Raw genomic sequence first — 57,671 nt, 5'->3', positions numbered from 1 at the left:
TAGTCCGTCAACTGTATAATCCAGTACGCTGGACGGAAACAGTAGAATTGATGGCAGATCAAGGTGTTGAACATCTAATTGAAGTAGGCCCAGGGAAAGTATTGACTGGTCTTACCAAGCGAATTGTCTCTAAATTAACTGCCGTTGCAGTCAATGATCCTGTATCATTAAGCACTGCTTTAGAAAATAGCTGAGGACGACATGAGCTTTGAAGGAAAAATTGCACTGGTAACAGGCGCGAGTCGTGGAATTGGTAAAGCGATTGCTTTAACTCTAATTGCTCGCGGTGCTACTGTTATCGGAACAGCAACCAGCGAAAAAGGCGCAGAAGCCATTACTGCTTATCTTGATGGAAAAGGTAAAGGTTTAGCGTTAAACGTGACTGATACAGCATCAATCGAAGAAACTTTGACCAAAATCCGCGAAGAATTTGGTGAAATTGATATTTTGATTAATAATGCAGGTATCACTCGTGATAACCTATTGATGCGTATGAAAGAAGATGAATGGCAAGATATCATTGACACCAATCTTTCATCCGTTTACCGTTTGTCTAAATCCGTTTTGCGTGCCATGATGAAAAAACGTTGTGGACGTATTATTTCAATTGCATCCGTTGTTGGTGTAATGGGAAATGCGGGGCAAACTAACTATGCAGCAGCGAAAGCAGGGTTGATTGGTTTTAGCAAATCATTGGCTCGTGAAGTCGCTTCTCGTGGTATTACTGTCAACGTCGTTGCACCTGGTTTTATCGAAACTGATATGACTAAAGCATTGACAGATGAACAGCGTGCAGGCATTTTATCTCAGGTTCCTGCGGATAGACTGGGTGATGCACAAGAAATTGCCAGTGCTGTAGCGTTTTTAGCTTCTGATGAAGCTGCTTACATCACAGGTGAAACATTGCATGTCAATGGTGGCATGTACATGATCTAAAGAAATGATGGAACTATTTGCATTTTTAATGTTATCCAACGCTAAATAATGCAAAATAATAGTTCCAACAGCCGGGATTGGGTTGTATCTTTTCCTGTATTTCATAAACTACGAAAACCATCGCGAAAGCGAGTTTTGATAGGAATTTTAATAGTATGAGCACTATCGAAGAACGCGTTAAGAAAATCATCGTTGAACAACTGGGTGTTAAAGAGGAAGAAGTTGTAAATACAGCTTCATTTGTTGATGACTTGGGCGCTGATTCTCTTGACACAGTTGAGCTGGTTATGGCTCTGGAAGAAGAGTTCGATTGCGAAATCCCTGACGAAGAAGCTGAAAAGATCACAACAGTACAGGCTGCGATTGACTACGTCGAGAACGCATCTAAATAATTGTACGAAAACTTATCTAGGCGATCACTCGATCGCCTATGTTTCTTTTGTAACTTTTCCCTCCTTGGAGGAAATACGTGTCTAAGCGTCGTGTAGTCGTAACCGGACTGGGCATGTTATCTCCTGTCGGCAACACAGTTGAGTCATCATGGAAAGCTGTTTGTGACGGACAGAGTGGTATCAGCCTAATCGATCATTTTGATACTACTAACCACGCAACTAAATTTGCTGGCTTAGTAAAAGATTTCAATTACGAAGAATTTGGCATCTCCCGTAAAGATGCAAAGAAAATGGATCCATTTATCCAATATGGTATCGCGGCTGGCTTTCAAGCCTTCAAAGATGCTGGATTGGAAGTAACAGAAGCCAATGCTACCCGAATTGGTGCAGCGATTGGTTCTGGTATTGGTGGGTTAGGCTTAATTCAGGACAACTGTGAGTCATTACTGCACGGTGGACCTCGTAAGGTAAGCCCATTCTTCGTACCATCAACCATCATTAATATGGTGGCTGGTCATTTAAGTATTATGTACGGTTTCCGTGGCCCAAGTATTTCAATTGCAACCGCCTGTACATCAGGTGTGCATAATATTGGCCATGCTGCACGTATGATTGCTTACGGTGACGCGGATGTAATGGTTGCAGGCGGTGCTGAAAAAGCGACAACACCACTCGGTGTAGCTGGTTTCGGTGCAGCAAGAGCATTATCAACACGTAACGATGACCCGCAAGCGGCAAGTCGCCCATGGGATAAAGACCGTGATGGCTTTGTTCTGGGAGACGGCGCAGGTATCATTATTCTTGAAGAATATGAACATGCCAAAGCGCGTGGTGCAAAAATTTATGCAGAAATTGCAGGTTTTGGGATGAGCAGTGATGCTTATCATATGACATCACCACCTGAAAATGGTGCGGGTGCAGCACTTGCAATGGAAAACGCACTGAATGACGCAGGAATTAAAGCGAGTGACGTGGGGTATATCAATGCTCACGGTACTTCAACCCCTGCTGGTGATTTGGCAGAAGCGCAAGCGGTTATTAATGTATTTGGTGAAGGTACTGACGTATTAGTCAGCTCAACTAAATCAATGACGGGGCACTTACTTGGTGCAGCGGGTGCTATTGAGTCAATCTTCACCATTTTGTCATTGCGCGAACAAATTGTTCCACCAACCATCAATCTGGATAACCCAGATGAAGCGTGCAAACTGGATTTTGTTCCAGGTGAAGCCCGTAAAGTGGACAACATGGAGTTTGCTCTGTGTAATTCATTTGGTTTTGGTGGTACCAACGGTTCATTAATTTTCCGTCGTTATCACGGCGAGTAATTAATCTACTACCGTTATTAATTAGCCCTAGTCACTTAATTGTGGCTGGGGCTTTATTTTTTTCAGTTCTTTGCACAGTTCTTCGCTTTAGTTTATGATGATCCCACTTGATTACTGTCTGATTTATCAGCTTTTATTATAAGTAATATCAATGTCATATTGGGTTAATGGGCAGCTTTGCCAGCAAATAAGTGTTACCGATCGCGCAGTCTCTTTTGGGGACGGCTGCTTTACGACCATACACGGTGTTAATCAGCAAGCTAAAATGCTAGATGAGCATATTGCTCGGTTAAAACATGATAGCCAGAGGTTGAGAATTGCACAGCCAGATTGGGAAAGCTTGGCAGAGCACTTAAAGCAGATTTGTACAGAACAAACTCAAGACGAGTTTGTGATTAAAGTGATCCTGAGCCGTGGTGTCGGAGGCCGGGGATATAGTGCTAAAGGTTTTACTTCACCGACGGTGATAGTGAGCGTTTCTCCCTTTACAAATAACTATGTTCAACTGCAGTGCAAAGGAGCGCGCTTAGTTCTTAGCCAAATTCCATTAGCTCGTAACCCATTGTTAGCTGGTATGAAACACCTCAACCGCCTAGAACAAGTTCTTATTAGACAAGAGGTTGATGAACTTGGTGCAGATGAAGCGATTGTGCTAGATACCGACGGCATTATTATTGAATGCTGTAGTGCGAATGTTTTCTGGCGAGTTGGGCAAACTGTGTATACTCCAATTTTATCTCACAGTGGTGTGAATGGATTAATGAGACAAAAGATCATATCACTGTTAGAGGATAGCCAGTACCATCTTCAACAGGTCGAACGCTTTGCTAATGTTTTAAATCATTGTGATGAAGTGATCATTTGTAATACGTTGATGCCTGTTTTGCCGGTACAAAGTATTCAAATGAATAAACAGTGTCCACCATTGCAATTTGCGTCCCGCGAGTTGTTTGAGTATTTATTTTTGCGTTGCAAAATTTAGTTTTTATAAATGAATTAATTATTACCAACACACGCATTGAAATGGTCAATAAATGAAATTAGCCAAAAAAATCATTCTAATCGCCGTTACCTTGGCTGCTATTGTCGCAGCTGCGGTCTATTGGCAATACCGTCAAGTATTGGACTATGCCAAAACGCCTATCAACATCACACAAGAAAAAATCTTCACGGTGCCTGCGGGGACTGGACGTGTTGCGTTTGAAGGGCTACTTATTGAAGATAACATTCTTGAAAAAGGGAATGAATTTCAATGGTTACTCAAACTACGACCTGAACTGGCTCAGCTAAAAGCGGGAACTTACCGTTTGCAGCCGGGGATGAATGTTGAACAGCTATTACAATTAATTGTGAGTGGAAAAGAAGCCCAGTTTTCGATCCGTTTTATCGAAGGTAATCGTTTAAGTGATTGGGGTAATATTTTACGAGACGCTCCTTACTTAGAGCCTAAAACTACCAACTTAACCCCGACTGAACTGCATTCCCTCATTGGCTTTAACGGGGAAGGCACTTTAGAAGGGTGGCTATATCCTGACACTTATTTATACACAGCAGGGACAACCGATGCTGAAATTTTGAAACGTGCCTATAAACGTATGCAAAATAGCCTTGATGAAGAGTGGAAAGGGCGTGATAGGGATTTACCCTATAAAAATGCCTATGAAATGCTTATCATGGCTTCGATTATTGAGAAAGAAACCGGTATCGATAGTGAAAGATCTCAAGTCGCTTCGGTGTTTGTTAATCGCCTAAAGAAAAATATGCGTCTGCAAACTGACCCAACAGTCATCTATGGTTTAGGTGAAAAGTATCGTGGTAAAATTTATCGTAGTGATTTAGATAATTACACACCGTACAATACCTATAAGATTGATGGTTTGCCACCAACACCGATTGCAATGCCAAGCCTTGCATCACTGAAGGCAGCAGCGCATCCGGCTAAGACGGATTACATATTCTTTGTCGCAGATGGTAAAGGTGGGCATACTTTTAGTCGTAATTTAAACGACCACAATCGTGCCGTTAAAGTTTACCGCCAATTTGAACAGCAAAACTGATAAAAATGAAAAACCAATTTATTGTTATTGAAGGACTTGAAGGCGCTGGTAAAACGACCGCAATCAATACAGTTGTGGAAACGTTGAACCAAGCAGGGATCACGGATATTGTTTTCACCCGTGAACCGGGAGGCACGCCATTAGCAGAGAAATTACGCGAGCTGATAAAACAAGGTATTGCGGGTGATAAAGTTACTGATAAGGCGGAGTTGCTAATGCTATATGCTGCCCGTGTACAACTGGTCGATACAGTGATCCAACCTGCATTAGCAGCAGGTAAATGGGTGGTGGGTGATCGCCATGATTTATCTTCCCAAGCTTATCAGGGCGGCGGACGTGAGATTGACCGCGACTTAATGAAATCATTACGTGACTTGGTGCTAGGTGAATTCAAACCTTCATTAACGTTATACCTTGATTTACCACCTGAATTAGGTTTGCAGCGTGCAAGGTCACGAGGTGAATTAGATAGAATTGAAAAAGAATCGTTAGCCTTTTTTGAAAGAACACGCAGCCGTTATCTTGAACTTGCTGCTGGCGACAAAACGATACTCACTATTGATGCAAGCCAAAACATTGAGCAAGTACAGCAAGATATTCGGCAAACGCTGACAGAATGGCTCGCGCGTGCCTGATAAACCACATAAGGTATTAATCCCATGAATTGGTATCCTTGGTTAAATGAACCTTACCGACAAATCATTACTGCGTACCAAAGCGGTCGAGGCCACCACGCGTTACTGCTTCATTCTATACCGGGAAATGGGGCGCAAGCGCTGTGTTATGGCGTGAGTCGTTGGCTTATTTGCCAAGAAAGAGACGGGTTAAAAAGCTGTGGGCAGTGCCATAGTTGCCGTTTGATGCTCGCAGGTCATCATCCTGATTATCATATTATTGAAGTAGAAAAAGGAAAATCTACTGTTAGTGTTGATGCAGTTAGGAAATTAATTGAAACCTTAAGTCGCCATGCACAGCAAGGTGGCAACAAAGTGGTGTATATCCCACAGGTTGAAGCATTGACAGATGCAGCAGCGAATGCCTTATTGAAAACATTGGAAGAGCCTGCAAAGGATACTTATTTTTTATTAGGAAGTGATAAACAAGAGAATTTGCTAGCGACTATTCGCAGCCGCTGTTTAAGTCATTTCTTGCCAACACCTGACTCACAAATTGCGCTCTATTGGCTTCAAAAGCAAAAACCGGGTATTGCGACTGAAAATGCGATAACAGCATTAAAAATATGCCAAGGTGCGCCAATTTCTGCGCTGGCCTTACTGGACGAACAACGTTGGCAAAAACGTAATGCGCTGTGCCATAGTTTAAGTCACGCATTGCAAACGGGTGATATGCTGAGTTTGCTGCCTAGTTTGAATATCGATGAACTGCCTGATGCCTTAAATTGGTTACTCAGTTTATTTGCGGATGCGATTAAAATTCAACAAGGGGCTGGGGTTTTTTGCATCAACCAAGATAAGCAAGCTCAAGTCCTGCAATTAGCTGGTGCTATGAATCGTACTCAGTTAATAAATATGTATGATAAGTGGTTATATTGCCGTCATCAATTAATGACAGTTCCTGCTCTGAATCAGGAACTGATCCTGACAAATCAATTATTACAATGGGAAGCTTCACTGGCTGTCCCTACATTTTAAAAAGAGTTAAATATGTTTGTTGTTGATTCACACTGTCATCTCGACTGTTTAGATTATGAAAAATTGCACACAAATGTCGATGATGTTATTGCAAAGGCCTCGGCTCGTGATGTTCACTTTATGTTAGCTGTTGCAACGACGTTGCATGGTTTTGAAAGCATGAAGAAAATGATTGGCATGCGAGACAATATCGCTTTTTCATGTGGTATCCATCCTCTTAATTTAGATGAAGGGTATGATTTCGCTCGATTAGCACAATTAGCCGCAGGAAACGAGGTCGTTGCGTTAGGGGAAACCGGGCTGGATTACTATTACCAGCAAGAAAATGCCGCGTTGCAACAAGAGTCTTTTCGTCAGCACATTCGCATTGGTCGCGAAGTTAATAAGCCAGTCATTGTGCATACTCGTGCGGCACGAGAAGATACCTTATCGATTTTGCACGAAGAAAACGTGATGGATTGTGGCGGGGTATTACACTGCTTTACTGAAGATAAAGATACGGCAGTGGAACTACTCGATTTAGGCATGTATATCTCATTTTCAGGGATCGTCACATTTCGTAACGCAGAACAAATTAGAGAAGCCGCTCGTGTTGTCCCTTTAGATCGCATTTTAGTTGAAACTGACTCACCTTATTTGGCTCCTGTTCCTCACCGTGGTAGGGAAAACGAACCTGCGTATGTTCGTGATGTCATTGAATATATGGCAGTACTGAAGGGCGTTAGTGTTGAACAGCTCGCTGAAATTACGACGCAAAACTTCAATCGTTTGTTTCATTTAAATGTTGGTACAGGTAACGTATAAATTAGTTCACAAGAACGATTAAATGACTAAGGAAATTGAAATGGCAGAAGAAACGATTTTCAGTAAAATTATCCGTCGCGAGATCCCCGCAGATGTGGTTTATCAAGATGAACTTGTCACGGCATTTCGTGACATTTCGCCACAAACACCATCACACATTCTTATCATTCCTAATAAATTAATTCCGACTGTCAATGATGTCACTGCGGATGACGAGCTTGCGTTAGGCCGTTTGTTTACTGTTGCGGCTAAAATTGCCAAAGAAGAAGGGATTGCAGAGGATGGTTACCGTTTAATCATGAACTGTAATGAACACTCGGGGCAAGAAGTCTTTCATATCCACATGCATCTAGTGGGTGGTCGTCCATTAGGGCCATTATTGGCTAAGTAATAAGGGATAAGGGATCGACAATGAACCGTATTGCATTACTTGCTTTGGTAACAATGTTGCTAAGTGGTTGCATCTTTAAAAAGACACAAGGGCTGGTTTTTAATGAGCAACAACGCATCATTATGGAGCCAGCAGTACTCGCACAAGGGGTCATTGTCGAAAACCCAGTGATAGGTAGTGAAAACCATCAAACCATTGCCACGATTAATATGAGTAATACTCAATCTGAAGTGGTGACTATTGCTTATCGTTTATATTGGTATGATAAGCAAGGGTTAAAAGTGGAAACTTCAAATACCTTGTATCAGCCGATTGCAGCGAATTCCGTTGCGAAAGTTCGTGCTGTGACTTCCTCTCCACGTGCAACAAATGTACGTGTTCATGTATTTTTATCGCCAAAGGCCGGAGAGTAATAATGAAACGCATCTTAATGGTTGCTGCCGCTACATTAATTTTGGCTGGGTGCCCTTCATATCCACCTCAACAACCTGGCACTCAGCCACCGATTGTCCCCGTAGAGCCGGAAAAGCAACCTGAAGTAACGCCACCACCCATTGATGTTGTTCCAACTCCACCAAAACAGCAAACAACAGATTGGTCAGCGTCTATTACGCCTTTAGTTAACCAAATGGTGACTGAGGATGGCGTTGAAAGCGGCAAAGTCCTGTTAGTTGATTCAGTGAAAAATAATACGAACGGTTCATTACCTGTGCAAGCGGTGACATCAGCCATGACAACCGCAGTTGAGAATACAAATCGCTTTAAAGTTGTTCCTGCCAGTGTGGTGAGTTCTGCGCGTAAAACTCTCGGTTTATCTCAAGAAGACAGCTTGGTAACCCGTAGCAAAGCAATTGGGTTAGGTCGCTATGTCCAAGCGGATTATGTCATTTACAGTGTGATGTCAGGTTCAAACAAAAAAAGAAGCCTTGAAATGCAATTGATGGAAGTGCAATCAGGTGAAATTATTTGGACTGGAAAGCACAATATTGAGTAACTCGCAGTTACTTTTTCAACTGTTAGTGACGTGCTTTCCTACAATCTCGGTACGAGATTGGGAAATGTCCCCGCTAGCAGGGCTGTCAGGAGGAAGTTATTTGCTGCAATGTTCTTTGCCTGGCAGCCAAGTAAAGCTTATCGCACGTGCTGATGGAAATGCACAAACCGCGTTGTATGTTAACCGAAAGAAAGAAGCGCGGATATTACAGCAATTACGTGCTTTTTCCTTTACACCGAAAGTGATTGGTCGAAATTCACAATGGTTATTATTAGGGTGGTGTGAAGGGCAACACCCTGATAATCATGTTTTTTTGCAGTCTAGTTTTCAGTGCGAACTTGCGAATATAGTCACACAATTACATCGCGCACCACTGTTGGGGTATCACTTACAACTCCGTGATGAAATATCGCATTATGGCTATTTAATCGATAAAAAACGGTTATCACCTCGTTGGAAAAAATTACATCATCATTTCACCTCTGCTGGTTTTCCTAAAACGCTAAAACTTGCCCCTGCCCATATGGATATTCATGCTAAAAATATTGTTTGCACACCAACAGGGCGATTACTGTTATTGGATTGGGAATATGCGGCAAATACAGATATCGCGTTCTCTTTAGAAACCTATTTTCAATTTAATGGTCTGAGTGATATTCAGCGAGGTTTTTTCTTGACGCAATATTGTGACATTCACGGTGCTTATCGAGACAAACAGCAATTGGCTGAAAGCTGTCAATTGTGGGCACCTTGGGTAAAATATATGACATTAATGTGGTATGAAGTGCAGTGGCATGAAAGCCAGTCATCTGACTTTTTGTTACACTCACAGTCATTACGACAATATTTTGGTTTATTAGGTTGATGGCCAAGGGCTATCAGAAAACAGTATCGGATTAAGTTAATTAGTTTAATAAGTGAGGCATGTTATGGGTCCTATAATGCTAGATGTTCAGGGTTATGAATTGGACAACGAAGAGCGCGAAATATTAGCTCACCCATCCGTGGGAGGGTTAATATTATTTACCCGTAACTTTCATGACGCAGCACAATTACGAGAACTTGTTCGCCAAATTCGTGATGCATCAAGACACCGGTTACTGATAGCGGTTGACCAAGAAGGCGGTCGAGTACAACGTTTTCGTGATGGTTTCACCGCATTGCCTTCTGCTCAGGCATTTGCTGCACTCAATAGTGAAATGGATGGTGCTAAGCTTGCTGAAGAGGCTGGCTGGTTAATGGCATCAGAGATGATAGCCATGGATATTGATATTAGCTTTGCACCTGTTTTGGATCTTGGTCATCAAAGTATTGCGATAGGTGAACGCTCATTCCATGAAGACCCAGAGATTGCGATGGTTATGGCGGAGCGTTTCATTAAAGGTATGCGCAGTGCGGGTATGAAAACGACAGGGAAACACTTTCCTGGTCATGGTGCAGTGAAAGCCGACTCGCATAAAGAAACGCCACGGGATGATCGCACGTTGGAGAAGATCCGTGGTAAAGATATGTTAATTTTTAAAGACTTTATCCAACGAGAGTTACTCGATGCGGTTATGCCTGCCCATGTTATTTATACCCAAGCGGATGATCGTCCCGCGAGCGGTTCACCATTTTGGTTAAAATCGGTATTGCGTGAGCAGCTTGGTTTCCAGGGGGTCATCTTTTCTGATGATTTGTCTATGGAAGGCGCGGCAGTGATGGGGAGTTACCCTGAGAGAGCACAGGCCTCACTGAATGCGGGGTGTGACATGATTTTAGTCTGTAATAATCGTGAAGGTGCCGTCAGTGTTTTAGATAACTTACCGAAGCAATATGATAGCCAAGCCTCTAAACTATATCATAGTGGTCGACAATACAGTTTGACAGAACTACAAGCCGTTGAGCGTTGGAAAGAAAGTCATCGGCAACTGGTTGATTTACATGAGCGTTGGCAAGAACACCGCTAATAATTTCGATTACATTTAGTATATCTAAAAGCCAGTATTTTATTTACTGGCTTTTTTGCATAAATACGCATAGCAAAGGGACACTATTTTGTATAAAGAAGATGGTGATATCATTGCTCATATTAAAAGTTACCCGTAACGTTATCAATAATTGCACAGTTAATCACAATAATATATCTAATCGTATTAGATAAAAATCAATCAATATTTATTTTGCTCTCTAAAATAATTAGAGAGTATTTTATTGATTTAATCATTTTAAGGTTCATTGTTTGAAATAAAAAAGTGAAATTGTTGATAGTTTGACTTGTTGGTATTTATATTTTTAGTTTATATGAAATGATTAACTAATAATTTGCATTACAGCTTGCTTTTTATGCGATTAAAAGTGTTCAATATGACTTTGAGCCATTTAATAATGAAATAGGTTACTTTCAAAAGTTAAAGAAAATTTAAATAAATGAAAAACAAGATAAGTAAAACAACGTTTGATAGCTAAATAATACTTATCATTTATCCGAGATTTACTTGATCGCAATTGGCCTGTAGGGAAATGTACTTTCTCTTGTGATGTGCTATATAGAATAATTGTGGATTGAATATATATCTACAAACAGTATGTATTCATGTGAAAATTTTTATTAGGTTATATTTTATTCATTACTCTTTATATCTATAAAGAAAGCAGTTTACAGATATCCATTTAAATTTATGTTTTAACTGGTTATAAATGAATTGATTCTGAAACCCTATCCAAAATAAAGGTTTATACCTTAAATTCCCCTAAAATGAAGTGTGACTGCGATCACTGTTGGTAGGTAGTTTAATGCAACTGATGTAACGCGTTGTGACAGCGATCGTTTTAATTGACATAAAATTACGATAGCATTCATATTATGAAAGATTTATGACAATTTAGAGCGATAAGTAATCAGTTAAAAAAAACAGCAATTTAATGGTTGCACTTTAAGTTAAATATTCAAATTTATTTGAGATGATTATTTCTCAGGGGAACACTTTGTCATAAAAAATAGAGTGAAATTTTTTCTTAATGAATTAATGCGGTGTCGGTAAATACAGTACCGTAATGTGAGGTTTAAGCCAAACAAACACCAAATATGAGTATTTATCGCTATTGATTCAATAATGTACTTTGGAATTCCTATAAGGAATATTTCTATTCATAGTAATAAGTAAACACAAATACAGGGAAATACTGTATTGAATTTTATATTTAAAATGACTTATGTGTTTGAAATGGATGTGTCCGTTTGTCTTTAAGTGAAATTGTTTTATTAAGCTAAAAATAAAAAATGGTGTTTTGTTGTTCATGGAAACATGGCACAGCATAAAATTAATTCAAATAATCATTAACTAGGTTTATTCCAATGAAAGTTAAAAATATTGCGTTATTAATGCTTTCTCCTTGCTATTTAGCGGTAGCAATGGCAAATGCCAGCAACTGGGAAGATTCTATCAAGGAAAACTCATTCATTGCGGATTCGGAGCTAGAGCTGTCAACCCGTAACATGTGGAAATACTTAAAAACAGAAAACCGTTTTGATAAAAACGAAAACCGTTATAGAAAACAAGTCGCAAATGCTTGGGGTCAAAACTTCCAAGCAGATTTCAAATCAGGTTATTTCGCGGATGTCATTGGTTTTGATGCCTCTTATTACGGCGGTATCAAACTGGGGGCAAGTAAAGACTTCGCCTCCCGTGCAATTTTATATAACGATGATGGCCATGCGAAAGGGTATAACAAAATTGGTCAACGTTATGCAAAAGTAAAACTGGACCTTGAACCAGTAAAATTTAATGCGAAAGCAGGTTGGTTTACGCTGAAAAATACGGGTATTTTCACGAATTCACAGCGTTTATCATTGAACAGTTATAGCGGTTACTACACTAATACTGCGATCAGTGACTGGAGTTTGGATTTATTATATCTCGATAAGAAAGTCATGCGTCGTGATAGTCCAAACATTGATGCTATGTATTTTACTGATGCAAATGGCGTTCGACACAATGTCAATCATGTCATCACCGGTGGAATTAACTACAATACTAAGCCATTGAAAGTGCATTATTTCTATGGGCAAGCGGATGATTTATTCCGTCAACAAGGCTTAGAAGCAAAATATAAGCTGACTTCAGATGTGACACTTGGTACACAAATCTATAACCATGAATACGGTAGTGATGGTAAACGTACTGAAACCGATAAACAAAAAGGGAAGCGTAATTTTGACAAACGTGCGTGGCACTATGCAGGAACGGCAGAATGGCGTATTCCTGAGTCGCCTTGGACGTTAAGCACAGGTTTAACTTATACCCAAGCGAAAAAAGCAAATGGTGTCGGCCAGTTTGCGCGTAACCCAATTGGTAACACCCGTGGTCGCTTTAACTCCCCAGCTTATGCAGATATCGACTACGTACGTGATGGTGAAACCATGGTCGCTATGGCCGCAGAGTATCGTATTAGTAAAGAGCTTTCTGTTGGCGCACGTACTAACTATTCAGAATTTAAATATGAAGGTGAAAGATTAAAACAAGGTCAATTTGGTCTATTTAGTTATTGGAAACCAACTGAAAATCTTTCTGTTTCGTTAAGTGGTGGTCTGGGCTGGCACCATCGTCAGGAAAACGATTACACGACGCCAAAATTATATGATGGCCACTCACGTCGCGCACACTCGTTATCTGGTTCAATGACAACAACTTATCGTTTCAAAATGTAGTCGATAGTTGAAAAGGATTAAAAAAGGTAAGATAAATGAAACATAAAATTGGATTACTCACACTGCTCATTTCCGGTGCACTTTTGGCGGGTTGTGCTTCCAAAAATACGGATACAGTAAAAGTACAAGTCATTGGTATAAATGATTTTCATGGGGCTTTACAAGCACCGGGCGATGGTAAACTAGGTGGCATTGAGTCAATTGCGACGCTAGTTAATCAATTAAGAGCGCAAAACGATAAAACCATCGTTGTGGGCGCAGGTGACTTAGTCGGAGCAAGTCCGCTATTGTCATCAATGTTCTACGATGAACCCACTATTGAAGCGCTAAGTGCGATTGGTATGGAAACCAGTGCAGTGGGTAACCATGAGTTCGACAAAGGTAAAGAAGAGCTGCTGAGAAAGCAAAATGGTGGCTGTCACCCAACGGCTGGTTGTGTGGGTAAAGATTCCTTTGCAGGGGCTGACTTTAACTACTTAGCTGCCAACGTTATTGTTAAAGAAACAGGTGAAACACTGTTCCCATCTTACTTTATTAAAGAGTTTGATGGTGTTCCAATGGCATTTATTGGTTTAACGTTAGAAGGTACGCCGGCTATCGTAACTCCAAGTGGAACCGCAGGTTTAGAATTCAAAAATGAAGTTGAAACTATTAATAACCAAGTGAAATTATTAAAATCACAAGGTATTAACAGTATCGGTGTTCTGATCCATGAAGGCGCAACACAACAAGTTGATACCAAAGTTAAAGATATTAACCGTTGTGATAATATCAAAGGCCCAATTGTCGATATCGTCAAACAATTAGATGCGAATGTAGACTTTGTTATTAGCGGTCATACACACCAAGCTTATAATTGCGAAATCAATGGGATGACCGTCATTTCTGCCCAATCTAATGGGACTTTATTGTCTCAATTAAACATTGAGATTGATAAAAACACGAAAGATATCGTTAGCATCAATGCAAAAAATATCCCTGTTGAAACGAGTCGCTATGAGAAGAACCCTGAGTTAACCACGTTCGTACAAAAATACGAAAAAATTGCGTTACCTATTTCGCAACAAGTGATGGGGTCTTTAACGGCCAATGTGGATAAAAAATTACTCCCTGCGGGTGATTCAACTTTAGGTAAGATTATTGCTGATGGTCAATTATATGCGGCCTCTAGCAAAGAAGCGGGCGGTGCTCAAATTGCATTTATGAACAGTGGCGGTATTCGTGCTGACATGAAAGCAGGTGAATTGACGTATGGTGATATTTTCACTGTCCAACCATTCTCTAACGTGGTTGTCACACAGTCGCTAACAGGTGCGCAAATTAAGCAAGCGCTTGAACAGCAATGGGATCGTGCTCGTCCACAGGTCATGCCTGTTTCTAAAGGTTTTTATTACGAGTGGGATGACAGCCGCCCAGTGGGTGACAAAGTCATTCAAAAATCAATGAAATTAAATGGTAAGCCGCTAGACATGAACAAAAGCTATCGTGTTGCTGCGAATGAATTCTTAGCAACAGGTGGTAGCCGTTTCTCTGCTTTCAATCAAGGTAAAGACCGTGTTTATAGCCTGCCAGATAACGAAGCGTTAATGCAATACTTTAAAGATAACTCACCAGTTTCAGTTCCAACTGATGTGCGTATCAAGAAAATTAAATAATAAAATTTAATGTTTCATAAAAAACTCTGAGGGTGTTTATCATCCTTAGAGTTTTTTTTTGCGCTCTATTTAGGTTCATATTGAAAGTGATTGGGGGGTAATTGATTGTGCGTCACAAATTAAAGAATGATAGAATAATAATTCTCATTATCATTACACTGTTTGCGGATTTAAACAATTGATTGATATAAATGCTAAAAAGCTGACTCGATTCGTTCTGGAGAAAAAATGATTTGACGAATGTGATCGTAGTCATAATAATCAACTAAATTGATATGAATCAATATTTGGTATTACCAATAGACCACTCATGATATTCTAATTGGAATGAAAGGAACTGTGGCTAATTATTGTTATATAAGGTTTTTCTAAATGAGAAACCTTAAATAACATTAATATATTTTGTTTCGAGGGATTTATGACCTTATCTCAACCCAAAATCATCGTTGTAGGCGGTGGTGCTGGTGGATTAGAACTGGCAACACGTTTAGGCCGCAAGCTAGGCCGTAAGAAACGCGCACAAATTACCTTGGTTGATCGCAACCCTAGTCATTTATGGAAACCGTTGTTACATGAAGTTGCGACAGGCTCGTTAGATGATGGCGTCGATGCGATAAGCTATTTGGCCCATGCCCGCCATAATGCGTTTAATTTCCAATTAGGCTCGCTTACCAATATTGACCGTGAAAATAAAAAAGTGGTTCTCGGTGAACTTTATGATAAGCATGGCGAATTATTAGTCCCTTTGCGTGAATTAGAGTACGATATTTTAGTGATGGCATTAGGCAGTACTTCGAATGATTTCGGTACTCCTGGAGTTAAAGAACACTGTATTTTCTTAGATAACCCACACCAAGCGCACCGTTTTCACGATGAAATGCTAAATCTGTTTTTACGTTATTCAGTCCGTGATAACGCAGAAGAGAGCGTTAATATTGCTATTGTTGGTGGCGGTGCAACGGGAGTTGAGTTATCAGCAGAACTCTATAACGCAGTTGAGCAACTGACCAGTTATGGTTTCAAAGGGTTAGATACTGATGCATTGAATGTCACATTAGTCGAAGCAGGGGAACGTATTCTGCCGGCTTTACCCCCTCGAATTTCAAGTGCAGCTCATCAAGAACTTAATAAGTTAGGTGTGAATGTATTGACGAAAACCATGGTAACCAGCGCTGATGCAGATGGTTTGAATACGAAAGAGGATGGTAAAATTCATGCGGATCTCATGGTTTGGGCTGCTGGGATCAAAGCACCTGATTTCATGAAAGATATCGCTGGGTTAGAAACAAATCGTATCAACCAATTGGTGGTAAAACCAACGTTACAAACATCTCGTGATGATATGATTTTTGCCATTGGCGATTGTGCGTCTTGCGCTAAGCCAGAAGGGGGCTTCGTACCGCCAAGGGCTCAGTCAGCCCATCAAATGGCTAGTCTATGTTATGACAATATTGTCGCGTTAATGAAAGATAAACCTTTAAAAGAATATGTTTATAAAGACCATGGCTCATTAGTTTCACTCTCGCGCTTCAGTACTGTTGGTAGCTTGATGGGCAACTTAATGCGTGGGGATATGATGGTAGAAGGGCGCATTGCGCGTTTTGTGTACATTTCTTTATACCGTATGCACCAAATCGCATTGCACGGTTATATTAAAACTGGGCTAATGATGCTTGTTGGCAGTATTAACAGAATTATTCGACCGAAGTTGAAATTGCACTAATCTGCTAATAACCACTTGTTTAATCTGGTTTTATTATCGACATGCACCTATATATTCGTATAACAGGTGCATTATTTTTTATATTTATAATGATAAATACTCTTTTAATAAAATATATTAACTTAATCTGTCAAGACTTATCTGTATTAAATATTGCTTAGAAAAACTATTTAGATCAAAAGTAATATATTAAATATCGATTATATTGTCATTATCACTTATGCATATATTATATCCAAATGAAACATAAACCGAGTAATTAATATTGAATGAGTGATTAGAATATTGAATACCTTAAGTGTAAATAATTAAGGTATAAATTTGTTTATATAACGAAAAGTTAAAAATGAATTAGTTTTATTTGTATCTACTTGATTATTAATGATTAAATGGACTTAATTAAATGGATGTAAGAAAGTACACTAATAGTAAAGTTTCTACTTTCTAAAACAGTTATAATAAACCGTTTTTTGATGATGACTTAAGATAATTCTAAAAAACAATACGATTAGTACGTAATTATCGAATTATTCTGAGTAGTGGTTACAATAGATACAGCATATTTTAATAAGGGTTAACACGATGAAGCTAAAATTTAAGTTGTTATTAGCAACTGTAGTGGCACTCCTTATTGTCTTGCTCGTGACTTTATTCAACCGAGGCCCCGAAACTAAATTGGCTACGGTTTTGTCTGTTGAACCAATTCAATCCAATCGCCTTGTTGAGTATGAAAATTGTACAGTAACAGGGGTTTTAGGCTCTTTTAACCAACAGTCTCTTTCTCGTTTTCATCCTGCGCAAAGCGAATGCAAAATGATTTTCATGATTGAAGCGCTACAAGGGAAAGGCTTTCCATCTCTGTTTGATATGCAAAATCAAACTTGTGTTAAGACACAAAAAATGGAATTAGTTGTTGTTGGATATGATGTCGTGTACCAAATTGGTAAAACCATTGGGAAAGTTAGAACATCCTATGAACCATCAATGTTTATTCCTTTAGATGATAAAGGGCGCTTAGTGCTAACATCATCTAATTCAGTATGTGAAACCATTCGCAGTGATATAAAAGGATTATTACCATTTTATTGTCTACAGCAAAATGAATTACCAGTCACAAGAAACGCATCAGTCGTCTTAGAATTGCAACCGAACAAAAATACATTTGGCTTTATGGAATAACCTTTTTATATAAATATTATAATGATAAAGGCGACATGAGTGTCGCCTTTATCATTTTACAGTGTTAAATCTAGATGATTTGATGTTCTTCAAACCCAGTGAGTAATTGCTTAATAAACTCTAATCGATAGACTCTTTCGGTTAAATCATGGAAAAATTTTAGTCGAACAGGGCCATCTAACCGATAAGTTTGTGGCTGGTTTTGTAATAAGCTTATTAAGAAACTTGGGTCGACTTTATTTTTATCACTAAACTCAATAAACCCACCGTTTTCATGGGCTTCAATCCGTTTAATACCAAGGGCTTGAGCTTGTAATCGAATAGCTGCATTCGTTAATAAGAATTTACCTGCATCAGGTAAGCTACCAAAACGATCGATTAGCTCTGTACGTAAGTCGTCGAGTTCTTGGCTGTCTTTTGCACTAGCTATTCGCTTATAGAAAGATAAGCGAATATTCACATCGTGAATATAGTCGTCAGGCAACAGAACAGGCATACGTAACTCAACCTCTGTTTGTTGGCTAGTTAAATCTTCTAGTGAAGGCTCACGACCTTCTTTTAGCGCATCAACAGCACTTTCTAAAAGCTCCATATAGAGGGTAAAACCAATTGTGGTCATTTGCCCACTTTGATCTTCACCGAGTAATTCGCCAGCGCCACGAATTTCTAAATCATGAGTTGCCAAAGCAAACCCAGCACCTAAATCTTCCAGTGAAGAAATGGCTTCAAGGCGTTTATGTGCATCGGTGGTCATGGCTTTTGGATGCGGGGTGAGCAAGTATGCATAGGCTTGATGGTGAGAACGACCCACTCGGCCACGTAGTTGATGGAGTTGCGCTAACCCGAAATGGTCAGCACGTTCAATAATAATGGTATTAGCCGTCGGTATATCAATACCCGTTTCAATAATTGTTGTGCATATCAATACATTAAAACGTTGATGATGGAAATCTGTCATTACGCGTTCTAATTCACGCTCACGCATTTGACCATGGCCAACAACAAAACGCGCTTCAGGGACTAACTCTTCAAGGCGTGCTTTTGCTTTTTCAATATTTTCAACATCATTGTAAAGGTAATAAACTTGGCCACCACGCAAGGTTTCACGTAAAATTGCTTCACGGACAACTAAGTCATCATATTGGCGTACAAAGGTTTTTACGGCCAAGCGGCGCGCGGGTGGTGTGGCGATGATAGATAAATCACGCATACCACTCATGGCCATATTGAGCGTACGAGGGATAGGTGTGGCAGTGAGTGTTAAGATATCAACGTCTGCACGCATGGCTTTGATCCGTTCTTTATGACGGACACCAAAGCGGTGCTCTTCATCGACGACAAGTAAGCCTAAATCTTTCCATACCAAGTCACTTTGTAGCAACTTGTGGGTACCAATCAGAATATCCACTTTGCCTTCAGCGGTCTGGGTAATAATTTGTTGTTGCTCTTTCGCTGTTTTAAAGCGTGACAACATTTCGATGCGAACAGGCCAGTTAGCAAACCTATCTTTAAAGTTATCATAGTGCTGCTGTGCAAGTAGTGTCGTGGGGACTAACACGGCAACTTGCTTGTTATTATTAATCGCAAGGAATGCGGCTCGCATTGCCACTTCGGTTTTACCAAAGCCCACATCGCCACAAACGAGACGATCCATCGCTAATGGCTGGCACATGTCACTGAGAACAGCATTGATGGCGGCTTCTTGGTCAGGTGTTGTTTCGAATGGAAAACCTTGACAAAACTCTTGGTATTGCTGTTTATCATGCTTAAATGCAAAGCCAGCCTTAGCGGCTCGTTGTGCATAGATATCAAGAAGTTCGGCCGCAACATCACGTACTTTTTCTGCGGCTTTCTGACGTGCGCGTCCCCAGCTATCACTGCCTAATTTATGCAATGGGGCATTTTCATCCGCACCACCGGCATAACGACTAATTAAATGGAGTGAAGAAACAGGAACATACAGTTTATCATTACCCGCATAGGTTAAAATTAAATATTCAGCTTTAATTCCGCCCGCTTCTAAGGTAATGAGCCCTTGGTAACGACCCACACCATGCTCAATATGCACAACAGGTTGCCCAGTGCGTAACTCAGCTAAATTACGAATGAGGGTATCGGTATTAATGGCGCGGCGATTGTCTGACCGACGGCGAACAACACGCTCTCCAAGTAAATCGCTTTCACAAATTAGTGCTTTATGGATATCAGACTGAATAAAGCCATGTTCAGCGGCCCCAATGGTGATGGCAAACCGGTTGTCCGCAGGGCTAGTATAGCTTTGAATAATTTCAGGGCGAATTTTTAAACGAGCTAATAGTTCGGTAACGGTTTCACGTCGGCCTTCGCTTTCGACAGAAAAGACGATAGTTCCATCGAACTGTTCAGTAAACTGCCGCAATTTTTCGAGTGGCGTTTTGCTTTGCCCTTGTGTGCTGATATCAGGCAATGGCAGATAATCTAAATTGGTATTTGCCGCTTTTTTGGGCAGAGACTCGGGAGATAACTGAATACGTGGCCAGTTTTTTAACGATTGATTAAGTTGTTCAACGGTTAGCCAGAGTTCAGATGGCGGGAGCAATGGGCGCATTGGGTCGACACCGCGGCTTTCATACCGCTGCTGGGTGTCAACCTGAAAGCGTTCAGCGGCCTCTTGTAAGCTTTGCGAAACAATTAAGCTTGATGGCGGTAAATATTCAAATAAAGAGGGCAGAGGCTGTGCAAAGAATAAAGGCTGCCAATACTCTATCCCCGTTGGTAAGGTGTTTTTACTGACTTGTTGGTAAATATGTTCTGGGTCACGGCGAACTTCAAAACGCTCGCGCCATTGGCTGCGGAAACGTTCAATCGCGTCTTTATCGGTCGGGAACTCATGCGCTGGGAGTAAATTAATTTGCTCGACTTCCTCGAGGGTTCTTTGCGAGTCAACGTCAAAAGTTCGCAAGCTATCAATTTCATCATCAAAGAAATCAATACGAAACGGTAATGAACTTCCCATTGGAAATAAATCGAGCAGCGCTCCGCGTGTTGCATATTCGCCATGTTCTAAAACTTGTTCTACATGACGGTAACCCGCGTTATCGAGCTCATTGCGTAAGTTATCACGGGAAAGTTTATCACCTTTTGCCATCACCAAGGCATGACTGGTTAAAAAGTCAGCAGGGCAGACTTTTTGCATCAGTGTATTGACGGGAAGAATTAACGCGCCTTTTTGTAAACTGGACAAGCGGTACAAGGTCGATAAACGATGAGAAATAATTTCCTGGTGGGGGGAGAAATTGTCATATGGCAATGTTTCCCAATCAGAAAGTGTCTCTATAGGGTGTTGTGTAAACTGTTGAATTTCATCTTTTAAACGTAATGCATTTTGCATGTCACGTGTCACGATGATAACAGGCCCTTGATGACGTTGTATTATTTCTCCACATTCAAGTGCACCAGCCGCCCCGATAAGGCAACCTAAATGGCGAACATCGCCACTACGACTAGGGAGTTCATAACGAAATTTTGACAACATAGAAATCTTCGGTATCTCACAGCGATTAGTAAGCGGTTAAACAAGAGTTAGCACAAACATAGCCAAATTTTGTACGAAAAATAGTTAAGTTAATCAATGAATAGTTAAACTACAAAATTCGGAACAAAACAATCAGTTTTAACCCGTAATTCGTCTGAAAGTCAGACAAAAAGGCATCCAAAGCAGAAAAAAAACCATCGAGTGGTTCCATTCATCAATCGTACCCTTTATTATCGCTGAACACTTCGCTTTGGCAACAGGGGCATCATAGATTTCATGCACCAATCTGTCTCATTATTTATAGGCCTACGTTATTTACGTGGGCGCGCTGCAGATAAATTTGGGCGTTTCGTTTCCAGTTTATCTGCTATTGGCATCACACTGGGGGTGACGGCATTGATAACCGTCACTTCAGTGATGAATGGGTTCGAGCGATCTTTACAAGATAGCATACTTGCTTATATGCCGCAGGCAATTTTAACCTCTGCCTCTGGAAACATAGACCCAGCAAAATATCCAATAACCGATCTACAGCATTTAAACGGTGTTAGCCATGTCGCACCTATTGTGCAATCTGATGTGGTACTACAAAGCCGAACCAATGTTGGCGTTGGTGTCATGGGGGGGATTGAACCCGAAGAACCTTCGCTGTTATTGGATAAACTGGTTGTTGGGCAACGTAGTGACCTTAAAGAAGGCAGTTATAATGTTTTTCTGGGAAACAAACTGGCTGAAACGCTTGGCGTAAAACGTGGTGATGAAGTTCGCTTAATTATTCCTGGGGTGAGTCAGTTAACACCGATGGGGCGTATTCCAAGTCAGCGTTTATTTACCGTTGCAGGTATTTTCCAAACGAATGGGGAAGCGGATACGAGCGAATTGGTTGTCGCACAGCAAGATGCTGCACGTATGCTACGTTATCCAACAGGGCACATTACTGGGTGGCGTTTGTATTTGGATGAACCTTTAAAGGTTGACGTTCTGAGTCAGCAAACGTTACCAGACGGCTTAGTGTGGAAAGATTGGCGAGAGCGTAAAGGGGAGTTTTTCCAAGCCGTTCGCATGGAAAAAAATATGATGGGCTTATTGCTCAGCTTAATTATCGCAGTGGCGGCATTTAACATTATTACCTCGCTATCATTGTTAGTGATGGAAAAGCAAGGTGAAGTGGCTATTTTAAAAACCCTTGGTCTCAAACGTTGGCGTATTTTAATGATATTTATGATCCAAGGTGCAGGGGCGGGGGTGATTGGCTCACTCATCGGCACAATATTAGGCACAATACTGTCTAGTCAACTGAATATCATTATGCCGCTGATTGGTTTATTACCCAAAGGTGTCTCTTTACCTATTGTGCTTGATTACTCTGGTATTTTAATTATTGCACTGAGTGCAATGCTGATTTCTCTGCTGGCAACGCTTTATCCTTCTTGGCGTGCAGCAGCGGTTCAACCTGCTGAGGCTTTACGTTATGAATAAACAACCACTTCTGGTCTGTGAAAATTTAAGTAAAACATATCAAGAAGGGACATTGTCGACGCAAGTGTTGAAAAATGTCAGTTTCTCCATGGGGCTTGGGGAAATGATGGCCATTGTGGGAAGTTCTGGTTCAGGTAAAAGTACCTTATTACATTTACTGGGTGGCCTAGATACCCCATCAGAAGGGAATGTCATTTTTCGTGGGCAGCATATTAATCAATTATCCTCAGATGAACGTGCGGCTATTCGTAATAAAGATTTAGGTTTTATTTACCAATTTCATCATCTTTTACCGGATTTTACCGCCCTAGAGAATGTGGCGATGCCTTTATTAATTGGCAAGGTTGCGAAAGAAACAGCATTTTCGAAAGCGACCGAAATGCTAGAAGCCGTCGGGCTAGCACATCGGGCAGGGCATCGTCCTTCTGAATTATCAGGGGGAGAGCGTCAGCGTGTTGCTATTGCAAGGGCGTTAGTGAATGAGCCAGCATTGGTTTTAGCCGATGAGCCGACAGGTAATCTGGATTTACGTAATGCAGACGCCATTTTTGAATTGCTGGGGGAATTAAACCGAACACAGCGGACCGCATTTTTAGTGGTCACTCATGATATGACACTGGCTCGCCGGTTATCTCGCCAATTGGAAATGCGTGATGGGCATTTGCAGCAGGAAATTACCTTGGGGGCTCGGTAATGTCTAAATTGCCTCTTTCACTACTCACGGCGCTACGTTTCAGCCGTGGCCGACGTCGAACTGGGATGGTCTCGTTAGTCTCGATAGTTTCAACGTTGGGTATTGTTCTCGGGGTTGCGGTGCTCATTATCGGTTTGAGCGCGATGAACGGCTTTGAGCGTGAATTAAATAACCGTGTATTATCTGTCGTTCCCCATGGGCAAATATATGCAGTTAAACCTCCTTATAAAGATTTGGAATTTGCTGAGCAAGTTATTCGGAAAACACCGGGTGTAGAAGGCGTTAGCCCTTACATCAATTTTACTGGGTTGCTTGAGCGTGGCGCAAATTTAAAAGCAATCCAAGTGATGGGAGTTTCACGAGAGACTCAGCCACAAGTCAGCGCATTACCACAGTTTATTCTCAATGACGCTTGGCAGCATTTTGAAGCGGGTAAACAATCGATTATTTTAGGCCAAGGTGTGGCTGATGCATTGAATGTGAAGGTTGGGGATTGGGTGACAATCATGATCCCAAATACGGATGCTAGCTTAAAAATTCAGCAACCTAAGCGTATTCGTGTGCAGGTGACAGGGGTTTTTAAACTTAGTGGCCTGCTAGATCACCAATTGGCTCTTGTTCCACTCGCCGATGCACAGGAATACCTCGACTATGGGGATGGTGTGACAGGGTTTGAAATCAAAGCCACAGACCCATTTATTGCCGATCAAGTCGTTTATGATGCAGGTTTGAAAACTATGCATCATGTTGTTGTAAAAAGTTGGATTGGTGATTATGGCTACATGTACAATGATATTCAAATGGTTAGAAGTATCATGTACTTAGCTATGATCTTAGTCATCGGTGTTGCCTGTTTTAATATTGTTTCTACGCTTGTTATGGCCGTTAAAGATAAAAGTAGTGATATCGCTGTATTGCGAACCTTAGGGGCAAAAGATAGGCAAATCCGCGCTATTTTCTTATGGTATGGTTTGTTGGGTGGCCTTGTTGGTTCTTTGATTGGCGCAGTACTTGGGGTCGCCATATCATTAAATTTAACGTCAATGATCAAGGTCATAGAGGCTATTGTTGGCCATCCAATTTTATCCGGCGATGTCTATTTTATTGATTTTTTACCTTCTGAATTGCATGTTATGGATGTGGTTTATGTTTTAATTACAACCATTATATTAAGCCTGCTAGCCAGCTGGTATCCGGCTCGCCGAGCGAGTAAGTTAGACCCAGCACGGATCCTGAGCGGCCAATAGTTATTAGGGGTAAAGAGCTAATTATTTTTAGGGGATGGCGCTAAAAATTTATTGGCTCTTTATTTGATGACTGTGCAGTTAAAAACATGTGTCTATAGCTGCGAGTTTCGACCATTTCTTCTGTAAATCCATACTTTTTGGCCGTCGCCATCAACCTTTTATATAAACTATCAAGTAAATCTTGCTCATCAGTCATGATGGCAAACTCAGCAAACCAACCGATCCCACTAAGATGGTCAATTGTAATGTGTATGTCATTCAGAAAATAAATACTTCTTACCTTTGTCGTGGTTAAGTAGCAATGGTATCCCAGTGTCGTCAACATGTTTTGTACATGGCGGCAGTCATCAATATTAATGGCTTTGCATTCAGAAACCCCAGGGCCTTTAACTATCCATAATTTTATGCCTGATGGCACCATTTCACGTACATACATGCTGACGTTATTGTCGGCCAGTGGTAAATGCGGGTTTTCATAGAAATAATCTGTTTCTGTATTATTTTCCGTAAAGGGTTCAGCTAAGTCGGCTCTTATTTTATACAAAAAAGTGTCAGGGTCTGGTAATTGAAATTTAATCTCAGCTTCATATTTGCCGACAAAATGTTGGCTCATGTTGAGTATCCTTGCTACTGGTATTCAGGACAGTGATGGTAACACAACGCGGAAAATGAAGAGGGGAATAAAGATAAGATTAGCCAACAGATAAGTGCCTATCTGTGGAGATTAGGCACTTTGAAAATAAATTTTACTGTTTATTTTTTTGTCATTTTATCTAGATAACCCATAACGAATGCAGACAATACAAAGGTTAAATGGATAATGACATACCACATTAGTTTGTCATTTGAGACACCTTTTAAGTCCATGAAGATTTTTAACAAGTGAATTGAGGAAATTGCAACAATGGAAGCCGCGACTTTATTTTTTAATGATGAAGCGTCCATTTTTCCAAGCCAGCCGAGTTTTTCGCTGCTGTCAGGAATATCCATTTGGGAAACAAAGTTCTCATAACCTGAAAACATCACCATCACCAATAACCCACCGACTAATGCCATATCAATCAATGATAATAGCGTCAAAATTAAGTCCGCTTCAGGAATTGAAAAGATATTTGGCAAAATATGGTACAGCTCTTGAAAGAACTTAATGGTTAAAGCCAATAGTGTCAGTGAAAGCCCAAAATAGATAGGCGCTAAAATCCAACGTGAAGCATACATCGCTCTTTCAAAAAACTTTTCCATGAAATCCCTTGTAGTGGTGAGTTAATAACACAGTAAAATCTGCGAGGCGTATTTTAACTGCACTCAGAGTGAACGAGAAAGGTTTTTTTATTGTTTTCCCATTGTGTCGGTTTTATGGCGTATTTATGAAGATATGATGTCATTTTCATGAACAAAAAGTGACAAAATCGATACCTTCGATATTTTTATTTGCATTCAGCATGATGATGCGTTTTAGTATGTTAACATTTAGATAATGTCATCAGTTATGGTAAGGAAATGGTTAATATGCCAATAAAATACACACTTGAGCTTGATTGTTTTAAATAATTTCAAACAATCAAGGTTTATAAATTCATGTCGTAATGACATGATAGAAAACAATTAATATTTAATACGGTATAAATTTATTGGTTATATGGATGAAAGGAAGCTTTGATGTTGCGATTTCGTTATAGGTTAAAAAAAGCTCGTAAGAATAAATGTATACGCCGCCAGCGACTTCGTAACCGGTCTTTTTATATAGATAATAGATTGGATAACATGAAAAATGTCAATATCGTCGTTTTGACGGGGGCTGGAATTTCAGCTGAATCTGGGATCCAAACATTCCGTTCTGCGGATGGGTTATGGGAGGAGCATCGCGTTGAAGATGTCGCTACTCCTGAAGGTTTCGAGCGTGATCCTGAATTAGTACAACGTTTTTATAATGAGCGGCGTCGGCAGTTACAGCAAGAAAATATTAAGCCTAATGCTGCTCACTATGCACTTGCACAGCTTGAAGAACTTTTTGGTGACCGCTTTTTGTTAATTACGCAAAATATAGATAATTTGCATGAAAGAGCGGGGAGTCAGCGGGTTATCCATATGCATGGAGAGCTATTAAAAGTTCGCTGTAATTGGTCAAATCAAGTATTGGAGTGGAAAGGGGATTTATCCACGGATGATCGTTGTCATTGTTGTCAATTTCCTCAACCGCTAAGACCTCACATTGTTTGGTTTGGTGAAATGCCAATTGGCATGGATTATATTTATCAATCCATTGAATCGGCGACTATTTTTATTTCTATTGGGACGTCTGGCCATGTTTACCCTGCTGCAGGTTTTGTCCATGAGGCAAAATTACATGGGGCCCATACGGTAGAACTTAATTTAGAGCCTAGCCAAGTGGAAAGTGAGTTCGATGAAAAACACTATGGTTTAGCTAGCAAAGTCGTTGTTGAATATATTAATAAGCTTATTACTGAGTTACAGACAACGAATACCACGCAATAAGCTTTCAATATATGGCAATATAAGGGAAAACGCATTGTTTTCTCTTATAGATTAGACATTCGTATCCATCATAGCGGGCATTGTAATTTCTTTGACGCAAGTTGCATTGCTGGTATTGGCGATAAAGCGTACGGCATTGACAACATCTTGTAATGGGATTAATTGCCCATCACTTCTTTCAATGACTTCATCGACAGAAACAGTTAATGGGAACTCAGTTGCTAGATAACCTAAGTTTATGACTGATATTGCTATTTTATCTTCTCGCAGAGTTTCTCTTAATGACTGAGCTATTCCTCTGAGGGCATATTTGGTGGCAGAAAAGGTGACTTCCTTGCCATTATGATTATCTAAACCCCATGTGGAACCAATCAATATAATCTTACTGTTTTTTGCTAGGCGCAAATTAGGTAAAAGCGCTTTTAAGTTTAATAAACAAGCGCTTATATTGGTTTGAACCATATTGAGTAACTCTATGTCATCAGTCGATTCAAATTGGTACTCCTCATTAAACGCCAGTTTTTCCCATATGCCAACGTTATAAATTAAAGTATGAATAGGTTGATTTTGAATAACATGCTTAATGGCATTTGCACTATTAATGTCATTTAAATCAGCAGGGATCCACGTAAAATTAGTTTGTTCAAAAGGAGGTTTTGAGCGGGAAACACCATAAATATGGTCTACTTTTTCAGGAAATCCTTCGACTAATGCCTTGCCTAAGCCTTTGCTGACACCATAAATTAAACATGTTTTTGACATGAACATTCCTATTAACGAGTAAAATTTCGTTTTGTTTATTAATTAGCTAATAAATAAAAAATTAGACATCATATATAGCACACTATTTCAATTTAATAATTGATGATCTGTGTAGTGGGTGAGTGAAAGTTAACCAAATGGAGTGTTTTTAGGTAACAAATAACGAACAACCTACTAATTAATATAATTTGATTATTAGCTTTATTAATTATATGTGCTGATTGTGACTATAATAGTTAATCAATAAAAAAATAGGCTGAAAAATAAATTTTATTAAAGATTTATCATAAAAATAGTGAGCATTAACAGGAAAGCTGATTTGAGACAATAATTGAATCTGTGATCTTTCCCATAATATGAGCATTAATATTTTAGGGGGAAGGGTATGGACAAACTCTTAGAGCGGTTTTTTGAATATACCGCTTTCGACACACAGTCAAAACTAAACGCAAAAACAGTACCGAGCAGTGCGGGACAGTTAAAGTTTGCCCGTGCATTAGTTAATGAGCTGAACGAATTAGGTTTTGAAAAAATAACACTAAGCGACCAAGGTTGCGTGATGGCCTATTTGCCATCAAATGTTAGTTGGGATGTTCCAACGATTGGTTTTATTTCACATTTAGACACAGCGCCTGATTTCTCAGGTAAAAACGTGAGTCCACAAATACTCGAAAATTATCGAGGAGGGGATATTGCGTTAGGTATTGGTGATGAAGTGCTATCCCCTGTGATGTTTCCGGTACTCCATGAAATGATTGGCAAAACCCTGATTATGACCGATGGTAAAACTTTACTCGGTGCCGATGACAAAGCGGGTATTGCAGAAATCATTACAGCATTAGTACGCTTAAAGGAAAAGAATATTCCGCATGGTAAAATCTGTCTTGCATTTACTCCTGATGAAGAGATAGGACGCGGGGCTCGCCATATCGATTTTAAACAATTTGATGCATTGTGGGCCTATACCGTCGATGGTGGTGGTGTTGGTGAATTAGAGTATGAAAATTTTAATGCTGCCAATGTTTCGATTAAAATTGTTGGTAATAACACTCATCCAGGTACAGCCAAAGGGGTGATGGTCAATGCATTAGGGCTAGCGAATCGTATTCACTCGATGTTACCTCCTGATGAAACACCTGAAAATACAGAAGGATATGAAGGGTTTTATCATTTAACATCGTTAAAAGGGACAGTAGAAAAGGCCGAGTTGAATTATATTATTCGTGATTTTGACTTAGCAGGCTTTGAAGCTAGGAAGAAAAATATCATTCGAATTGCTGAAAAAGTTGGCGAAGGGCTACATCCAAGCTGTTATATCGAACTGACGCTTGATGATACCTATTATAACATGCATAAAGAGGTCATGAAGTACCCACATGTTATTGAATTAGCGAAACAAGCAATGCTTGATTGTGGCATTGAGCCCGTTATTCAACCTGTTCGTGGTGGTACCGACGGTGCTCAGCTTTCACATCGCGGCTTACCGTGCCCAAATATTTTTACAGGTGGTTATAATTTCCATAGTAAACACGAATTTATAACACAAGAAGGTATGGAGCAGGCTGTTAGTGTGATCATGCGTATTGCGGAGCTAACGGCTATTCACGCACGGCAATCGTGATATTTTTGAGAAGTAAGAGTGCTTATAACAATAAGCACTCTTACTGTTGTTATTGAAATAATACAGAAATACCACTAAGTGCCAGTAAAACTCCCATGACTAAGTTAAATCGCTTTAATGTCTTAGGTTGTTTTAGCCTTTCTCTTAATTTACTTCCAAACATAGCCCAGATAGCAACACATGGCCAATTGATAGCTGCAAATATGATAGCGACCTGCAACATTGATAAATAGGGCGCAGTTGTATTGGTATACATCGCCATTCCAGAGACCGCCATCATCCATGCTTTAGGGTTTATCCATTGAAATAATGCTGCTTCTAAGAAAGTTAGTGGTTTAATTTCTTGGTTATTTGTCTGTGCAATTGAGTGGCTAATAGTCGTTTTCCATGCAAGCCAGAACAAATAAATAATTCCAAAATATTTTAATATCGAATAAACCATAGGGGATGATTGGATCAATGTGCCCACACCTAGCCCTACTGCAACGAGCATAATAAGAAAACCGATTGATACCCCAAATGAATGCGGCAATGTTTTCCTAAATCCAAAATTAATGCCTGAAGCAAGTAACATAATATTATTGGGTCCTGGCGTTATGGATGTCACAAAGGAAAACAATGATAAAGCCAAAAGTGTTTCTATGTTCATGTTGTTATCATCTTTAAAAGAAGCAATTAATGCTGTGTAAAATTGGCGATATTGAAGTAAAAGAGTTTAGAATCGAATCAAATAAAGTCCTTTATCTTTGCGTGCTTATGGGTAAGTAAGACTCATAATGGGAGTATATGAACGGGGAATGAAATACATATTAAAATAAATAATTTAGTTATTAATAAAGGTATTTTAATTACAGTCAGCGGTTTTTATTAATGGGGAGGAGAGAGATGTTATATAATACTAATAAGATTATTTTGAAGAAAAGGCCCATAATTAATGAGCCTTTCATAAAATACAAATTTAATATTATAGGTACCGATTAATCATCAAAATACCAGTAACCATTATTGACGAGTGCGGTAAGCAGTGCGATAAAATTAACGTCATCAATGGCATCAGCTAAAAGTTGGCTATTAACAGCATCATAGCGACATAAGCTATCAGCGGCTTCATAACACTCAGTTTCTAAGCATTCTCCATTCACAAAAAATTGGTCGCCAACACGCAATGCCCTAAGACCATTCAATTTGTATAAGGTTTCTTGCTGAGTTTTAAGTAAATCATAGATTTCTTCTTGCTCATAAGGCGGCTCAGGTGGCGCAATGTCTAATTCATGGCGTGATTGTGAGATAAACTCACCTAGCCATTTACGAAATAGTTCAGGGTCATTAATGAGTGATCCCATCATCTCACGTAGCTTAATTTGTTCACCTTGCAAGATCTCTGCGGGGTTATCACGAAATGATAAATCGGGGTCACTATAACGGTAACTACCTAAATCGTTAGAGATTAAGTGGTCAGCAAAGCTACTGATTAATTCACGAGTATTTGGTGCACGAAAGCCAACTGAGTAATTTAATGAAGGTTCAATGGCGTAGCCTTCATGTGGAAACCCTGGTGGGATATAGAGAATATCGCCAGGTTCCATCTCTTCATCAATGATGGCATCAAAGGGTTGCACTTGCAGTAAGTCAGGATGTGGGCAGTGTTGTTTCATTGGGATTTTTTCGCCCACTCGCCAATGTCGGCGGCCTTCACCTTGAATAATAAACACATCGTATTGGTCTAAGTGAGGGCCTACACCACCACCGGGAACCGAGTAGGAGATCATTAAATCGTCCATTCGCCAGTCTGAAAGCACACGGAATGGTTTCATCAACGCAGAGCTTGGGTGATGCCAATGGTCAACAGCCTGAACTAAAATAGACCAATTTTCTTCACCGAGGTGCTCATAGTTTTCAAATGGGCCATGACCAACTTGCCAAATTCCTTCTTTATGGCTAACCAAACGGCTATCAACCTCATCTTCCATTGCCAAACCGGCAAGTTCGTCAGGTGAGATAGGATCAATAAAATTCGCAAACCCTTTTTTAATAAGCAATGGGCGCTTTTGCCAGTGACTGTCGAGAAAACTTTGCCAGTCGAGATTTAGTTTGTAATCCATCTTATTGTCCCTTGGAGCTGCTAAATATTGCTAATCTGTTTATTGCAATATACCCGGCCTTAATACTGAAAAATGACCTATATAGAATGGCATGATGCTAAATAAACTTTATGAGAAACATGGGGTGACGGTTTATCTTGGGCGTAAACAAGTTAGCCACCCTAAACGACTTTTCATAAAACACTTCACAAATAGTATACCGGAAATGCTTTGTAAAATAGGGGGCAAACGGACACATATCACAGATTAACTATCTTCAATCATAGATTGCTGCCTAAATGTGACGGATAAACGAGCACCGCCAAGAGGGCTGTCACTAATTGTGATCTCCCCGTCATATTGGTCGATAATATCCACGGCAATGGATAAGCCTAAACCTTGGCCTGGACGAAGCGTATCTGCACGTTGCCCTCGAACAAAAATTAAGCTACGTTTGCTTTCAGGTACTCCAGGACCATCATCATCAACAATTAATGTTAAGCTATCAGCTCCCGTAATAGCGCTAACCTCGACAAATTCAAGGCAATATTTACACGCATTTTCCATAATATTGCCCATCACTTCCATGAAGTCATTAGGTTGACCTAGCCAGGTTATTTCAGGAGAAACATTAACCGTAATAGAAACCCCTTTGTGCTGGTAAACTTTATGTAGGGCACTTGCAAGGCTGTCTAATATTGATGGAACAGATGAAATTTCACGTAGCATCATGTTTTCATCACCCTGCGTTGACGCACGGTGTAAATAATAACCAACCTGCTGAGAAATACGGCCAATTTGTTCAAGCATGATAGGCTCAGCTTGTTCAATATTCATTTGTTTGCCTGAGCGAAGCAGGCGTAATGTCGACTGTAAAACAGCTAACGGCGTTTTTAAACTGTGTGTTAAATCAGAAAGTGTGGTGCGATATTTACTGTAGCGCTTTCGTTCATTCGTTAACAAAATATTAAGGTTGCGTACTAGGCCGCGAAGCTCATACGGTGGGTTCTCGTCCAGTGCATCCCGTTCACCTTTTTCTAGGCTACTGAGTTGTGATACTAATGATTTAATTGGCCGTAGGCTCCAATAAGCGGCCAACCATAATAAAGGGATGACTAAAATTAAGTTAGCCAGTAAAACGTAACCAAACCACTCCCAAACTAACCCGGTATTTTGTAAGTCTTGTGGTAGGGTATCAACAACGACAATGGTGAGAGGCGGCAGGTTTTCGCTTGCTGCATATTGGTTAACGGACACGGAGTGAGTAAGCGGTTCGTCGTCATTACCCATGTCGTCTAATTTTGTGTTGAACTCGGGGTTGTCGTCTAGGAGTTGGCGAGTTTCACGAATGTCCGTATCAATTTCATATAAGCCCTCTTTTTTTAGCCAATCATTACGGATCAGCCGTTCAACGCTAGGTACATCCCGTTGGCGCCACAATACGAGACCTTGTTCATCATAAATAATAACCAAAGTAGGGTTATTTAACGTGAAATTTGGTGGAACACGAATATCAATTTTATTATTTTGCCATTGGGCTAGGCTGTAAATTAAGTTACTTTGGCTACGTAATAGGGTGTAAGTTGTTTTATCGAAACTAATTAGATACCCCAAAATTGCTACGATACCGTAAGACAAAGAGAGCGCCAAGATCACGGCTGATGTTGCACAGAGAAAACGCGCTCGTAGCGAAAGGGGCTTGAACTTAAATTTACGTAGCTTCATATTAGCCATTCACATCAAAACGATAGCCTTGGCCACGTACAGTGACAATCACATCATCACTATGGAATTGTTGAATTTTTTTGCGTAATCGGCCCATTAAAACATCGATAGTATGACTTTCTCTAAGTTCGGCATCTGGATAAAGCTGGCGCATTAACGAGTCTTTGCTAACCACTTTCCCATTGTTGCGAAGCAGTGTTTCAATGATGGTGTACTCAAAAGCAGTTAATTTGACGGTTTCACCGTTAACTGTAAATTCTTTACGTGAGAGGTCAATAACGAAATTGCCTAATTCGAGTACTTGTGACGCGAGACCGCTATTTCTGCGCATTAAAGCTTGCATACGGGCGACCAGCTCTTCTAGTTGGAAAGGTTTCGTCACGTAGTCATCTGCACCACTGTTTAGCGCTTGTACTTTTTCTTGCCAACTTTCCCGAGCCGTCAATACTAAAAGTGGAATATTGACGTGCTCGCCACGCCAGCGTTTTATCATGGAAAGCCCGTCTTCATCAGGTAAGCCCAAATCAACTACTGCGATATCTGGGCAACTTTCGTGTAAAAAGTAGTCAGCTTCTTTTGCATCTTCAGCGGAGTCAACCTGATGACCAAGCTCTTTAAGCTGTACGGTTAAATGGTGACGAAGTAATGCATTGTCTTCGACAATAAGAATACGCATCGGAAACCCTCATATTGAAAAGAGATAGCTACAATTTATCAGATAGTAGCACTAGATACGCTATGGTAAAAAGAGTTCTGAAGAACGACAAGGGATTAAGTAAATATAAATCAAACGAACCTAAAAAATAGTTTATCTATATTTATCTCTAGATAATTTAGCATGAGGGATAGAACGGGGAATTCAGAATGGTAATTAAAAAAGGCGACTTAGAAGCCGCCCAATTTGACACTATCGAGGCTATTTTAGCTCGTCAATAAAAGTGACAGCGTAACCGATGTAGTTAGCTGGTGTCATCTCTTTCAAACGTGCTTTTTCATGCTCTGGCAATTCTAAACTATCAATGAATTGTTTCATCCCTTCAGCGGTAACGCGTTTGCCACGGGTCAATTCTTTGAGTTTTTCATATGGTTTTTCAATGCCATAACGGCGCATTACGGTTTGAATCGGCTCAGCTAGTACTTCCCAGTTTTGGTCTAATTCATCCAGTAAATGCTGTTCATTAACTTCTAATTTGTTTAGGCCTTTCATGGTTGATTGATAAGCAATCAATGCATAACCTAAGCCGACACCGAGATTACGTAATACTGTCGAGTCCGTTAAGTCACGCTGCCAGCGAGAAACTGGAAGTTTGCTTGCTAAATGGCCTAAGACGGCATTTGCTAACCCTAAGTTACCTTCAGAGTTTTCAAAATCAATCGGGTTTACTTTGTGTGGCATAGTGGAAGAGCCAATTTCACCAGCGATTGTTTTTTGTTTGAAGTGATTTAATGCGATATAGCCCCAAATATCACGGTCGAAATCTAACACGATTGTGTTAAAACGAGCGACACAATCAAATAACTCAGCAATATAGTCATGAGGTTCAATTTGTGTGGTGAATGGGTTCCATTGAATGCCTAAAGACGTAACGAAGGTTTCGCTAAATTCGTGCCAATTCACTTCAGGGTAAGCGACCATATGTGCATTATAGTTACCAACTGCACCATTGATTTTACCTAAAATTTCAACTTGTTGTAGCTGGCGGAATTGGCGTTCCAAACGATAAGCAACGTTGGCAAACTCTTTACCAATGGTGGAAGGCGTTGCAGGTTGGCCGTGAGTACGTGATAGTAACGGCAAATTGCGGTACTCATGAGCCATTGTTTTGATTTTATCAATAATTTGACGCCATTGTGGCAGTAATACTTCTTCGCGAGCGGTTTTCAGCATCAATGCATGCGAAAGGTTATTGATATCTTCTGAAGTACAAGCGAAGTGAATAAATTCAGAAACGGCATGAAGAGCAGGGATGTTTGCCACTTTTTCTTTTAGGAAGTATTCTACGGCCTTCACATCATGGTTGGTTGTGCGTTCAATTTCTTTGATACGCATTGCATCTTTTTCACCGAAGTTCGCGACAATTTCATCTAAGTAAGCGATTGCGTCAGCATCAAATGAAGGAACTTCTTTGATTTGAGCGGTTGCAGCCAGTTTTTGTAGCCAGCGAACTTCAACTTGCACGCGAAATTTCAGTAAACCAAACTCACTAAAAATAGTGCGTAAAGTGCTGACTTTATCACCGTAACGGCCGTCAATCGGGGATACAGCGGTCAGTGAGGATAATTCCATTGGTAGCAACTCCAGATTTAAAGGTGAGACAAAATATCTTTCGCCTGATTAGCCAGACGACTGCGAGAGAACATGAGTTGGATACGACTTCCGCCAACTTGTTGCCAAAGCACCGCGCAGCGAATACCTGCGAGTAAAGTGGCTCTAACTTTTGCTTGAACTAACGTATTCTTTAGAATATCGGGGGAGCCCGTGACTTGAATTCGAGGTCCCGCAGGGCTGACTACGTCTACGTAAATACCCGCAAGCGCGTTAAATACACCTTCAGAAAGTGGCTCAAAATAATCAGCTTGGCGTTCGAATTGCTCAATACGTTGGCCAAGTTGGTTCATCGCTTCTTGGTTTTTATTGAGACGACGCTCGAGTGCCATAATACTTAACATATAGCGTGTCATTTCAGCGGATAAACCACTGTTGCCGCCTGTTAACATGCCTAACAGGGCACTGAGTCCCGTTTTTAAATTTTCGGTATCATTACCAAAGACATCCAAAGTGGATTTTGGATTCATATTGGTGAGGCAATTGACCATGGTTTCAGTGTCTTTCTCAAGACAAACACCTTCATGTGCAAGTTTTTGAACCATTGCGCTTGCTTGGCAGATACCCGCTAAAGCAAGCGTAATGTCATAATAGTTTTTTGCCACATTTACTCCTGAATACGGGCTTCAATAATACCGCCACCGAGACAAACTTCATCGATATAAAATACAGCAGATTGACCTGGAGTGACAGCCGCAACTGGGTAATCAAAAGCGACTTCAATGCGTTCATCACTCAGTGGGGTAATAGTACAAGGAATATCCGCTTGGCGATAACGTGTTTTTACAACGCAACGTAGCGGCTCAGTCATTGTTTTTCGGTCAACCCAATGTAACTGCTGGGCAATTAACCCAACAGACATTAAACGAGGGTGTTCATGGCCTTGCGCAACGATAAGAATATTGTTTTCAACGTCTTTATCGACAACATACCAAGGTTCTTCAGACCCCTCTTTTGTACCGCCGATACCTAAACCTTTACGTTGACCTAAAGTGTGGTACATCAAACCTTCATGTTGGCCAATAGTTTCGCCATCGACAGTCACAATAGGGCCGGGTTGAGCGGGTAAGTAGCGGCCTAAAAAGTCGCGAAATTTACGCTCGCCAATAAAACAGATGCCAGTTGAATCTTTTTTCTTCGCTGTAATCAGGCCAATTTCTTCAGCGATGCGACGAACTTCAGGTTTTTCCAGTTCGCCAACAGGGAACAGACTTTTAGCAACTTGTTCATGGCTTAATGTATATAAAAAATAGCTTTGGTCTTTATTGCCATCTAAACCGCGTAATAACTGGCTTTTTCCGTCAACATCGCGGCGGCGAACATAGTGACCAGTGGCGATGTAATCTGCGCCTAAGTCTTCAGCAGCAAACTCTAAGAAAGCTTTAAACTTGATTTCTTTGTTGCAGAGGATATCTGGGTTTGGTGTGCGACCTGCTTTATATTCAGTTAAAAAATGTTCGAAAACATTGTCCCAGTACTCAGCAGCGAAATTAATGGTATGAAGTTCAATACCCAGTTTGTCACACACGGCTTGCGCATCAGCAAGATCAGCCGCAGCCGAGCAATATTCTGTGTCGTCATCTTCTTCCCAGTTCTTCATAAACAGACCAGCAACCTGATACCCTTGTTGCTGTAGCAAGTAAGCGGATACAGAGGAGTCAACACCACCGGACATCCCGACGATGACTTTTTTTTGGCTGTTATCTGACATGGTACTATTATTTGACATGGAAATATCTCACTGCGGAAAAATCAAGCCCCATACTTTAGCATGTTGTTCCCGCATTACACCAGAGTTAGAGGGGAATATTATTGCTTGGTGAAGATTTCACCAAGCAGAAGTTAAGGGCTTAAAGGTAATGATCACCGTAAGCCGTTAAGATATCTAAAGGATAATGCTTTCCTGTGAGAAAACAGCGCAAACTTTCAGCAACTAATGGCGAGCGTAAGCAGCTGCTATGTAAAATTTCTTCGGCCGTTAGCCAGTGGCATTCGCTAATATCACTGTCTTGTGGTTGTGTTTCACAAAGGGAACCAAGTTCTACGGCGAATAAAAAGCGGATAAACTGGGTTTTATCTGGGGCAATCCATTGATGAATTTTAATTAATTGCGTTGGTGTGGCTTTTATTCCAGTTTCTTCCAGCAACTCACGTTCAGCGGCCTGCAAAATAGTCTCATTCGCTTCTAAATGCCCAGCAGGTTGATTCCACGTGGGTTTGTTATTTATCCACTCTTCCACGACTAAAAACTTGCCTTGAGCATGCACGACAGTTGCTACAGTCACATTAGGTTTAAACAACAGTTACCTCCTTCCATTCGCCAACTGAAAGATTTCCCAAATTAAATTCACCAATTTGATAGCGAATTAGCCTAAGTGTTGGAAAACCTATATTTGCCGTCATACGACGGACTTGCCGATTACGTCCTTCATATAAGGTGATTTTTAACCAACTGGTCGGGATATTTTTGCGTTCCCGTATAGGTGGGTTTCTTGGCCATAACCATTCTGGTTCGCCAACTAACTCGATGCCTGCGGGGAGCGTTGGACCATCATTTAACACCAGCCCTTGCCGAAATTTTAGCAGCGCCTCTTCATCAGGGATCCCTTCTACTTGAGCATAGTATATTTTCCCTGTTTTTTTCTGTGGTTGTGTTAAACGCGCCTGTAGCTTTCCATCATTGGTTAAAATTAAAAGCCCCTCACTGTCCCTATCAAGGCGTCCTGCTGCGTATACATCGGTGATTGGAATATATTTTTTTAATGTATCGCGGCCTTGTTCATCAGTAAATTGAGGTAAAACATCAAAGGGTTTGTTAAATAAAATGATTTTAGTTGATGCTTGCGAGCTAACCGAAACCCGTTTAGCTTTATGTTTTAAAGCGGTAGGCCTCGGTGAGTAACGGTTTTTCTTTGAAACGGATTTCGTGTTCGGTCTGTTCATGGCCATTCAATAAGAATTTATAATTTGTGGTTATTTACCGCATCTAGTGTAGGAGATTTAACGGTTGGATCCTAGGAGGTATTTTTTCATGGCGATGTAATATTTAATTAACAACTTTAAAAACATTTAAATCAATAAAAACAATTTTCTATTTAAAAATAAGTACATATGAGTTTATTTGGATGGTGAGAGTGTGAGCAAAACGTATTTTTAATTTGAGTTAACTTGCTAATATTATTTTTTGTAGGGAAGTACTTTAATCAAAATCAAGTCACTCGCTCAAATGAGTCTTTGACAACTTTTCATCGCGGTTTGATTTATTTTCAATAATAGAATACTTAAATTAATTTATTGATTTAAAAGTGTTTATAAAGAGTTATTCGATTAACTTACAAGATAAAACAGTACGTTAAATGCGATCGGCATTGAAGCTTAGATGAGTAATCATTGGCGTTCGACGCAGATTGAAGTAGTATTGACACGTCTCTTACAAAAAATTAACAAGCAAAATACGCAAGTGAAAGGAGAGGTTAATGGAAAGCAAAGTAGTAGTTCCGGCAGAAGGCGCTAAAATTACCATTGATGCAAAAGGCAAACTAAACGTTCCGAACAACCCAATTATCCCTTATATCGAAGGTGACGGCATTGGTATCGATGTTACACCAGCAATGTTAAAAGTGGTTGATGCGGCAGTTAAAAAAGCCTACAACGGTGAGCGCAAAATTTCTTGGATGGAAGTTTACACCGGTGAAAAATCTACACAAATTTATGGTAAAGATGTTTGGTTACCAGAAGAAACCCTCGATTTAATCCGTGATTACCGTGTTTCAATTAAAGGTCCTTTAACAACTCCTGTTGGTGGTGGTATTCGTTCCCTGAACGTTGCACTACGTCAACAACTTGACCTGTATATCTGTTTACGTCCTGTTCGCTACTATAAAGGCACTCCAAGCCCAGTTAAACAACCTGAATTGACGGATATGGTTATTTTCCGTGAAAACTCTGAAGATATCTATGCAGGTATTGAGTGGAAAGCGGGTAGTGCAGAAGCAGACAAAGTTATTAAATTCCTGAAAGATGAAATGGGTGTGACTAAAATCCGTTTCCCACAAGATTGTGGTATTGGTATTAAGCCTTGTTCTGAAGAAGGTACAAAGCGTTTAGTTCGTGCAGCTATTGAATATGCTATTGATAACGGCCGTGATTCAGTGACTTTAGTTCATAAAGGTAACATTATGAAATTCACTGAAGGTGCATTTAAAGATTGGGGATACCAATTAGCACAAGAGGAATTCGGTGGTGAATTATTAGATGGCGGCCCATGGGTTAAAATTAAAAACCCTAAAACAGGCAAAGATATCATTGTTAAAGATGTTATTGCAGATGCTTTCTTACAACAAATCCTGCTGCGCCCAGCTGAATACGATGTTATCGCGTGTATGAACCTAAATGGTGACTACATTTCTGATGCATTAGCAGCACAAGTTGGTGGTATCGGTATTGCTCCAGGTGCGAATATTGGTTCTGAGTGTGCATTATTCGAAGCAACGCACGGTACTGCACCAAAATATGCGGGCCAAGACAAGGTAAACCCAGGCTCTATCATTCTCTCTGCTGAGATGATGCTACGCCACATGGGCTGGACTGAAGCGGCTGACCTAATCGTTAAAGGTATGGAAGGCGCAATCGAAGCTAAGACAGTAACTTATGACTTCGAACGTCAATTAGAAGGCGCTAAGTTACTGAAATGTAGTGAATTCGGTGACGCAATCATTAAACACATGTAATTTATTACGTGGTGTGATTAATAACGGGGGCTTAATAGTTCCCGTTTTTTATTGTCTAGAAAAATTCTTCTGCAAAACTCTTCTACAAAACAATTGTTATTTTATAGCTTAAACCTGCCAATTTTTCCTACGATCATCATGATATTTATCGGTCATCGCTTGACTCTTATGGCCTAATAAAGTTTTAGAAGAAGAGTTACAAGGTCGATGAGACGGCATACAATAATGAGGTTAGGTGATATTACTGAAGTTTATTATTGAAATGGGATGATCAAATGAACCGTAGTGAATTGATTGATTATATTCAGAATAATTATGGTGTGGATCCTGATAGTCCGTGGGCAAAGTACCCTGATTATCTTGTTTTTAGGCGAAAAAACAATACAAAATGGTTTGCAGTTATTATGCGTATTTCATCTCGTAAATTAGATCCAAATAAGAATGAAGAGATAGTTAATATTGTCAACCTTAAAGCCCCACCGGAGCTCATTGGTTCATTGAGATTAAAGGATGATATTTATCCAGCTTATCATATGAATAAAGAGCATTGGATTACGATAAAGATACCAGGGAGTCTTACCGATGATGAAATTAAGGGACTAATTGAAGATAGTTATAGGTTAACGGCATAGTCATTTATTATATGCAGGGCTATCCCATCCTTGGGAAAAGTTTCTATACTAGTTAGTTAAGCTTTTTAGCGATGATAAATAATCGAGGGAATGGTATTAAAACATGGCTATTATATTGCATTTGCTAGCCTTATTTTTTATTAAATAAATCATAACTTATGTAGCTGAACATATTGTATTCTTTGTTAAATGTGTATCATTTGCGTATCGATCATGGCTGCTTGGCCACCAACTTTCACTTGAGTGATATTTTTTGCTTGTGAGTTAATGGTTACATGAATCGAGGAGGGGCATCCCATCGCACGGCCTTGCTCAAATAGAAATTGCGTTTCATTCGGTAAGACATAATTGACCAAATAGCAGCCAAGTGCTCCACTAGCGCTGCCTGTTGCCGATTCCTCATTGATCCCATAGAGCGGTGCAAAATTTCGACAATGCGCTGTGACTGAGCGAGTGTGACTTAACTCAAACACATGGAAGCCGATAGCATTTGATTCTCTGCTGATTTCCGTTATTGCTTCATAATTAGGCTGCAGTAAATCTAAATAGCCTGTATTCACTGGAATAATAATGTCAGGTAACCCAGTTGAAACTATCATAATAGGTAAGCCTGTTTCAGTAATAATTTCACTCGTTATGCCAAGAGCTGTTGCAACTTCATTGATATTAGGCCCATTTCTTAAGGTTGGTAGCGCCTGCTCCATAACGATATTGTTTGGGCTAACAGATACACTTAGAATACCGGCTTTGGTTTTTTGGGTGTAACAGCCAGAAGAAATTAGCTTAAGTGAAGCTAAAGTGAAAAACACCGCTAATGTTGCATGACCACAGAAATCGACTTCACCTTCAGTGGTATAGAACTCCACTTTAAAATCAGTCTCTTCACCATTATAGACAAATGCTGTTTCTGAAAAACCAACTTGTTGCGCAATAGCAATTTTTTGTGAAGTGCTGAGTACTGGCGGATTTAGGACGATACCTGCAGGGTTACCACCAGTGTTATTTTGTGTGAAAGAATTGACAAGATACACCAGAATATCTTGCTCAATTGAGCCGGTATTTTTAATTGGCATTTATTTTTCCGAGTTCTAAATAGATATCTTAAATTTTCCGAATGTACCTTACTCATTGGTTTAAATTTAATGAGCAGTACAAACACGATATTAGCATAACCCATTGTGTAATAGAGTAAATATAATGCTATCTTTTATTGATAATTTAATGAACCAACAAATAAAGTATTAATAACTTGCTTAAGCTGACTAGACGTTTAGTTAAGGTGTTCTCACTATGCTCAAAAATATGGGGCTGGGATATAAGGTTGGCAATTAGGATATGTCATTGAAAATGACTTTTTCAATCTATATCATTGTTTAGCAAAAAAAAGCCCCTGCAAGCAGGGGTATCTAATGGAAATGTATATTTATAGTTATTATTATAAGGCGCCTATTGCTTAGATAGACCACTAAATAATACCAGTTCTTAAGCCTTAATCCAAATCGGAGTAAGCATAAAAGTGAATTTTTTTATAGGGGATCTAATTATGCATAAAATGAGTTTTTGGTTGTTTACCCAAAAAGTTATCGTGATATAGAAAAGGGATAAAATGCATAAAATTAAGCACTATCTTTCAGATTAAATCACGGACAAATGATAAATCATCGAAAGATAATATAAATGTGAAGTTTAAAAGATAATAAATTCAATTTTGACTTGAAATACAAAATAATACACCCATAACAATTAAAAATGATATTTTTATGATAAGGGATAAAATATGACTAATTCACAGAGGGTTACACAAGCACTAAACGCAGTATTGGGTGAGGACATAGGTTCATTGTCTGTGGCTAGACAATATTTTTCAGATAAATACATCCAAGTTGTTGATGGAAAGCAAATTGATTTTAATGAGTTTATTGCACACTTACAGGTATTGAAGCAGGCCACTGAGTCGATTGTTATTACTATTAAATCTATCGCTGAGGGAGATGGGTGTGTTCATACTCAACATTTGGCAAAAGCAACTAAAAAAGATGGCTCAATAAGTGAATTTGAGGTATTTGCCTGTTTTCAAATAGAAGATGGGAAAATTATCCGTTGCGAAGAAATGACAAGAATGATTAAAGGCAGTAGTAAGGATGAAGATTTAGGCTCAAGAACTTAAACCTTCATTATTTGTAAGGTATTTAATATTACTAATTTAGGTAAAGTCTAATAAGAAACAAGATTTTACCTTGATTACATACAGTGTTTAACTTGGGTAAATTAGTTGTAATCCAGTACCGACTTCTTGTACGGGCGCATATTTTGCTAAATGTATTTTTGCGTTGAGATCTGTACAATGACATGGGTGTATAAATTTTAAATCCTGTTGGTGAAAGTAATTCCCCGTCTGTTCCAAAACCTCTTTTGAAGCTTGTTGTAAATGAAACCCGCCTATCACGGTGACAATGTTATTTATTCCAGTTACATGTTTTGCATATTCAGTGATATTGCAAATTCCAGAATGAGAGCAACCAGTTACGACAATTAGGCCTTCCGTCGTTTTAATTGCAAGTGCTGAATCATCAAATACATAGTCGTCAACGATATTATGATTGAAGTCCAGGGTCGTACCAATTGGCTCTTTTCCTTCAAAGCTATTAATTCTAGGAATTTGGCCTAAAAATACGATGTTTTCAGAAAGATAATAAGGCTTAGTCGCTTCTATTAAATTGAAGTAGGACGCTAAAATATCTTTAGATGTATTTGTTCCGATGACTTTAGATTGAAATTTTTTAGGAATTAAGGCATCCGGGTGGTATACCAGATGCTTCGCTTCAGGTGTTTCAATGTTACGACGGTCAAAATATTGGATTAAGTGACTTAAGCCCCATGTATGGTCGTTGTGACCGTGAGAAAGAACCAAGTCAGTGATATTTGCAAGGTCAATATGTAAAATGTGTGCATTATCAATAAATATATCTGAATAGCCGGTATCGAATAATATTTTTTTATCATCGGCCTCGATATAGTAGCAGACTCCAGGTTCACCGCAGAAATAACTATCAATCAGGGTATTATTATCGACAAGAACAGTAATTTTTATTGTCATCATGAACTCAGATTTCATAGAAGTAATTGTAATCTGTTATATCAGATAAACGCTAAAAAGTATTAAATGGCTATAAAACATAGTAATAAAAATTGATAACGTGGAGGGAGTAATAGAGAAAAGATAAAAATGTTGGAGGTGACCAAAGAAAGTCAACCCCCTAAATGAAATGTTATACTTTGCTAGATAGATTGTTTTACTTTTTTAGTTTTAGCCTCTTGGGGAGTATCACTATCTATTTCATGTTCACTTTTGGGTTCAATGTGAAAAATAGAAATAATAGCCTCTAATAAATCTGATTGGGACTCCAAAGCTCTTAAGGACGATTGCAATTCACGAGTCATGGTTGCATTCGCTTGTGTAGTGTTGTCTAATTCATTGATTGCTAGGTGTATTTGGCTAACACCATGGGTTTGTTCATTTGAGGCAAGCGCAACACTTTGGATCATCTCATTGATATTAGATGTATCTTGTGCAATTGAAACAATATTGTCATTTGCATCAGCGGCTAACTGGAAACAGTGATTAATTTTATCATTTGAATTATTAATTAATAGCTTGATTTCTTTGGATGCTTGAGTGCAACTAATTGATAATTCGCGGACTTCATTTGCGACGACTGCAAACCCTTTGCCATGTTCACCCACTCTAGCTGCCTCTACAGCGGCATTCAATGCTAATAAATTAGTTTGAAACGCAATATTATCAATGGTTGAAGTAATTTTGCTAATTTCTTTCGAAAAATCGACAATATCATCCATATTTTCAACAACATCAGAGATAAGTTCATTACTCTTATCAATTGTTATACTCGTCTCTGACATCAATTTGCACGATTGATTAGTGTGAGCGGTATTCAATTTAAAAGAGGAATCGAGTTCTTCGACGCTGGCTGCTGTTTCAACAATGGCAGCGGCTTGTTGATCTGCTCGAATAGAAAGGTCGTGATTCATCTGAGTGATATCACTCAGCTCAACTTTTATATGGTGAGTGTTGTCATAAATATTTTTGACGATATCAATCAATTTACTTTGCATATTAGATACATGCTGTTTAAGTAATTTGATTTCATATAAACCTTTGTTATCAAAGCTATGGTATAAAACGCCATGGCTAACTTTTTCAATACCATCAATAACTTGGTTTAGTGGGCGAATAAAGAAAAGCTGTAGAATAAAGCGAATGAACAGAGTTACGAGGATAACGATTGAGATAGTAACGATTAAGCCAATCAAACTTTGTTTATACAGTTGCTCACTTGCTAGAGCAATATCATGATAGCTACTATTTAATTGTTGATGATATTTTACGTAGTTTTTCTCAAATGTGTCCTGAAATCCCTGAGTCGGCTGGTTTAAAAAGTCATATGTTTTTCCTTGAACTAAAAATACGGAAAGCTCATTTAATGCAGCGTATAACGCGTTATATGATTTTTCTAACTCAGCAAATTGGTCACTATTTTTGTAGATGGAAACGGTTGTAAATGCATCCCAATAATTACCCGTTTCAGCTATTTTTTTATGATAAAACGCGATGAGACTATCTATGTCAGTATTTGATGTTTTCATCTTATTGATAACTAATAAATGGCGAGAGCTAGCACGATTTAATGTATTTCTTGCTTGTAATAAAGACTGCCATGTATTGTTTAGTTGAGTTTGTTCGTTATAGATAGTATCGAGTTTGGTTAATGTCTCTTGATATTGTTTTAAAGAACTAAAGAAAAACCAACAAGTTGAAAGAAGAAGGGCGATAAGTAGGCCTGAAATAAACCAGACTAGAGTTGTTGTCTTAAAACCAGAAAAAGAGAACTTAGTTGAACTAAAATTAATTTTTTTTAAATTACCAGACATCATTGATTATTTCCTTTCATACCATCGAATAGTATGTTTCACACATACTAAATACGACTTCTAAACATAACGTGATTAACCATGAGCAAATCGAAGCTGTCCGATAGCTAAAAAGTTATATGTAGTCACGCGAAAGCATCAGGCGTAGGGACTGAATAAATGTATCGGCACTATTTCTGGATACTTTATATCCAACAATTTGACTTAGCTCATAAAATTGAAGTTAATTAGGTGTTTTTACTGATTCAAGGTGGGAAAAGGACACTGTAGTTGTACATTGACAGCGACAATACAGTTAACTTACGGATTATTTGTGATAATAATAGTCCATGTTTAAAATTTAATTATTGAGTGCGGTATGTTTTCTTTACTCTTTAAATGCCTTTTAGGTGCTTTAGCTGTGTTGGTTATTGCACTATTTTCGCGTAGTAAAATTTACTACATTGCAGGATTAGTTCCTCTTTTTCCTACATTCGCATTAATTGCACATGTTATTGTTGTACAAGAGCAAGGAGCGGAAGCTCTAAGAAAAACTGCACTGTTTGGGTTGTGGTCTCTCATTCCTTATGCAATGTATTTATTAACAGTATATTTATTAGCAACAAAAATCACAGTTTGGGGAAGTTTAAGTGTTGCAACTGTTATTTGGATAATAACAGCGGCAATATTAGTTTATATATGGCAACTCACTCAATAGATAACATTGGGAGACATAATTAACTGCAAACTATAATGAAAACTAAAGAAGTGCGATAAGCTGACGGCTTAAGTACACTTGGGTAGAGTCGCAAAAAATTAATTATTAACTATAATGATAACCAGTGTTTTCTATTGAGCTGTATCATTAAAATGTTATTAAGAGCCTTAGTGTTACTGTTAGTAGCTGGGTGCGCATATATTGCAGGAATTATGACTGAAGTTTCACTTGATCCTGAATTAGATACAGAGAGTCGGGTTAAAAGCTCTGTTGAAGATTTTCTTGCTTACCCATCAGCAGCTAATTATAAAAATGTTCAATATTATGTATTGACGAAAAGTGAAGAAGGGGATGAAACGGGCTATTATTGCGGTGAAGTCTTTGGCTTTGAAAATGAATTACCTCATGGCTATAAAAGATTTATCATTAGGCTTCACAAAAATAGAGCTGGTAAGGTAATGATATCCATTCCTTTTGTGGAAAAAACTGATGATATTATCCCCGCAGAACAATTTGAAGCTGTATGGGATAGGTACTGTAAAAGAAGCTAAGTTAATGATCGCTCGTTGAGTGGTTAACACAACGAGCGTTAATAATTAATTGGTTTTAATTGCCATTGTCGTTAGGAATGTTGGTAGATAATTATCAATAACGAACCGTGGATTAGGTTGCCAATCTTCTTTAAAACCTGTGATAGAAAAGCCTGCTTTTATTTGCCCACCTATTAAGTCTGTCAGTGAGTGACCAAATACAAAAGCTTCTTGTCTTTCCTGTTTCTGTGCTATTTGCTCTGCTGATAAAGTGGATAGCTCGGAGTATGGCATAGTATAACTTGGTTTTATTATGCCTTGCTCGTCATAGTGTTTATCTCGTTTGCCAATAAAAAGAATTGGGTTATAAAAGCTGGATAATAGGCGCCCATTGGTTTTTAACACACGGTGGCATTCTTGCCAGACAGGGTTAACATCTGGAATATATAAATTAGAAATAGGGTGGAATATAATGTCAAAGGTTGCATCCGCAAACATGTGTAATGAGCGCATGTCACCTTGAACAATCTCTAATGTTAAATCATCCCTTTCTGCTACCATTTTGTCTTGCTCAAGTTGTTTCTGAGAAAAATCAAACACAGTCACATTTGCGCCCGCAGCTGCGAGTACCGGGGCTTGTTGCCCACCCGCTGACGCTAAGCAGAGAATTTTTTTATCTTTTATATCGCCTAGCCAAGCTGCGTCAACAGGTGTTGGCGTTAAATGAACCTGCCATTTACCTTGCTTGGCATCATGGATAGTTTTGGAATCAACAGGTTTTGACCAAGCAAGTTGGGATTCTGCTTGTTTATCCCATGCCTTTTGATTTGCACTCGTGTAATCGGTCATAAATGTACCTCTGTATACAATAATTTGTCACAGTGTAGCAAAAAATAAGCAAGTTGAAACTAGAAATGTACTTATTGGTACACTTTTAATTTCCGACCATTAGATGATATGTTGTGCCATCAAATTCAAAATCAGTGACATTACTCATGCCTATTTTTTTATGTGCGAAAAGAGACCTAAGATTATCTGCATTGATAAAAGCAACGGGCTTTCCTTGATTGTAAGAACAAATTTCATCAAAAAGAGTCTTGAGAATATTTTTTCCCCTATGAGCATTATCAATACAAACAGGGCCATAAAGCCAGTTACCTTGTATAATGTTTGTATGTTGTTTAATAATAAAATGAGCTATAGGTGGTAAAGATAAAGAGTGAGAGTCAAAGCTAAATACGACCGCGACAATTTTATTTCCATCCCGACCAATAATGGTGGTTAGGCTTCCTGCAAACATTGCGTTAACTTTGGCTTGAGGATATTCACCGAGTAACCCACCTTGCTGGGATTCAGAATTAGATTGCAATAATTGAGCTACAGCATGACAATCTGATTGTGTCATTAATTCATATTTAATATTCATTATTACCTCGTAATGATTGCTAAATACGTTTAAATTTATGATATGAAAAGTGACGGGATTTGCCGGAGCACATTGGAATGTGTTACCTTTAATTCCATAATATCGATTACTTATTATTTATCTATTAAATCAGCATGTTAACTAAATTCTACCCAGTATTATTACTTGTTGTTTCAAATGTATTTATGATGTTTGCTTGGTATGGGCATTTAAAATTCACAACAAAGCCACTGTATATTGTTATTTTCTTTAGCTGGTTAATTGCATTGGTTGAATACTGTTTTGCAGTGCCAGCTAACCGGTTAGGGCATCAGTACTACAGTGCAGCTGAATTGAAAACAATGCAAGAGGTGATAACACTCTGTGTTTTTGTTCTTTTCTCCGTATTGTATTTAGGTGAAAGTTTTACAATTAACCATTTGATAGGTTTTATTCTTATTTTTGCGGGGGCCTTTTTTATATTTAAGGGGCCATTTTAACAAAAAGAGCGGCTTGAGCTGCTCTTTTTGGATTGAACTTAATTTATACCCATCCTTTTTCATGGAATTGTTTTAGTATCACAACAAATTGCTGCATTTCCTCGGGGGTTCCTAGCGTTAATCTATTCCAGCCAACCGCGGGTGGAAATTCACGACCTACCATGACATGCGCATCAGCCATACGTTGTTGATAGGTTTTTACGTCCCCTTTAACCTTATGGAAAATAAAGTTAGCTTGTGATGGAGCATATTCTAGCCCGATTTCGTTTAATGCTTTTTCTACGATTTTTCTCGATATATTGTTGGATTTTAGGCTGTATTGAATAAATGATTTATCCTTCAGTGATGCAATCGCAGCAACCGCACCTGCTGTATTAGTATTATCAATAGATAAAAACGTATCTACAGCAGCAATAACTTCGGGAGTTGCGACCCCATAGCCGACTCTTAAGCCTGCTAAGGCGAAAATTTTTGAGAAGGTGCGTGTGACAATCAAGTTATTTTGGCCTTTTTTGACTAACTCAATAGCACTTGTAAAGTCCGAGTCTTCAACAAATTCAGCATAAGCCTCATCAACGATAAAAAATGTGTTGTCAGACTCTTTACTCATCCACTTATCAAGCTGGCTATAAGGTGTGATCATTGCCGTCGGATTATTCGGATTACAAATATAGACCATGGATAAACCGTCAAAATTATCAGCGGCTTGTTTCATTTTTTCTAAATCAAATGATAAATCGGTTTTTAAAGGAACTTTCGTTATCGCTATATTCAATGGAAGAGAATAGAGTTCTGTATAATTGAATGTTGGATCTGGGGTGACTAATTGAATTTTTTTACCGAGTTTATTTGCTTTAGCAGCCAACATGGCAACAGCGGCTTGAATGGTTTCAGATGAACCATTGCCTATAGTAATGTGCTTATCAGATAAACTGTAGAGCTCGCCAATATTCTGCTGTAATTCAGCACGAGCATCATCAGGGTAGCGGAATGCATTAGGTAATGCCTTGATGATAGCTTCTTTAGCATTTTCGGACATCCCTAATGAATTTTCATTGAAATTCAATAGTAATGGGTGCTTTTCACTCGGCAATACAATATTACTATTTTGTGCAACCGCATGATTAAACAATGAATTAAGCGCAAGCCCGCCAGCCACTAATGAGCTGGATTTAAGAAATGAACGACGATCCATAGCTATTCCCTGAAGTTATTATTTTTTGAGTACATTAGATTACTTAAAATTGACTCAAAGTAAATAATTATTTACTTTTTATGATTAATTATTCGTATCAGTGGTGTAGGGGATTTATCTGTTGAAAATTTATTGGAAGTATAAAGGGAAGGCTTGTCATACTACGGTGGTGAAGGGCAACCAATCGGGTTATAGCATTATTGAGGATATATAAAAAAGGGTAGTATTTTTCTACCCTTGGTAAAGATTATTGGCCTTGCACAGGGGCATTAGGTGTAATTTCTACAACTGCAACTTTAACCATATACTGTTTACCATTTTCTCCTTTAGGTGCATCTGCAGCGATTTTTTTCAGTGTTTCATCTGGTTGAGCAGTTTGAATAGATGTTGAATACTGCATCATTCCACGGTGACGATTTGCATAATTAGAGTGACGATAATTATCGCAAGGCCTATCATTATATTGGTGTTGGTTTTGGTATCCGCCACGGTGCCATGAACCATTACCATCCCCTGGGTAAGCGAGTGTCGAAAAGCTAATAGCGATTAAACTCGCACTAAGAATTAATGGCTTTAATATATTCATATGATATCTCCTTTAGATATTTATTAATTATCATTTTGCCATTGTAATTAATTAATTCAATTGCATTTACTTATCTAAATGAATAAACCATAATTCAGCCACTTTTATTTCATTATTTCCTCACAATGAAAATAGTTTGTTAATAAAATAAACTTAACGTTAACTCATGGTTTTTTATTGATTTTATTTTATTGTTTTTCATTGAAGAACTTAGCAAGTTTACTGATTGATATAATTGATGCAACGGCAATGTCTTTATTATAATCATCACATAAAACAAGTAGCCTATCGATAGCGGCTTCTTGTTCAATTGAACAAATATAATCGCCTAATGCATTTATCGCCGCTATTTTAACATCATTATTGTTTCCATGAGTTAAGTTAACAAGATTTTTAACGATTTTTTCTTTCATAAAAATATATTAAATCAGTCTAATAGTATGGAGACTAGTATAAAACTAGCTAAGAAAATAAAAAATGTTTTTTTTATTAATGCTAAGTTAATAAATATAAATTGAATCAATGTTGATAGATATTTTCTAGCCAATTATCAGGGTTGGAAAATATTTTTTATATCTTGTTATCAATTGGTTAGGGTAAGCATTAAACAATGGAGTTAAAAGCTCAAATTGTTTACTCAAATGGGTATAATACATTTATACTAAGCTAATTAATCATAAAGTAGGAAGGGTGATGCGTTGAAGCGTATAAAAACAAAATTATTGATAGTATTGCTATTGGCTTTAGGAGTATTTGCATACCATTCTTATACGAGTATTGGTGATTCAGATGTCAAAAATGAAGCCCAAAGCATGGTGGAAAAAAAACTCGGCAACTCATCAGTGGTTGAGTTTAGTGATGTGGAAATAGCACAAAAAAGTGAGTTCAAGGAAGGCGAAAGTTATCGAGTTTGTGGTTTATACCGTTTACCTTCTCAAGAAAACTCTCTGCCATTTGTTGCGAATGTAAGTATTAAAGATGGGCGTTTCTCTGAACACGGGCAACTGATTATAAGTGAGACACCGGAATTACAATTCTCGATTGAACAGTTGTGTGTTAAAAAACAAACTAATTGATAAAAAAACGCTCAAATTTTAGTTTGAGCGCTTTTTTACTAGAAAATTAAATGATTAAGATTTATTCAAAAGAAGTTCAGTTTGAATTTTACAAGCTGAAACAGAATCATTTAATGATTTATTGAAGTCAGCTTCATTAGCAAACTTAGATTTATTGCTGCGTATGGCATCAATCGCTGAAGTTAGATTTTCGCGTAGGTCTGACTCAACAGTGGCTAATTGCTTGAGGTCGACATTTTCACTTTTCAGTTTAGCAATGGTTGCTTGAGTTAACTCACTGCTAGTTTTGTCAGTGCTGTACGCTTCACTTAGTGCTTGACCTGTGATTTCGCAATAATCGTTGGCTATTTCACTAATATTTAATGGGGCATTATCAGCCATAACAAGGACTGGGGTCAGGCAAAAAGCCAGTAATAAACGCTTCATAGTCATACCTCTATTTTGCACTCAATGAATAATAACTCTATCTAGTATTAGAGAAATACTATAGCAGATTAGACCTAAAACGGGGACGCCGAATGGATTTTTAGCATGATTTCATAAAAAAGAGCCAGTATAAATACTGGCCGCTATAATTAGCAAAAGCAATGTAAATGAAAATTACGTTATATACATTACCATATAACGGTTAAAGGTAAAGCAAATTTAACTTGTTTTGATAATAGATAAGACTAAGTATGATCTTGATCAGACTTTGAATAAATCTTGAGGGGAAACGTTATCGAAATACGAGAGGATATTAAAAATAACCAGCTAGAGCCCATGTAGGCTCACAGCTGGTTTTATTGGTGTAATCTGGCAAGGAAATTACTGTTTTAACCAATGGCCATGCTTTAAGACATCTTCGACAAGTTCATGTAAAACAATATGTGCTTCGTTATCATCATGAAAGCCTTTAGTTTGAAAAGTCGTTGGGCCGTTATCATGAGTGATCAATAGATAGCTGCCAGGATAGACTTCTAAAACACGAGCTTTCAGCTCAGCAATGAAGGCGTCATATGATTTTTCAGAGAGCTGAGAAAGTGGGTCATCAGATAACTTGATATTAATTTCCATGTGTTAACCTCTTGTCTATAAATTTATTAGGCTCAGTTTATTGTTAAGTGAAAACATAAGCAATCATCTAATTAAGATGATTGCAATTGGATTTGCTTTTTTATTGTACATTAGTGTTACACATCAATGATACATTCCAAATAATGAATTAAATAAAAGAAGTATTATAAAGTTTTTCGTTAAGGAATAAGCTGATTAAAAGTGGATATATGAAATGAATGATGAGTTTTTATTTATTCAATTAACTTGTTGGTTAAAATAAGCACGATGAATCAATCATTTGATTTACTTTCGGTGAAATGATAAGGGGATTTTTCATGACTAGTTTTTTCAAAGGGTTATAGGTTCTTTTTTATGGACGTGTAACGTGTTTCTATTAAAATTGAATGTAGTTAATGATTAATGAATCGAAAATTAATTTACATTAAAGATAAAAAAATATAATTTCTGCTAATCATATTAAGATGAGTCGGCTCTTGCTAGCTAAACTCCTTTTCTGGAGTTGTGATTTAAATGTGAGGATTTAATTTTCGATTAGTTTTTTATTAATCGTTTTAATAAAAAAGGAGTGTAATTTGATAGAATTTATAAACTCAATAACTAATTTCATTTGGGGTTCTTTACTTATTTATTTATTACTGGGAGCTGGTCTATATTTTACCCTTCGATCTGGTTTTATTCAAATTAGGCATTTTGGCCATATGTTTAGTGTCTTAAAAAACAGTAAACAGTCTGATAGCGCAGGTATTTCATCTTTTCAGGCATTATGTACAAGTTTAGCCGCTAGGGTCGGTACAGGAAATTTAACTGGGGTAGCTATTGCCCTAACAGCAGGCGGGCCTGGGGCTATTTTTTGGATGTGGATTGTTGCTTTATTGGGAATGGCAACCTCTTTTATTGAATGTACTTTAGCACAGTTATACAAAACCAAAGATGATAAAGGAAATTATCGAGGTGGGCCGTCATATTATATGCAAAAAGGCTTAAACCAACGCTGGATGGGCGTGTTATTTTCAATTTTTCTGATTATTGCTTTTGGTTTAGTATTTAATGCAGTACAAGCTAACTCTATTGCTCAAGCAACCGCAGTCGCCTTTGATTTCAATCCAATTTATGTTGGCATTGGCTTAGTTTTATTAAGCGGAATCATTATTTTTGGTGGATTGAAATCCATTGCGAAGGTTGCTGAATTAGTTGTTCCTGTTATGGCGTTAGCCTATTTACTATTGGCGTTTTGGGTTGTTGGGCACCATATCGAACGATTACCTGAAGTTTTTATGCTGATAATCCGAAATGCATTTGGTTTGCAAGAGGCGGCTGGCGGGGCTGTTGGTTATGGTGTTGCTCAGGCGATGACACAAGGAATTCAGCGGGGATTGTTCTCTAATGAGGCTGGAATGGGGTCTGCACCAAATGCAGCGGCATCGGCAGCACCTTATCCTCCACATCCTGCATCACAAGGGTATGTACAGATGCTTGGTGTTTTTATGGACACCATCGTTATTTGCAGTGCGACAGCAATTATTATTTTATCATCTGGTGTATTAGAAAGTGGAATGGACAACATCAATGGTATTGAATTGACACAACTTGCTCTTTCTTCTGCCGTCGGTAGTTGGGGAAGTACATTTATTGCGATAGCTATCTTCTTTTTTGCATTTACGTCAATTATTGCTAATTATGCTTATGCCGAAAGCAATATGATTTTTTTAGAGAATAATCATACGGCGGGTTTATTTATTTTCCGTTTAGCTGCATTAGGTATGGTGATGTTTGGTGCGCTTGCAGAAATGCCATTTATTTGGAAACTTGCAGACTTATCGATGGGTCTAATGGCGATAACTAATTTAATCGCGATCCTTCTATTATCAGGTATCGCTTTTAAACTTGCTAAAGATTATAACCAGCAGTTAGTTGCAGGTAAAATACCAACTTTTGATATCAATCAGCATCCTGAATTAAAGAAACAATTTGAAGAAGGGATATGGGAAAAAGAAGAAGTTGATAAGTGGGTTGAGAAAGAAACATCTCGCTAATACAAAAGTTTTAAATCATAAAATTCTTAGGTGATAGCCTGAGAATTTTTTTATGACATATTATCAATATTTACTAAAAATAAACGCTTGCATTATAATTGTTTGAGCTATAAGGTTTTTTTAGATGGTAAAATGAATGTATTATTACAATGAATATCATTTTCGAAACTAAATAGCTGAGAGAGTTATGAAATTGAATCAGTATGCCGCAACGCTGTATGGGGTTATTTCGATCTTGTTGTGGAGCACAATGGTAGGGCTGATCCGCAGTGTAAGTGAAAACTTTGGACCAGTAGGTGGCGCCGCATTAGTCTATACGGTTGGTTCACTGGTATTAGTACTTGCCATGGGAGTACCAAAAATAACGAAATATCCTAAACGCTATTTACTTTGGGGAACAATACTATTTGTTAGCTATGAAATTTGTTTTGTACTAGCGTTAGGTTTAGCTAATAGTCGGCAACAAGCGATTGAACTGGGTATGGTGAATTATTTGTGGCCAAGTTTTACTATCGCACTTGCTGTGTTTTTTAACCGTCAGCGTTTCACTTTATTATTGGGGGCAGGGTTAGTTTTAGCTTTTATGGGACTGATTTGGGTAATTTCAGGAAATCAGCCATTATCGGTACAAACTATTTTGGCAAATATTCAAAGTAATCCACTGTGTTATTTTTTAGCTTTTATCGGGGCTATTGTTTGGTCATTCTACAGCAATGTGACTAAGCGTATTTCTGGTGGCCATAATGGGATGGTATTATTCTTTATCATGACCTCTATTGGGTTATGGATACTGTATTTTTTCAGTACACCGACACCGTTTATTATCAATAGCCAAAGCCTGTTATTATTACTCATTGCCTCAATAGCGACTGGTGGAGCGAATGCATTGTGGACATTTGCGGTTATCAAGGGAAATGTGGCTTTTTTAGGAACGCTTTCTTATTTTACCCCCGTTATTTCGACAGCATTCGCATCAATATTGTTAAGCACTACATTAACGTTAAGTTTTTGGCAAGGTGTATTAATGGTGACCATGGGGTCGGTCATTTGCTTTTTAGCGACTAGGCAAAAAACAGTAAGCGGCTAAAAGTGGCAGCGTGAACGAGTGTAGGCGCTGCCATGGACATCATGTTGATAGCAAATTTTTCTGTGGCTACACATTAATAAATTTATTGATGGCGACGGCTACGCCATCTTCATCATTAGTCGTAGTGACAAATTTCACCATTTGGCGAATGGGTTCTAACGCATTGCCCATTGCGACAGAAACACTGGCGTATTGCAGCATTTGGATATCATTATTTTGGTCACCAATACTCATGACTTTGTCAGGTGTAATACCCAACTTTTCACAAATACATTGTAACGCAGTCCCTTTATTCGCCGTTTTATTTGAGACCTCAAGGAAATACGGACTTGTTCGGGTTAAAGCGTAATTATCGAAGACATTCTCTGGAATATAGCTGATACCAATATCTAATTTTTCTGGGTGGTCAATTATCATAAACTTAGTAAATTCTAGAGAAGAGTCCATCTCATTAACAGGGCAATAGATGAGTGGTGTGTGAGTTAAATAGGCGTCTGCGACCGTATAGTGACTAATATGGCGGTTAGCCGTGAACATGCAATTATCCGCGAGAGCATGCATGTGAACCCCGACATTTCTTGCGAGTTCCTCAAAATATTGGAAGTCAGCGAAATCTAACAAATTCTCTGCGAGATGGCTGCCATCATTGGCTTGGTGAATGACGCTACCATTATTACTAATACAATAGTTATCCGTTGTATTTAAATCTAATTCTCGTAGGTAAGGAGATATACCAGAAAATGGTCGGCCCGAGGCTAAAATAATATGGACACCTTTTTGCTTAGCCTGCGTGATAGCCTCTTTTACTACGGGAGATATTTGGTGTTGGGAGTTAAGTAATGTGCCATCTAAATCAATGGCGACCAGTTTGATTGACATCCAATGCCTCCTAAAGTTCGTGCTTTCTGCCAATACCTTACTCTAATTATTCAGAATGTAAATTATACAAATAGTTATAACTTTAGTTGCATTAGAATAATGCGTGTTTGATGTGAAATTGAACAGAATGTAAAGCAGGAACTCTGTTCAATAGTCAAAAGTTGAAATGACAATGTTTTATAGCATTATTATGTTAATCAATAGGTTAATGCGGCTAAAATATTCTCACTCATAATTATGAATTAGATGGAGCGGTTGCTTAACATCTAATTGGATTTGGTCATTCTGTCTAAAATCAAATGGCGTGATGCCATATTCTTTGCGGAACATATAGGTAAAGTGGGACTGAGACCCAAAACCAAAATCCAGTGCAATATCGAAAATGGACTGGTTACTATTACGGAGTAAGTTGACCGCACCTGCAAGGCGGCGTTGACGGATGTATTTACCCAGTGAAATCCCTGTGACTTCTTTAAAGATTTTTTGCATATGCCAAAGTGAATAGCCTGAATAAGCCGCGAGCTCTTCTAAGTGGATCACGCGCCCTAAGTGTTCTTCTATCCATT

The 57,671-nt window shown here is 38.8% G+C and carries 57 protein-coding genes (2 of these 57 running past the window's edge); 32 read left to right on the top strand and 25 right to left on the bottom strand.

What is annotated here, in order from left to right; all coding sequences use genetic code 11:
• From fabD to umoD, 18 genes are all read left to right on the top strand, one after another.
• Positions 1 to 194: the 3' portion of an ACP S-malonyltransferase gene (fabD, locus tag PR800_RS06060; RefSeq protein ID WP_102137721.1), read on the top strand. Its footprint begins 739 nt before the window's first position; 194 of the gene's 933 nt are visible here — the last part of the coding sequence; its start codon lies beyond the left edge, outside the window; its stop codon occupies positions 192 to 194.
• Positions 195 to 201: 7 nt separating this feature from the next.
• Positions 202 to 936: a 3-oxoacyl-ACP reductase FabG gene (gene fabG, locus PR800_RS06055; RefSeq protein ID WP_102137722.1), complete on the top strand. Its 735-nt coding sequence runs from the start codon at positions 202 to 204 to the stop codon at positions 934 to 936.
• Between the two features lie 155 nt (positions 937 to 1,091).
• On the top strand, positions 1,092 to 1,328 hold the full coding sequence (gene acpP / locus PR800_RS06050) for an acyl carrier protein (protein WP_004253236.1): 237 nt from the start codon (positions 1,092 to 1,094) through the stop codon (positions 1,326 to 1,328).
• Between the two features lie 77 nt (positions 1,329 to 1,405).
• The gene (gene fabF, locus PR800_RS06045) at positions 1,406 to 2,656 is read left to right on the top strand and encodes a beta-ketoacyl-ACP synthase II (protein ID WP_102137723.1); all 1,251 of its coding nucleotides are present in this window, start codon (positions 1,406 to 1,408) and stop codon (positions 2,654 to 2,656) included.
• Positions 2,657 to 2,807: 151 nt separating this feature from the next.
• Positions 2,808 to 3,638: an aminodeoxychorismate lyase gene (gene pabC / locus PR800_RS06040; protein WP_195697340.1), complete on the top strand. Its 831-nt coding sequence runs from the start codon at positions 2,808 to 2,810 to the stop codon at positions 3,636 to 3,638.
• Positions 3,639 to 3,690: 52 nt separating this feature from the next.
• Positions 3,691 to 4,713, top strand: a complete 1,023-nt coding sequence (gene mltG / locus PR800_RS06035) for an endolytic transglycosylase MltG (RefSeq protein ID WP_166264647.1) — start codon at positions 3,691 to 3,693, stop codon at positions 4,711 to 4,713.
• A 5-nt stretch (positions 4,714 to 4,718) separates the two neighbouring features.
• Entirely contained in the window at positions 4,719 to 5,348 is a 630-nt protein-coding gene (gene tmk / locus PR800_RS06030; protein WP_166264649.1) for a dTMP kinase, read from the top strand.
• A 24-nt stretch (positions 5,349 to 5,372) separates the two neighbouring features.
• On the top strand, positions 5,373 to 6,365 hold the full coding sequence (holB, locus tag PR800_RS06025; protein ID WP_272530388.1) for a DNA polymerase III subunit delta': 993 nt from the start codon (positions 5,373 to 5,375) through the stop codon (positions 6,363 to 6,365).
• Between the two features lie 12 nt (positions 6,366 to 6,377).
• Complete coding sequence (locus tag PR800_RS06020) at positions 6,378 to 7,169, top strand: metal-dependent hydrolase (protein WP_272530387.1); 792 nt, start codon at positions 6,378 to 6,380, stop codon at positions 7,167 to 7,169.
• A gap of 40 nt (positions 7,170 to 7,209) precedes the next feature.
• Positions 7,210 to 7,560: a purine nucleoside phosphoramidase gene (gene hinT / locus PR800_RS06015; protein WP_102137729.1), complete on the top strand. Its 351-nt coding sequence runs from the start codon at positions 7,210 to 7,212 to the stop codon at positions 7,558 to 7,560.
• A gap of 20 nt (positions 7,561 to 7,580) precedes the next feature.
• Positions 7,581 to 7,973, top strand: a complete 393-nt coding sequence (locus PR800_RS06010) for a YcfL family protein (protein ID WP_102137730.1) — start codon at positions 7,581 to 7,583, stop codon at positions 7,971 to 7,973.
• Positions 7,974 to 7,975: 2 nt separating this feature from the next.
• The gene (gene lpoB, locus PR800_RS06005) at positions 7,976 to 8,554 is read left to right on the top strand and encodes a penicillin-binding protein activator LpoB (protein WP_272530385.1); all 579 of its coding nucleotides are present in this window, start codon (positions 7,976 to 7,978) and stop codon (positions 8,552 to 8,554) included.
• 64 nt (positions 8,555 to 8,618) lie between these two features.
• On the top strand, positions 8,619 to 9,419 hold the full coding sequence (locus PR800_RS06000; RefSeq protein ID WP_272530384.1) for a phosphotransferase: 801 nt from the start codon (positions 8,619 to 8,621) through the stop codon (positions 9,417 to 9,419).
• 64 nt (positions 9,420 to 9,483) lie between these two features.
• Positions 9,484 to 10,503: a beta-N-acetylhexosaminidase gene (gene nagZ / locus PR800_RS05995; protein ID WP_166264657.1), complete on the top strand. Its 1,020-nt coding sequence runs from the start codon at positions 9,484 to 9,486 to the stop codon at positions 10,501 to 10,503.
• A gap of 1,388 nt (positions 10,504 to 11,891) precedes the next feature.
• A complete protein-coding gene (locus PR800_RS05990) occupies positions 11,892 to 13,244 on the top strand; it encodes an OprD family outer membrane porin (protein ID WP_102137734.1) in 1,353 nt (450 codons plus the stop codon).
• 35 nt (positions 13,245 to 13,279) lie between these two features.
• A complete protein-coding gene (locus PR800_RS05985; RefSeq protein WP_102137735.1) occupies positions 13,280 to 14,899 on the top strand; it encodes a bifunctional metallophosphatase/5'-nucleotidase in 1,620 nt (539 codons plus the stop codon).
• 418 nt (positions 14,900 to 15,317) lie between these two features.
• Entirely contained in the window at positions 15,318 to 16,622 is a 1,305-nt protein-coding gene (locus tag PR800_RS05980; RefSeq protein WP_004253300.1) for an NAD(P)/FAD-dependent oxidoreductase, read from the top strand.
• 582 nt (positions 16,623 to 17,204) lie between these two features.
• Positions 17,205 to 17,801 (top strand): UmoD family flagellar biogenesis regulator, encoded by a 597-nt coding sequence (gene umoD / locus PR800_RS05975; RefSeq protein WP_102137736.1) that lies wholly within the window; start codon positions 17,205 to 17,207, stop codon positions 17,799 to 17,801.
• A gap of 70 nt (positions 17,802 to 17,871) precedes the next feature.
• Here the strand turns inward: umoD and mfd are convergent, their stop codons facing one another.
• Positions 17,872 to 21,315 (bottom strand): transcription-repair coupling factor, encoded by a 3,444-nt coding sequence (mfd, locus tag PR800_RS05970; protein ID WP_102137737.1) that lies wholly within the window; start codon positions 21,313 to 21,315, stop codon positions 17,872 to 17,874.
• Between the two features lie 276 nt (positions 21,316 to 21,591).
• Here mfd and lolC point away from each other — a divergent pair, with 276 nt between their 5' ends.
• From lolC to lolE, 3 genes are read left to right on the top strand one after another with little or no spacing between them, the layout of a single operon-like run.
• Complete coding sequence (gene lolC / locus PR800_RS05965; protein WP_102137738.1) at positions 21,592 to 22,794, top strand: lipoprotein-releasing ABC transporter permease subunit LolC; 1,203 nt, start codon at positions 21,592 to 21,594, stop codon at positions 22,792 to 22,794.
• On the top strand, positions 22,787 to 23,488 hold the full coding sequence (gene lolD / locus PR800_RS05960; RefSeq protein ID WP_125891188.1) for a lipoprotein-releasing ABC transporter ATP-binding protein LolD: 702 nt from the start codon (positions 22,787 to 22,789) through the stop codon (positions 23,486 to 23,488). Before lolC ends, lolD begins: the two co-directional genes overlap by 8 nt.
• Positions 23,488 to 24,735, top strand: a complete 1,248-nt coding sequence (gene lolE, locus PR800_RS05955; RefSeq protein ID WP_206276361.1) for a lipoprotein-releasing ABC transporter permease subunit LolE — start codon at positions 23,488 to 23,490, stop codon at positions 24,733 to 24,735. Before lolD ends, lolE begins: the two co-directional genes overlap by 1 nt.
• Positions 24,736 to 24,775: 40 nt before the next feature.
• Here the strand turns inward: lolE and PR800_RS05950 are convergent, their stop codons facing one another.
• Both PR800_RS05950 and PR800_RS05945 read right to left on the bottom strand, forming a co-directional pair.
• Positions 24,776 to 25,348, bottom strand: coding sequence for a class IV adenylate cyclase (locus PR800_RS05950; RefSeq protein ID WP_206276362.1), 573 nt, complete (start codon positions 25,346 to 25,348; stop codon positions 24,776 to 24,778).
• A gap of 140 nt (positions 25,349 to 25,488) precedes the next feature.
• Entirely contained in the window at positions 25,489 to 25,977 is a 489-nt protein-coding gene (locus tag PR800_RS05945) for a TIGR00645 family protein (protein ID WP_102137742.1), read from the bottom strand.
• Between the two features lie 420 nt (positions 25,978 to 26,397).
• Between PR800_RS05945 and cobB the strand changes: the two genes are divergently transcribed.
• Positions 26,398 to 27,231, top strand: a complete 834-nt coding sequence (gene cobB / locus PR800_RS05940) for a Sir2 family NAD+-dependent deacetylase (RefSeq protein WP_102137806.1) — start codon at positions 26,398 to 26,400, stop codon at positions 27,229 to 27,231.
• A 51-nt stretch (positions 27,232 to 27,282) separates the two neighbouring features.
• Here cobB and PR800_RS05935 read toward each other — a convergent pair whose 3' ends face one another.
• Complete coding sequence (locus tag PR800_RS05935) at positions 27,283 to 27,993, bottom strand: SDR family oxidoreductase (protein ID WP_166264663.1); 711 nt, start codon at positions 27,991 to 27,993, stop codon at positions 27,283 to 27,285.
• Between the two features lie 385 nt (positions 27,994 to 28,378).
• Between PR800_RS05935 and pepT the strand changes: the two genes are divergently transcribed.
• Positions 28,379 to 29,614 (top strand): peptidase T, encoded by a 1,236-nt coding sequence (gene pepT, locus PR800_RS05930; RefSeq protein WP_166264665.1) that lies wholly within the window; start codon positions 28,379 to 28,381, stop codon positions 29,612 to 29,614.
• 49 nt (positions 29,615 to 29,663) lie between these two features.
• On the opposite strand, the gene PR800_RS05925 is transcribed toward pepT, so the two are convergent.
• The 9 genes from PR800_RS05925 to rluE all read right to left on the bottom strand — a co-directional run bounded on the left by PR800_RS05925 (position 29,664) and on the right by rluE (position 38,695).
• Positions 29,664 to 30,263: a LysE family translocator gene (locus PR800_RS05925; protein ID WP_166264667.1), complete on the bottom strand. Its 600-nt coding sequence runs from the start codon at positions 30,261 to 30,263 to the stop codon at positions 29,664 to 29,666.
• Positions 30,264 to 30,591: 328 nt separating this feature from the next.
• The gene (locus PR800_RS05920) at positions 30,592 to 31,716 is read right to left on the bottom strand and encodes a ribosomal protein uL16 3-hydroxylase (protein WP_102137746.1); all 1,125 of its coding nucleotides are present in this window, start codon (positions 31,714 to 31,716) and stop codon (positions 30,592 to 30,594) included.
• Positions 31,717 to 31,962: 246 nt separating this feature from the next.
• Complete coding sequence (phoQ, locus tag PR800_RS05915) at positions 31,963 to 33,420, bottom strand: two-component system sensor histidine kinase PhoQ (RefSeq protein WP_181490123.1); 1,458 nt, start codon at positions 33,418 to 33,420, stop codon at positions 31,963 to 31,965.
• A 1-nt stretch (position 33,421) separates the two neighbouring features.
• Positions 33,422 to 34,096 carry a two-component system response regulator PhoP gene (gene phoP, locus PR800_RS05910; RefSeq protein WP_125891179.1) on the bottom strand — a complete coding sequence of 225 codons (675 nt, stop codon included), beginning with the start codon at positions 34,094 to 34,096 and terminating at the stop codon, positions 33,422 to 33,424.
• Positions 34,097 to 34,336: 240 nt separating this feature from the next.
• Positions 34,337 to 35,707: an adenylosuccinate lyase gene (purB, locus tag PR800_RS05905; protein ID WP_102137749.1), complete on the bottom strand. Its 1,371-nt coding sequence runs from the start codon at positions 35,705 to 35,707 to the stop codon at positions 34,337 to 34,339.
• A gap of 17 nt (positions 35,708 to 35,724) precedes the next feature.
• A complete protein-coding gene (hflD, locus tag PR800_RS05900; protein WP_102137750.1) occupies positions 35,725 to 36,351 on the bottom strand; it encodes a high frequency lysogenization protein HflD in 627 nt (208 codons plus the stop codon).
• Positions 36,352 to 36,353: 2 nt separating this feature from the next.
• Positions 36,354 to 37,457 (bottom strand): tRNA 2-thiouridine(34) synthase MnmA, encoded by a 1,104-nt coding sequence (gene mnmA / locus PR800_RS05895; protein ID WP_102137807.1) that lies wholly within the window; start codon positions 37,455 to 37,457, stop codon positions 36,354 to 36,356.
• 139 nt (positions 37,458 to 37,596) lie between these two features.
• The gene (locus PR800_RS05890) at positions 37,597 to 38,046 is read right to left on the bottom strand and encodes an NUDIX hydrolase (protein WP_102137751.1); all 450 of its coding nucleotides are present in this window, start codon (positions 38,044 to 38,046) and stop codon (positions 37,597 to 37,599) included.
• The gene (gene rluE, locus PR800_RS05885) at positions 38,039 to 38,695 is read right to left on the bottom strand and encodes a 23S rRNA pseudouridine(2457) synthase RluE (protein ID WP_407072550.1); all 657 of its coding nucleotides are present in this window, start codon (positions 38,693 to 38,695) and stop codon (positions 38,039 to 38,041) included. The genes PR800_RS05890 and rluE overlap by 8 nt, the downstream gene beginning before the upstream one ends.
• A gap of 527 nt (positions 38,696 to 39,222) precedes the next feature.
• Here rluE and icd point away from each other — a divergent pair.
• Together icd and PR800_RS05875 are read left to right on the top strand one after the other, a co-directional pair.
• Positions 39,223 to 40,476, top strand: coding sequence for an NADP-dependent isocitrate dehydrogenase (icd, locus tag PR800_RS05880; RefSeq protein WP_004253371.1), 1,254 nt, complete (start codon positions 39,223 to 39,225; stop codon positions 40,474 to 40,476).
• A gap of 275 nt (positions 40,477 to 40,751) precedes the next feature.
• The gene (locus tag PR800_RS05875; protein WP_166264752.1) at positions 40,752 to 41,108 is read left to right on the top strand and encodes an MmcQ/YjbR family DNA-binding protein; all 357 of its coding nucleotides are present in this window, start codon (positions 40,752 to 40,754) and stop codon (positions 41,106 to 41,108) included.
• Between the two features lie 185 nt (positions 41,109 to 41,293).
• Here the strand turns inward: PR800_RS05875 and PR800_RS05870 are convergent, their stop codons facing one another.
• Entirely contained in the window at positions 41,294 to 42,181 is an 888-nt protein-coding gene (locus tag PR800_RS05870; protein WP_272530381.1) for a PhzF family phenazine biosynthesis protein, read from the bottom strand.
• A gap of 704 nt (positions 42,182 to 42,885) precedes the next feature.
• Here PR800_RS05870 and PR800_RS05865 point away from each other — a divergent pair.
• Positions 42,886 to 43,275, top strand: a complete 390-nt coding sequence (locus tag PR800_RS05865; RefSeq protein ID WP_166264754.1) for a nuclear transport factor 2 family protein — start codon at positions 42,886 to 42,888, stop codon at positions 43,273 to 43,275.
• Positions 43,276 to 43,362: 87 nt separating this feature from the next.
• On the opposite strand, the gene PR800_RS05860 is transcribed toward PR800_RS05865, so the two are convergent.
• Both PR800_RS05860 and PR800_RS05855 read right to left on the bottom strand, forming a co-directional pair.
• Positions 43,363 to 44,205 (bottom strand): MBL fold metallo-hydrolase, encoded by an 843-nt coding sequence (locus tag PR800_RS05860; RefSeq protein ID WP_102139847.1) that lies wholly within the window; start codon positions 44,203 to 44,205, stop codon positions 43,363 to 43,365.
• A 182-nt stretch (positions 44,206 to 44,387) separates the two neighbouring features.
• Positions 44,388 to 46,061 carry a methyl-accepting chemotaxis protein gene (locus PR800_RS05855; protein WP_102139790.1) on the bottom strand — a complete coding sequence of 558 codons (1,674 nt, stop codon included), beginning with the start codon at positions 46,059 to 46,061 and terminating at the stop codon, positions 44,388 to 44,390.
• A gap of 355 nt (positions 46,062 to 46,416) precedes the next feature.
• Here PR800_RS05855 and PR800_RS05850 point away from each other — a divergent pair, with 355 nt between their 5' ends.
• A complete protein-coding gene (locus PR800_RS05850) occupies positions 46,417 to 46,755 on the top strand; it encodes a GlpM family protein (RefSeq protein WP_102139791.1) in 339 nt (112 codons plus the stop codon).
• A 212-nt stretch (positions 46,756 to 46,967) separates the two neighbouring features.
• Positions 46,968 to 47,306 carry a hypothetical protein gene (locus PR800_RS05845; RefSeq protein WP_229597449.1) on the top strand — a complete coding sequence of 113 codons (339 nt, stop codon included), beginning with the start codon at positions 46,968 to 46,970 and terminating at the stop codon, positions 47,304 to 47,306.
• A 45-nt stretch (positions 47,307 to 47,351) separates the two neighbouring features.
• On the opposite strand, the gene PR800_RS05840 is transcribed toward PR800_RS05845, so the two are convergent.
• Together PR800_RS05840 and PR800_RS05835 are read right to left on the bottom strand one after the other, a co-directional pair.
• On the bottom strand, positions 47,352 to 48,134 hold the full coding sequence (locus PR800_RS05840) for a class I SAM-dependent methyltransferase (RefSeq protein WP_102139793.1): 783 nt from the start codon (positions 48,132 to 48,134) through the stop codon (positions 47,352 to 47,354).
• Positions 48,135 to 48,219: 85 nt separating this feature from the next.
• Entirely contained in the window at positions 48,220 to 48,711 is a 492-nt protein-coding gene (locus PR800_RS05835) for an N-acetyltransferase (RefSeq protein ID WP_102139794.1), read from the bottom strand.
• Positions 48,712 to 48,845: 134 nt separating this feature from the next.
• Here PR800_RS05835 and PR800_RS05830 point away from each other — a divergent pair, with 134 nt between their 5' ends.
• Positions 48,846 to 49,190, top strand: a complete 345-nt coding sequence (locus PR800_RS05830; protein WP_102139795.1) for a DMT family protein — start codon at positions 48,846 to 48,848, stop codon at positions 49,188 to 49,190.
• A 43-nt stretch (positions 49,191 to 49,233) separates the two neighbouring features.
• Here PR800_RS05830 and PR800_RS05825 read toward each other — a convergent pair whose 3' ends face one another.
• From PR800_RS05825 to PR800_RS05815, 3 genes are all read right to left on the bottom strand, one after another.
• Positions 49,234 to 50,385, bottom strand: a complete 1,152-nt coding sequence (locus tag PR800_RS05825) for a pyridoxal phosphate-dependent aminotransferase (RefSeq protein WP_166264756.1) — start codon at positions 50,383 to 50,385, stop codon at positions 49,234 to 49,236.
• 247 nt (positions 50,386 to 50,632) lie between these two features.
• Complete coding sequence (locus PR800_RS05820) at positions 50,633 to 50,971, bottom strand: hypothetical protein (RefSeq protein WP_206276372.1); 339 nt, start codon at positions 50,969 to 50,971, stop codon at positions 50,633 to 50,635.
• 188 nt (positions 50,972 to 51,159) lie between these two features.
• The gene (locus tag PR800_RS05815) at positions 51,160 to 51,384 is read right to left on the bottom strand and encodes a hypothetical protein (RefSeq protein ID WP_094960468.1); all 225 of its coding nucleotides are present in this window, start codon (positions 51,382 to 51,384) and stop codon (positions 51,160 to 51,162) included.
• A 285-nt stretch (positions 51,385 to 51,669) separates the two neighbouring features.
• Between PR800_RS05815 and PR800_RS05810 the strand changes: the two genes are divergently transcribed.
• Complete coding sequence (locus PR800_RS05810; protein WP_102139799.1) at positions 51,670 to 52,047, top strand: hypothetical protein; 378 nt, start codon at positions 51,670 to 51,672, stop codon at positions 52,045 to 52,047.
• Between the two features lie 54 nt (positions 52,048 to 52,101).
• On the opposite strand, the gene PR800_RS05805 is transcribed toward PR800_RS05810, so the two are convergent.
• The gene (locus tag PR800_RS05805; protein WP_102139800.1) at positions 52,102 to 52,473 is read right to left on the bottom strand and encodes a hypothetical protein; all 372 of its coding nucleotides are present in this window, start codon (positions 52,471 to 52,473) and stop codon (positions 52,102 to 52,104) included.
• A gap of 381 nt (positions 52,474 to 52,854) precedes the next feature.
• Positions 52,855 to 53,103, bottom strand: coding sequence for a DinI-like family protein (locus PR800_RS05800; RefSeq protein ID WP_102139801.1), 249 nt, complete (start codon positions 53,101 to 53,103; stop codon positions 52,855 to 52,857).
• 575 nt (positions 53,104 to 53,678) lie between these two features.
• On the opposite strand from PR800_RS05800, the gene PR800_RS05795 reads away from it, so the two are divergent.
• Positions 53,679 to 55,139 carry an alanine/glycine:cation symporter family protein gene (locus PR800_RS05795; RefSeq protein WP_210848011.1) on the top strand — a complete coding sequence of 487 codons (1,461 nt, stop codon included), beginning with the start codon at positions 53,679 to 53,681 and terminating at the stop codon, positions 55,137 to 55,139.
• A gap of 187 nt (positions 55,140 to 55,326) precedes the next feature.
• Positions 55,327 to 56,226 (top strand): aromatic amino acid DMT transporter YddG, encoded by a 900-nt coding sequence (yddG, locus tag PR800_RS05790; protein WP_102139803.1) that lies wholly within the window; start codon positions 55,327 to 55,329, stop codon positions 56,224 to 56,226.
• A 66-nt stretch (positions 56,227 to 56,292) separates the two neighbouring features.
• Here the strand turns inward: yddG and yidA are convergent, their stop codons facing one another.
• Both yidA and PR800_RS05780 read right to left on the bottom strand, forming a co-directional pair.
• Entirely contained in the window at positions 56,293 to 57,105 is an 813-nt protein-coding gene (gene yidA / locus PR800_RS05785; RefSeq protein WP_210842923.1) for a sugar-phosphatase, read from the bottom strand.
• 225 nt (positions 57,106 to 57,330) lie between these two features.
• Positions 57,331 to 57,671, bottom strand: the 3' portion of a protein-coding gene (locus tag PR800_RS05780; protein WP_004253477.1) for a helix-turn-helix domain-containing protein. It continues 43 nt past the right edge of the window; only the last 341 of its 384 coding nucleotides appear in the window; the start codon falls outside the window, past its right edge; its stop codon occupies positions 57,331 to 57,333.

Origin of the sequence: Providencia sp. PROV205 (genome assembly GCF_028479505.1) — a bacterium.
GTDB classification, from domain to species: domain Bacteria; phylum Pseudomonadota; class Gammaproteobacteria; order Enterobacterales; family Enterobacteriaceae; genus Providencia; species Providencia huaxiensis.
Note: the sequence above shows the minus strand (reverse complement) of the source record. Positions and strands in the feature narration are given on the sequence as shown.

Bases quoted from the DNA above. Each gene is read 5' to 3' on its own strand.
- PR800_RS05800 (WP_102139801.1), bottom strand. From the start codon at position 53,103: ATGGAAATTAATATCAAGTTATCTGATGACCCACTTTCTCAGCTCTCT.
- PR800_RS05985 (WP_102137735.1), top strand. From the start codon at position 13,280: ATGAAACATAAAATTGGATTACTCACACTGCTCATTTCCGGTGCACTT.
- PR800_RS05835 (WP_102139794.1), bottom strand. From the start codon at position 48,711: ATGAATATTAAATATGAATTAATGACACAATCAGATTGTCATGCTGTA.
- rluE (WP_407072550.1), bottom strand. From the start codon at position 38,695: ATGGCCATGAACAGACCGAACACGAAATCCGTTTCAAAGAAAAACCGT.
- PR800_RS05850 (WP_102139791.1), top strand. From the start codon at position 46,417: ATGTTTTCTTTACTCTTTAAATGCCTTTTAGGTGCTTTAGCTGTGTTG.
- umoD (WP_102137736.1), top strand. From the start codon at position 17,205: ATGAAGCTAAAATTTAAGTTGTTATTAGCAACTGTAGTGGCACTCCTT.
- PR800_RS05870 (WP_272530381.1), bottom strand. From the start codon at position 42,181: ATGCCAATTAAAAATACCGGCTCAATTGAGCAAGATATTCTGGTGTAT.
- acpP (WP_004253236.1), top strand. From the start codon at position 1,092: ATGAGCACTATCGAAGAACGCGTTAAGAAAATCATCGTTGAACAACTG.
- phoQ (WP_181490123.1), bottom strand. From the start codon at position 33,420: ATGAAGCTACGTAAATTTAAGTTCAAGCCCCTTTCGCTACGAGCGCGT.
- mnmA (WP_102137807.1), bottom strand. From the start codon at position 37,457: ATGTCAGATAACAGCCAAAAAAAAGTCATCGTCGGGATGTCCGGTGGT.
- tmk (WP_166264649.1), top strand. From the start codon at position 4,719: ATGAAAAACCAATTTATTGTTATTGAAGGACTTGAAGGCGCTGGTAAA.
- holB (WP_272530388.1), top strand. From the start codon at position 5,373: ATGAATTGGTATCCTTGGTTAAATGAACCTTACCGACAAATCATTACT.
- PR800_RS05855 (WP_102139790.1), bottom strand. From the start codon at position 46,061: ATGATGTCTGGTAATTTAAAAAAAATTAATTTTAGTTCAACTAAGTTC.
- lolE (WP_206276361.1), top strand. From the start codon at position 23,488: ATGTCTAAATTGCCTCTTTCACTACTCACGGCGCTACGTTTCAGCCGT.
- PR800_RS05815 (WP_094960468.1), bottom strand. From the start codon at position 51,384: ATGAAAGAAAAAATCGTTAAAAATCTTGTTAACTTAACTCATGGAAAC.
- PR800_RS05950 (WP_206276362.1), bottom strand. From the start codon at position 25,348: ATGAGCCAACATTTTGTCGGCAAATATGAAGCTGAGATTAAATTTCAA.
- PR800_RS06010 (WP_102137730.1), top strand. From the start codon at position 7,581: ATGAACCGTATTGCATTACTTGCTTTGGTAACAATGTTGCTAAGTGGT.
- PR800_RS05945 (WP_102137742.1), bottom strand. From the start codon at position 25,977: ATGGAAAAGTTTTTTGAAAGAGCGATGTATGCTTCACGTTGGATTTTA.
- yidA (WP_210842923.1), bottom strand. From the start codon at position 57,105: ATGTCAATCAAACTGGTCGCCATTGATTTAGATGGCACATTACTTAAC.
- lolD (WP_125891188.1), top strand. From the start codon at position 22,787: ATGAATAAACAACCACTTCTGGTCTGTGAAAATTTAAGTAAAACATAT.
- hinT (WP_102137729.1), top strand. From the start codon at position 7,210: ATGGCAGAAGAAACGATTTTCAGTAAAATTATCCGTCGCGAGATCCCC.
- fabG (WP_102137722.1), top strand. From the start codon at position 202: ATGAGCTTTGAAGGAAAAATTGCACTGGTAACAGGCGCGAGTCGTGGA.
- yddG (WP_102139803.1), top strand. From the start codon at position 55,327: ATGAAATTGAATCAGTATGCCGCAACGCTGTATGGGGTTATTTCGATC.
- icd (WP_004253371.1), top strand. From the start codon at position 39,223: ATGGAAAGCAAAGTAGTAGTTCCGGCAGAAGGCGCTAAAATTACCATT.
- PR800_RS05865 (WP_166264754.1), top strand. From the start codon at position 42,886: ATGACTAATTCACAGAGGGTTACACAAGCACTAAACGCAGTATTGGGT.
- PR800_RS05840 (WP_102139793.1), bottom strand. From the start codon at position 48,134: ATGACCGATTACACGAGTGCAAATCAAAAGGCATGGGATAAACAAGCA.
- purB (WP_102137749.1), bottom strand. From the start codon at position 35,707: ATGGAATTATCCTCACTGACCGCTGTATCCCCGATTGACGGCCGTTAC.
- PR800_RS05935 (WP_166264663.1), bottom strand. From the start codon at position 27,993: ATGTCAAAAACATGTTTAATTTATGGTGTCAGCAAAGGCTTAGGCAAG.
- PR800_RS05805 (WP_102139800.1), bottom strand. From the start codon at position 52,473: ATGAAGCGTTTATTACTGGCTTTTTGCCTGACCCCAGTCCTTGTTATG.
- phoP (WP_125891179.1), bottom strand. From the start codon at position 34,096: ATGCGTATTCTTATTGTCGAAGACAATGCATTACTTCGTCACCATTTA.
- mltG (WP_166264647.1), top strand. From the start codon at position 3,691: ATGAAATTAGCCAAAAAAATCATTCTAATCGCCGTTACCTTGGCTGCT.
- pabC (WP_195697340.1), top strand. From the start codon at position 2,808: ATGTCATATTGGGTTAATGGGCAGCTTTGCCAGCAAATAAGTGTTACC.
- nagZ (WP_166264657.1), top strand. From the start codon at position 9,484: ATGGGTCCTATAATGCTAGATGTTCAGGGTTATGAATTGGACAACGAA.
- PR800_RS05845 (WP_229597449.1), top strand. From the start codon at position 46,968: ATGACTGAAGTTTCACTTGATCCTGAATTAGATACAGAGAGTCGGGTT.
- mfd (WP_102137737.1), bottom strand. From the start codon at position 21,315: ATGTTGTCAAAATTTCGTTATGAACTCCCTAGTCGTAGTGGCGATGTT.
- lolC (WP_102137738.1), top strand. From the start codon at position 21,592: ATGCACCAATCTGTCTCATTATTTATAGGCCTACGTTATTTACGTGGG.
- PR800_RS05830 (WP_102139795.1), top strand. From the start codon at position 48,846: ATGTTAACTAAATTCTACCCAGTATTATTACTTGTTGTTTCAAATGTA.
- PR800_RS06020 (WP_272530387.1), top strand. From the start codon at position 6,378: ATGTTTGTTGTTGATTCACACTGTCATCTCGACTGTTTAGATTATGAA.
- PR800_RS05990 (WP_102137734.1), top strand. From the start codon at position 11,892: ATGAAAGTTAAAAATATTGCGTTATTAATGCTTTCTCCTTGCTATTTA.
- PR800_RS05825 (WP_166264756.1), bottom strand. From the start codon at position 50,385: ATGGATCGTCGTTCATTTCTTAAATCCAGCTCATTAGTGGCTGGCGGG.
- PR800_RS05860 (WP_102139847.1), bottom strand. From the start codon at position 44,205: ATGACAATAAAAATTACTGTTCTTGTCGATAATAATACCCTGATTGAT.
- pepT (WP_166264665.1), top strand. From the start codon at position 28,379: ATGGACAAACTCTTAGAGCGGTTTTTTGAATATACCGCTTTCGACACA.
- PR800_RS06000 (WP_272530384.1), top strand. From the start codon at position 8,619: ATGTCCCCGCTAGCAGGGCTGTCAGGAGGAAGTTATTTGCTGCAATGT.
- PR800_RS05875 (WP_166264752.1), top strand. From the start codon at position 40,752: ATGAACCGTAGTGAATTGATTGATTATATTCAGAATAATTATGGTGTG.
- PR800_RS05925 (WP_166264667.1), bottom strand. From the start codon at position 30,263: ATGAACATAGAAACACTTTTGGCTTTATCATTGTTTTCCTTTGTGACA.
- lpoB (WP_272530385.1), top strand. From the start codon at position 7,976: ATGAAACGCATCTTAATGGTTGCTGCCGCTACATTAATTTTGGCTGGG.
- PR800_RS05820 (WP_206276372.1), bottom strand. From the start codon at position 50,971: ATGAATATATTAAAGCCATTAATTCTTAGTGCGAGTTTAATCGCTATT.
- PR800_RS05920 (WP_102137746.1), bottom strand. From the start codon at position 31,716: ATGGATTACAAACTAAATCTCGACTGGCAAAGTTTTCTCGACAGTCAC.
- PR800_RS05980 (WP_004253300.1), top strand. From the start codon at position 15,318: ATGACCTTATCTCAACCCAAAATCATCGTTGTAGGCGGTGGTGCTGGT.